The 56508-nt window shown below is 56.9% G+C and carries 40 protein-coding genes, 2 tRNA genes and 1 pseudogene; 22 read left to right on the top strand and 21 right to left on the bottom strand.

The features are described from left to right. Positions 1-153 precede the first annotated feature (153 nt). Both RSSM_RS13430 and RSSM_RS13425 read left to right on the top strand, forming a co-directional pair. Positions 154-1422, top strand: coding sequence for a hypothetical protein (locus RSSM_RS13430; RefSeq protein WP_044302493.1), 1269 nt, complete (start codon positions 154-156; stop codon positions 1420-1422). Positions 1423-1579: 157 nt separating this feature from the next. Next, a complete protein-coding gene (locus RSSM_RS13425; RefSeq protein WP_008679444.1) occupies positions 1580-4177 on the top strand; it encodes an ATP-dependent Clp protease ATP-binding subunit in 2598 nt (865 codons plus the stop codon). A gap of 188 nt (positions 4178-4365) precedes the next feature. Here RSSM_RS13425 and RSSM_RS13420 read toward each other — a convergent pair whose 3' ends face one another. The 5 genes from RSSM_RS13420 to RSSM_RS13395 form a co-directional block, all read right to left on the bottom strand. Next, on the bottom strand, positions 4366-5886 hold the full coding sequence (locus tag RSSM_RS13420; RefSeq protein ID WP_044302483.1) for an alpha-L-fucosidase: 1521 nt from the start codon (positions 5884-5886) through the stop codon (positions 4366-4368). A 444-nt stretch (positions 5887-6330) separates the two neighbouring features. Further along, positions 6331-6639 (bottom strand): hypothetical protein, encoded by a 309-nt coding sequence (locus RSSM_RS13415; protein ID WP_008679441.1) that lies wholly within the window; start codon positions 6637-6639, stop codon positions 6331-6333. Between the two features lie 40 nt (positions 6640-6679). Next, complete coding sequence (locus tag RSSM_RS13410) at positions 6680-7108, bottom strand: HU family DNA-binding protein (protein ID WP_236621129.1); 429 nt, start codon at positions 7106-7108, stop codon at positions 6680-6682. Positions 7109-7438: 330 nt separating this feature from the next. Continuing rightward, complete coding sequence (locus tag RSSM_RS13400; protein ID WP_008679437.1) at positions 7439-7915, bottom strand: YkgJ family cysteine cluster protein; 477 nt, start codon at positions 7913-7915, stop codon at positions 7439-7441. Between the two features lie 270 nt (positions 7916-8185). Continuing rightward, positions 8186-8758, bottom strand: a complete 573-nt coding sequence (locus tag RSSM_RS13395) for a carbon storage regulator (protein WP_008679435.1) — start codon at positions 8756-8758, stop codon at positions 8186-8188. 811 nt (positions 8759-9569) lie between these two features. Here RSSM_RS13395 and RSSM_RS13385 point away from each other — a divergent pair. Both RSSM_RS13385 and RSSM_RS13380 read left to right on the top strand, forming a co-directional pair. Next, positions 9570-11642: an NAD(+) synthase gene (locus RSSM_RS13385; protein WP_008679430.1), complete on the top strand. Its 2073-nt coding sequence runs from the start codon at positions 9570-9572 to the stop codon at positions 11640-11642. 11 nt (positions 11643-11653) lie between these two features. Continuing rightward, positions 11654-12142, top strand: coding sequence for a YaiI/YqxD family protein (locus RSSM_RS13380; RefSeq protein WP_044302492.1), 489 nt, complete (start codon positions 11654-11656; stop codon positions 12140-12142). Positions 12143-12281: 139 nt separating this feature from the next. Here the strand turns inward: RSSM_RS13380 and RSSM_RS13375 are convergent, their stop codons facing one another. The 5 genes from RSSM_RS13375 to RSSM_RS13355 all read right to left on the bottom strand — a co-directional run bounded on the left by RSSM_RS13375 (position 12282) and on the right by RSSM_RS13355 (position 18558). Next, positions 12282-12887, bottom strand: a complete 606-nt coding sequence (locus RSSM_RS13375) for a rhomboid family intramembrane serine protease (RefSeq protein ID WP_008679426.1) — start codon at positions 12885-12887, stop codon at positions 12282-12284. Between the two features lie 44 nt (positions 12888-12931). Continuing rightward, the gene (locus RSSM_RS13370; protein WP_008679425.1) at positions 12932-13978 is read right to left on the bottom strand and encodes a glutathione synthetase; all 1047 of its coding nucleotides are present in this window, start codon (positions 13976-13978) and stop codon (positions 12932-12934) included. Then, positions 13975-15993 carry a flavohemoglobin expression-modulating QEGLA motif protein gene (locus RSSM_RS13365; protein ID WP_008679423.1) on the bottom strand — a complete coding sequence of 673 codons (2019 nt, stop codon included), beginning with the start codon at positions 15991-15993 and terminating at the stop codon, positions 13975-13977. Before RSSM_RS13365 ends, RSSM_RS13370 begins: the two co-directional genes overlap by 4 nt. After that, positions 15990-16775: an N-formylglutamate amidohydrolase gene (locus RSSM_RS13360; protein ID WP_008679421.1), complete on the bottom strand. Its 786-nt coding sequence runs from the start codon at positions 16773-16775 to the stop codon at positions 15990-15992. Before RSSM_RS13360 ends, RSSM_RS13365 begins: the two co-directional genes overlap by 4 nt. A gap of 274 nt (positions 16776-17049) precedes the next feature. Continuing rightward, positions 17050-18558 carry an aldehyde dehydrogenase family protein gene (locus tag RSSM_RS13355; protein ID WP_008679419.1) on the bottom strand — a complete coding sequence of 503 codons (1509 nt, stop codon included), beginning with the start codon at positions 18556-18558 and terminating at the stop codon, positions 17050-17052. Between the two features lie 472 nt (positions 18559-19030). Here RSSM_RS13355 and RSSM_RS13345 point away from each other — a divergent pair, with 472 nt between their 5' ends. Then, complete coding sequence (locus RSSM_RS13345) at positions 19031-19537, top strand: nucleoside deaminase (RefSeq protein WP_236621128.1); 507 nt, start codon at positions 19031-19033, stop codon at positions 19535-19537. Positions 19538-19717: 180 nt separating this feature from the next. Here the strand turns inward: RSSM_RS13345 and RSSM_RS13340 are convergent, their stop codons facing one another. Beyond that, positions 19718-20755 (bottom strand): hypothetical protein, encoded by a 1038-nt coding sequence (locus tag RSSM_RS13340; RefSeq protein WP_008679414.1) that lies wholly within the window; start codon positions 20753-20755, stop codon positions 19718-19720. A gap of 226 nt (positions 20756-20981) precedes the next feature. Between RSSM_RS13340 and RSSM_RS13335 the strand changes: the two genes are divergently transcribed. The 3 genes from RSSM_RS13335 (at position 20982) to RSSM_RS13325 (ending at position 26753) form a co-directional block, all read left to right on the top strand. Next, complete coding sequence (locus RSSM_RS13335) at positions 20982-21809, top strand: RsmE family RNA methyltransferase (RefSeq protein ID WP_008679412.1); 828 nt, start codon at positions 20982-20984, stop codon at positions 21807-21809. A gap of 216 nt (positions 21810-22025) precedes the next feature. Continuing rightward, positions 22026-23351, top strand: a complete 1326-nt coding sequence (locus tag RSSM_RS13330) for an AAA family ATPase (RefSeq protein WP_144059786.1) — start codon at positions 22026-22028, stop codon at positions 23349-23351. A gap of 123 nt (positions 23352-23474) precedes the next feature. Next, on the top strand, positions 23475-26753 hold the full coding sequence (locus tag RSSM_RS13325; RefSeq protein ID WP_008679406.1) for a protein kinase domain-containing protein: 3279 nt from the start codon (positions 23475-23477) through the stop codon (positions 26751-26753). A gap of 335 nt (positions 26754-27088) precedes the next feature. Here the strand turns inward: RSSM_RS13325 and RSSM_RS33730 are convergent, their stop codons facing one another. From RSSM_RS33730 to RSSM_RS13305, 3 genes are all read right to left on the bottom strand, one after another. Further along, positions 27089-27226 carry a hypothetical protein gene (locus RSSM_RS33730; protein ID WP_008679404.1) on the bottom strand — a complete coding sequence of 46 codons (138 nt, stop codon included), beginning with the start codon at positions 27224-27226 and terminating at the stop codon, positions 27089-27091. A gap of 850 nt (positions 27227-28076) precedes the next feature. Beyond that, a complete protein-coding gene (locus tag RSSM_RS13310) occupies positions 28077-29108 on the bottom strand; it encodes a hypothetical protein (RefSeq protein WP_044302478.1) in 1032 nt (343 codons plus the stop codon). 45 nt (positions 29109-29153) lie between these two features. Further along, entirely contained in the window at positions 29154-29756 is a 603-nt protein-coding gene (locus tag RSSM_RS13305) for a hypothetical protein (protein ID WP_008679394.1), read from the bottom strand. 243 nt (positions 29757-29999) lie between these two features. Here RSSM_RS13305 and RSSM_RS13300 point away from each other — a divergent pair, with 243 nt between their 5' ends. From RSSM_RS13300 to RSSM_RS13265, 8 genes are all read left to right on the top strand, one after another. Next, a complete protein-coding gene (locus tag RSSM_RS13300) occupies positions 30000-30935 on the top strand; it encodes a nicotinate-nucleotide diphosphorylase (protein WP_044302489.1) in 936 nt (311 codons plus the stop codon). A gap of 49 nt (positions 30936-30984) precedes the next feature. Beyond that, positions 30985-32472, top strand: a complete 1488-nt coding sequence (locus tag RSSM_RS13295) for an undecaprenyl-phosphate glucose phosphotransferase (protein WP_044302488.1) — start codon at positions 30985-30987, stop codon at positions 32470-32472. A gap of 73 nt (positions 32473-32545) precedes the next feature. Beyond that, entirely contained in the window at positions 32546-32986 is a 441-nt protein-coding gene (gene flgN, locus RSSM_RS13290) for a flagellar export chaperone FlgN (RefSeq protein WP_008679388.1), read from the top strand. A gap of 460 nt (positions 32987-33446) precedes the next feature. Next, on the top strand, positions 33447-34070 hold the full coding sequence (locus RSSM_RS13285; protein ID WP_008679387.1) for an RNA polymerase sigma factor: 624 nt from the start codon (positions 33447-33449) through the stop codon (positions 34068-34070). A gap of 117 nt (positions 34071-34187) precedes the next feature. Continuing rightward, a complete protein-coding gene (locus tag RSSM_RS13280) occupies positions 34188-36314 on the top strand; it encodes a serine/threonine-protein kinase (protein ID WP_008679385.1) in 2127 nt (708 codons plus the stop codon). Between the two features lie 545 nt (positions 36315-36859). Continuing rightward, positions 36860-38167, top strand: coding sequence for a DUF1559 domain-containing protein (locus RSSM_RS13275; protein ID WP_044302477.1), 1308 nt, complete (start codon positions 36860-36862; stop codon positions 38165-38167). 183 nt (positions 38168-38350) lie between these two features. Then, positions 38351-38620: a hypothetical protein gene (locus RSSM_RS13270; RefSeq protein ID WP_144059784.1), complete on the top strand. Its 270-nt coding sequence runs from the start codon at positions 38351-38353 to the stop codon at positions 38618-38620. Continuing rightward, entirely contained in the window at positions 38617-39768 is a 1152-nt protein-coding gene (locus RSSM_RS13265; RefSeq protein WP_144059783.1) for a glycoside hydrolase family protein, read from the top strand. Before RSSM_RS13270 ends, RSSM_RS13265 begins: the two co-directional genes overlap by 4 nt. A gap of 218 nt (positions 39769-39986) precedes the next feature. Here RSSM_RS13265 and RSSM_RS13260 read toward each other — a convergent pair whose 3' ends face one another. Further along, positions 39987-41834: an arylsulfatase gene (locus RSSM_RS13260; RefSeq protein ID WP_008679375.1), complete on the bottom strand. Its 1848-nt coding sequence runs from the start codon at positions 41832-41834 to the stop codon at positions 39987-39989. 587 nt (positions 41835-42421) lie between these two features. Here RSSM_RS13260 and RSSM_RS13255 point away from each other — a divergent pair. Further along, positions 42422-44164 carry a sulfatase gene (locus RSSM_RS13255; protein WP_008679370.1) on the top strand — a complete coding sequence of 581 codons (1743 nt, stop codon included), beginning with the start codon at positions 42422-42424 and terminating at the stop codon, positions 44162-44164. 162 nt (positions 44165-44326) lie between these two features. Here the strand turns inward: RSSM_RS13255 and RSSM_RS13250 are convergent, their stop codons facing one another. The 4 genes from RSSM_RS13250 to RSSM_RS13235 form a co-directional block, all read right to left on the bottom strand. After that, the gene (locus RSSM_RS13250; protein WP_008679369.1) at positions 44327-45103 is read right to left on the bottom strand and encodes a 3-ketoacyl-ACP reductase; all 777 of its coding nucleotides are present in this window, start codon (positions 45101-45103) and stop codon (positions 44327-44329) included. 181 nt (positions 45104-45284) lie between these two features. Continuing rightward, complete coding sequence (locus tag RSSM_RS13245) at positions 45285-46643, bottom strand: glycoside hydrolase family 88 protein (protein WP_044302476.1); 1359 nt, start codon at positions 46641-46643, stop codon at positions 45285-45287. A gap of 496 nt (positions 46644-47139) precedes the next feature. After that, positions 47140-48741, bottom strand: a complete 1602-nt coding sequence (locus RSSM_RS13240; protein WP_008679359.1) for a mechanosensitive ion channel domain-containing protein — start codon at positions 48739-48741, stop codon at positions 47140-47142. Positions 48742-49103: 362 nt separating this feature from the next. After that, a tRNA-Arg gene (locus RSSM_RS13235) sits at positions 49104-49177 on the bottom strand. A gap of 196 nt (positions 49178-49373) precedes the next feature. Here RSSM_RS13235 and RSSM_RS13230 point away from each other — a divergent pair. From RSSM_RS13230 to RSSM_RS13210, 5 genes are all read left to right on the top strand, one after another. Beyond that, positions 49374-49447 (top strand) — tRNA-Thr (locus RSSM_RS13230). Positions 49448-49615: 168 nt separating this feature from the next. Beyond that, positions 49616-50947, top strand: coding sequence for a tetratricopeptide repeat protein (locus tag RSSM_RS13225; protein WP_008679357.1), 1332 nt, complete (start codon positions 49616-49618; stop codon positions 50945-50947). 5 nt (positions 50948-50952) lie between these two features. Then, the gene (tgt, locus tag RSSM_RS13220) at positions 50953-52071 is read left to right on the top strand and encodes a tRNA guanosine(34) transglycosylase Tgt (RefSeq protein WP_008679355.1); all 1119 of its coding nucleotides are present in this window, start codon (positions 50953-50955) and stop codon (positions 52069-52071) included. Between the two features lie 226 nt (positions 52072-52297). After that, a complete protein-coding gene (locus tag RSSM_RS13215) occupies positions 52298-52552 on the top strand; it encodes a DUF1328 domain-containing protein (RefSeq protein ID WP_052336045.1) in 255 nt (84 codons plus the stop codon). 46 nt (positions 52553-52598) lie between these two features. After that, on the top strand, positions 52599-53375 hold the full coding sequence (locus tag RSSM_RS13210) for an SDR family NAD(P)-dependent oxidoreductase (protein WP_144059782.1): 777 nt from the start codon (positions 52599-52601) through the stop codon (positions 53373-53375). 237 nt (positions 53376-53612) lie between these two features. Here the strand turns inward: RSSM_RS13210 and RSSM_RS13205 are convergent, their stop codons facing one another. Both RSSM_RS13205 and RSSM_RS13200 read right to left on the bottom strand, forming a co-directional pair. After that, positions 53613-55607 (bottom strand): serine/threonine-protein kinase, encoded by a 1995-nt coding sequence (locus tag RSSM_RS13205; protein WP_008679347.1) that lies wholly within the window; start codon positions 55605-55607, stop codon positions 53613-53615. 356 nt (positions 55608-55963) lie between these two features. Next, positions 55964-56508: pseudogene (locus RSSM_RS13200) on the bottom strand (glycogen debranching enzyme); the annotation flags it as partial.

Genomic DNA, 56508 nt, shown 5'->3' with positions numbered 1-56508 from the left:
CGACGAGTCCTTGATGCGTTAGTCACGCAAGGGGATTCCTTGCGTCATCCACTACGATTCCACCCGAAAGCCACGTTGCAGTGGAATACTAGTGATTTCGACGAAACCGTCACGCGACGCCATCCCGCCTCCGTTCTCCTTCCGAGCCCCGCCGTGAACGACGCCCCGACTTCCGCACCCGCCCTCGATCCGCAACTGCTGCAAAAACTCAGCAAAGATCCCGCCAAGCGAATCGACGAAGTGATTGCGTTCTATCGTCGAGAACGCCGACCGGTGGAATTGTTCGAAGCGATGAAGATGAAAAGTCGGATGCGGTTCGGGCTGCCGATGATCGCACCGCCCGATGAGAAACTGGGCATGCAAACGCCCCGCGAGGCGGAGATTCAGCGCGGCCTCGAGGAAGGTTTGCTCGATGCGTGTCGACAGGCCGGGGCGATGTTGATCGAAGACGGCAAGATCGGCGAAGGGTGGATGTACCTGCGTCCGATCGGCGACCCGGCGTTAGCCAAACGACTGTTCTCGACCGTCGAGATCACCGAAGACAACTACGACGAAATGATCCACGTGTTGCTTCACGAGGGCGTCGATCTCGAGCGTGGGTTCAACGCCGTGCTGCAGCAGCAAGGCACCTGTAACTCGATCACGCTGTACGATTCAACGATCTCCAGTCGAAGCCGTGAAGACAAAAAAATCGCGGCAAAATGTCTGCTCATTCATCTCTTTGACGAACTCGATGAGCGCGTCCGCGAAGACTTTGCACAGCGTGCGTCCGACAACGGGATCGATCCTGACGCTATTCAGCGCGACCGCGACAACGCCGTGCTCGGCGAACTCGTGACCAAGCACAAGTGGATTCTCGGCGGGGGCGGCTACCACCTCGACACCACGCATTTGGCGTCTGTGGTGCGGTTTGCGCAGGTTTTGGACGATCCCGGTTTGCTCGAGAAGGCTTTGCAATTGTGCCAATATGGCCGACAACTGCCACCCGATTTTCAGTACCCCGGGGAGGAGCCTTTTGTGGATTTCTACCCCGCTCATGCGGCGTTCTTCTCCGCACTTCTGGGGAAAAATGTAGACACTGCGGTACGATTATTTGGGCAGCGAGCCCGTACAGTCGATTCAATCGTTCACGGAAGCGGGGCGATCGAAACCTACATCGAACTGCTCGATCGCCTCGGGCGTCCCGGTGAAGCCTTGCGAGCGGCGATGGAATTGTTTCCGGATGAAGTGCCTTTAGGGCGTGTGATGCCGGAAATGATCGAAATGGCGGGTCGGGCATCGCAAAAAGGCGACGACAAGATTGTCGCACAGCTCGAAAAGTTTTGTTTTGACCGGGGTGACCTCCTCGGGGTGGCCGCCGCCGGTGAACTCCTATCCCCCAAACCGCGTCAAACCACTAGGATGACAGCAGGCCAGTCGTAACGTAAGGTTTTGGTGTACGGTTTGCGTTGATGTTGACAGTGCTGCGAAAGATTCGCCAATTTGACAGCGTTAGAAATGTTGATGCGGGCTGTTATCCGCCAGCAGCGTTGAGGGTTCGGAACCAGATTTGAAGTTTTTGATTTAAGGACGAAAATACATGTACGAACGGTTTACAGACCGAGCCCGGAAAGTCATGCAGTTGGCTAACCAGGAGGCTCAGCGATTCAATCACGAGTACATCGGTACCGAGCATATTTTGCTCGGTCTGGTGAAAGAGGGCAGCGGCGTTGCCGCCAACGTCCTGAAAAACCTCGACGTCGATTTGCGAAAAATTCGTCTCGAAGTCGAGAAACTCGTTCAAAGCGGTCCCGAAATGGTGACCGTTGGCAAGTTGCCACAAACGCCTCGGGCGAAAAAGGTCATCGAGTATTCGATGGAGGAAGCCCGCAACCTGAATCACAGCTATGTGGGTACCGAGCACATCTTGCTCGGCCTTCTGCGTGAACAGGAAGGCGTCGCCGCTCAGGTTCTGATGAACCTCGGGTTGAAACTCGAAGACGTCCGCGAAGAGGTGCTCAACCTCCTCGGACACGGTCTCGAAGGAGCGGAAGTCGGCGAACGCGGTGGTCGTGCGGGTGAAGGCAGCGAAGGCGGCGGCAGCGGAAGCGGCAGCAGTAAGAGCGGCAAGAGCAAGACTCCGGCTCTGGACAGTTTCGGCCGCGACCTCACGGAACTCGCTCGCAAAGGCGAATTGGATCCGGTCATCGGACGGGCTCGCGAAATCGAGCGTGCGATTCAGATTCTCTGCCGACGTACCAAGAACAACCCGGTCCTGCTCGGGGAAGCCGGTGTCGGTAAGACCGCGATAATCGAAGGTTTCGCGCAACGCGTCATCAGTGGCGAGGTGCCTGAAATCCTCAGCGAGAAACGCATCGTCGTTCTCGACCTCGCGATGATGGTCGCCGGTACGAAATACCGTGGACAATTCGAAGAACGAATCAAAGCCGTGATGACGGAAGTGCGTCGCGTCAAGAACACGATTCTGTTCATCGACGAATTGCACACACTGGTGGGAGCCGGTGGGGCGGAAGGCGCGATTGACGCCGCCAACGTTCTCAAGCCTGCTCTCGCCCGTGGTGAAATCCAGTGCATCGGTGCGACGACCCTCGATGAGTACCGCAAGTACATCGAGAAGGACAACGCTCTGGCACGTCGTTTCCAAGAGATCATGGTCGAACCGACCGGGACCGAGGAAACGATCGAGATCCTCAAGGGGCTCCGCGAGCGTTACGAAGAACACCACCGCGTTCAATTCACCGACGACGCTGTCGTCGCTGCGGTCGAGATGAGCGAACGCTACATCACCGCACGTTGCCTGCCCGATAAGGCGATCGACGTGATCGATGAAGCCGGTGCTCGTGTGCGACTCCGCTCGATGACTCGTCCACCAGACCTCAAAGAGATCGACGAGCAAGTCGAAACGCTGAACAAGGACAAAGAAGACGCGGTTGCTAACCAAGACTTCGAGAAAGCCGCAAACCTGCGTGATCAGGCTGAGAAACTTCGTAAGAAGAAAGAGAAGATCACTCAGGAGTGGCGTGAGAAGAGCCAGCAAACCGATGGCGTCGTCGACGAAGAAGTGATTGCCGAAGTGGTCAGCAAGATGACCGGCATTCCACTGACACGTCTGTCGACCGAGGATTCGCTGCGTCTGCTCAAGATGGAAGAGGAACTGCACCAACGTGTGGTCAGCCAAGAGCAAGCCGTTACGGCGATCGCGAAGGCTGTCCGGCGTAGTCGTTCGGGTCTGAAAGATCCGAAACGGCCAACCGGTTCGTTCATCTTTGCCGGTCCAACCGGTGTCGGTAAAACGTTGCTCGCCAAGGCGCTCGCGGAATACATGTTCGGCGACCCTGACGCGCTCGTGCATATCGACATGTCGGAGTACATGGAGAAACACAACGTCAGCCGTCTGATCGGGGCGCCTCCCGGATTTGTCGGTTACGAAGAGGGCGGTCAGCTCACCGAGAAGATTCGCCGTCGTCCGTACGCGGTTGTCCTGTTCGACGAAATCGAAAAGGCACACCCAGACGTTTTCAACATGTTGCTGCAAGTGATGGAAGAAGGCCGTTTGACGGACTCCTTCGGTCGCAACGTCGATTTCCGCAACACGATCTTGATCATGACCACCAACGCGGGTGCTGAAGCGATCAAGAACGAAGCGGCGTTCGGTTTTGCCAAACCAGACGGCGATGCGAGCTACGATTCGATGAAATCACGCGTGATGGATTCGATCGAACGCGTCTTCCGGCCTGAGTTCCTCAACCGACTCGACGACACGATCATCTTCCGTCACCTGACGACGACCGACCTCAAGGGCATCATCGATTTCGAACTGCAAAAGGTTCGCGAGCGATTGCTCGAACGTGGATTGGCTCTCGAATTGACCGACGACGCGAAAGAGTTCTTGGTCAAGAAGGGAAGCAACCTCGACTACGGTGCTCGTCCGTTGCGTCGTGCCCTCGAACAGCGAATCGAAGACCCGCTCGGCGAAGAGTTGCTGCGTGGAACGTTCGTTGGCAAGGACACGATTGTCATCGACGTCCACCGCGACGACTCCGGCAAGATCACCCGTTTGAACTTCGAAGGCGAAGTTCGCGGATTACCTGATCCAAAGGATTCCGAAGAAGCCGTCGGCGCGAGTGCAAGCTCCGAAGGCGAAAAATCGGAAGACTCGTCGGACGACAAGTCCTAAGTCGACGGTAGTCGAGCTGAAAGAACGAAAGAGCGTCTGAGCAATCAGACGCTCTTTTTTTATGCGCCTCGAGCTTAAACGCCCGTAGCTGAACTCGCCAAGAGTTGAGAGTCGTGCAGCAAGTAGGAGCATGCCACCTCGTTGACAGTCAACCGAAGTCTGGCGACTCCGGCTACATTTGGTTGGTCCTATTCGGCGGACTCGAATCGAACGCGGAATGCGTAGGCGGCTTCGCAGGGTTTTTCTTGGTTGGTTTGGATGACGAGGGCTTCGTCGGTTTGTTCCCACGTGATGTTTTTTGGTCCGCTGATGAAGTCGACCGAGGCGATGGGGTGGGTAACGTGAGGGCTGCCGTGTCGGAGGGTTTCGATTCGGAAGGTTCCGTCTTCGGGCCACGCCAGTGAGATCGCGTAGAGCGTTTCGTTCTTGCTCGTGAAGCGGATGTCGGCGGCGACCGATTCGACATCATCGTATTCGGTGTGATGTTGGTGTTTGAATCTGTTTTCGCCGGCGGCAAACTTCGCAGGGCCCTCACCGTAGACTTTCCATGGACGCGTGCCGTAAATCGCTTCGCCGTTGATTTTGAGCCAGGCTCCGAAGTCACGCAGGATCGCTGTCTCGCGTTCGCCGATTGTCCCGTCCGGTTTCGGGCCGATCGAGAGCAACAGGTTTCCGTTCTTGCTGACGATGTCGATAAGCTCATCGATCAAGAAGTCCGACGACTTGTAATTCTCATTGATGATCCAAGTCCATGAGATCTTGCCGACGGCGGTATCGGTTTGCCATGGCAGTTCGCTCGCCTCGCTGCGTCGGCCGCGTTCAATGTCGAGGACCATCAGGTCTTCCGGGAACGACTCGAACCGCATGTTCTTGTCTTGGAAAACGACTCCTTTATTCCACTCGAGACCTTTGTTGTAGTAGTACGCCATGATCTTCTTGTGCACCGGAGCGAACCCGGGTTTGTCGAGCCCGAAATCGAACCACAAAATGTCCGGTTGATACTGATCGACGATGTCGGTCGTGCGATCCCACCACTGGTCGAGGAACTCCTGCGTCGGTGGCGCATCCTTGTCGACCGGTTTTCCGTAAAGGTCTTGGTACTGCGGGTCGTTTGTGTCAAAGGTCGGGTCCCACTTCGGGTAGTACTCACGGTTCCACGCGAAGTGCGACGAGAGTCCGACTTTCAGGTCGCGGTCGCGTGCCGTGTCCACGAGTGATCGCATCACGTCACGTTTCGGGCCAACGTCCACCACATTCCAACGCGTGTGTTTGGACGCGTACATGGCGTACCCGTCATGCATCTCTGCAACGGGGACGATGTACCGTGCACCGGATTCGACGAACAGCGATACCCATTCCTCCGGTTGGTAGTTTTCCATTTTGAAACGTGGAAAGAAGTCCTTGTATCCGAACACCGATTGATGCCCGAAATGAGCTTCGTGATACCGGCGGATATCAATGCCGTTGGGGACGTACTTTTGCACGTACATCCATTTTCCGTACTTGTCGTTGCCGACCTGAGGAACCGAAGCCGGGCCCCAGAAAACAAAAATTCCAAACTTCGCATCGCGGAACCATTCCGGGCATTCATAGTGGCTCCGGATCGAATCCCAATCGGCCTCATAGCGAAAAGTTTCTTGAGCTTGGAGCGGTCCCGCAATCAAAAAAACAAACGCGAGCAGACTGGCCAGGTGCCGTTGATGGTTCATGTTGTGAATCAAAAGCCGGAGGAGATTAAAAGGCGGAGAGAGAAAGGATACTCATTCCGAAGGGACGGTATCTTCTCGATGCGCAATATTTCACCCGGCGCGTAAACAATTTCACCCGGCGCGTAAACACTGTCCGGCGTCTGGACTCTATAGGGGTGTTCCCTTGCTGGGATCGGCTGATGCCTTGGCTCCAGTCGTTGGAGTGAAGGCTCTAGCCGATTGGGGCGCAGTGCGCTAACGAGAACGCTGTAGTCTGGATTTCCGTGCATGCCCGTTGATCAGCGTTGATGATGCACGCCTGCCCAAGCAACGCCTTGGACTCGCAAACGAAAATAGGACCGATTCCCTTCCACCTGTCGTGCAGGCGGAAAGGAACCGGTCCTATCGATATGGACTGTTGCGCCCGGACGTATGCAGGCATCCAGGCGTTTGTCGTTGTTCTGCTTAGAGGACGCCGCCGTGGGTACGGATCGGAGTCAGGTGACTCGGTGCATCGAGCTGCCAGAAGCGTTCCCATTCGTCGACGATGGCACGCAAGTTTTCCGAAGTATAGAGCAACTGTTGCACACGGCGTTCAGGGCGAGCCGAATAGATCGGCACGAAGCATCCGACGCTGGTCGAAACCGCGACCATCAAGGTCAACCCGAGGATCATTCGCATGGCGGCCGATTTCAGCGCGGAACGAGTCCGGGTCGCTGGGCCAGCCGAGGTTTTGGCTTCGGTGGCGTCGATCGCCGCTGTCGAAAGTGTCATCTGGGGTTCCTCCGTGAACAACAAGCGTTCGCGATTCCCACTATCCCCAGTTGCCGCTCGGGCTGATGGGGCCGTCTGAATCGCGAGGTGATTTTGAATTTTGGTTTAAACGGTCGGTGGATTTTGGATCCGAGGTGCCGGGTTTCCCCGAGCGTGCGGTGCTGGATTCATCCGTCATGTCCAGCCAATCCGGTCGGCTGGGTTTTTCGCTCAGCTCCTGAACTCGCTGTTCCATCACCTTTCCAGGTTTGAAACTGACGACGTACTTTTCAGGGACGTGAACTTGTTGGCTCGTTTTGGGGTTCCTCGCGTTGCGAGCGGCTCGAAGTTTGACTTCGAAGACGCCAAAGTTTCGCAACTCGATTCTGCCTTCGCGAACCAAGGTTTCGACGATTGAATCGAACGTCCGTTGCACAACCTCTTTGGTCTGCTGCTGGGTCAATCCGAGTTCTTCGGAAATGACTCGCACGATCTCTTTTTTCGTCACTCCGTCAGCACTCCCAACCCAGTGGACTCACGATGCCGAACAGGCGTGGATCGCGTCGGAAGGACGCAAATCGTTGACTCTGCACGACTTAGGAGCCGTCACTGTATGGACGTTGACGGGCGAGTGTCAAGCCGACGTAGCCTTGGAAAACAGGATGGAATTGGAATCCATCTGGTTGCCCGGTACGTCGCCGATTAACCCGCACAATGGGTATCGACTGGCGCAACCGTTAAAGTCCAATCAATCTGAAGAAATTCTGGGATCCCCACCAAATCTCGAATTTTTGTCGAGATCCGAATGGCGGGTGGGCTTTTAGACGGATTTCTCGGTTCGCCGGACCTCGATTTCCTCGAGGGAATACAGCGGTCCGGTTCCGGCACCGGGGCAGACCTCGCAGGTTTCTTTCCAGTCGGCGGGAGACGCCAAAGTGCTGTCCCAGAACGGCCAAGTTCGGCACTGGATCGGCCGAGATCGATACACCATGCAGTGCCGCGATTTCGGATCGAGGAAAATGCAGTCGCCGTCGGGATATTCGATGAGGCTGATCTGCCGCCCGACTTTTCGGGTGAATTTTTCCTCAAATTGCTCGACCGTCATCTGCATCTCAGCGGCCATCGCGTCGATTTCGGCCGGATCGACAAAAACGTATCCCGGCTCGCCGCTGCAGCATTGACCGCACTGGGTGCATTCGAATCGAAGCCCCTCGGCGTACCACGGATTCTGACCTGGCGATTGGGAGTCCGGCGGTGAATGCGGCGTTTTTGGGTGAGGGTCGTTCGGTCGGGGCACGGGACGAGACAGGCACGGTGGAGCGGACGGGTGATTGTGAGGGCCACCCAGGCTATCAAACCCAAGTAACCGATCAACCAGTGGTCACCGGTGTCCGCCAATTGCCATCGCCCAGAGCATTAGGAAATTCGACGTGTCGGATTCCCGTAGCTGGATCCACTCCTCGTAGCTGGATACGCGAGATTTCAGGCCCCGACGTTTGGCGACATCGGCCGCATCGTTCCCAAATTCGCTCCAGCCTTCGCCTCTCGCGCGGGGCGGTGAAGCGACTTACGGGGCGGTGAAGAACGATGCCAGGGGAGCACGATCGCGGCTCGAACGAATTTCGCTCGGAGCGTTCTCGCGGAGCGTGCCGTCGCGGTCGATGGTTCCCGAGAACAACTGGATCGAGCTGCGTGGCGAGTCGTCTCCTCCGAGGCAAGGTTGGTTGCCACCGTCGGACGTTTCGTCATCGATTTCTTTGCCCGCGGCGATCATTTCGTCGGCTGACATCAGTCCGTCGACGACCTCGTTGCGAATGCCACGGCTCGAGGAATTGGGTTGTTCTGTGTTCGGTTCAGTTGGTTGCGGGGCGGCGGATGATGTGGGGGCAGAGTCTAGGAAGTTGCGAACGCGGTTGGTCGGTGCTGCCTCGGGCTTTGCGACGGTTTCGGCGTCGGCAGAGGCCTCGTTCTTGGTAGTGGTTTCAGGCGTCTCTTTGTCCAACTCGGCACGCATGACTCGGACATCGCGGGGGGCTTCGATGCCGAGACGGATTTGATTGTTGCGAAGCTTGACGACGGTGATCGTGATGTCGTCGCCGATTTTGATTTGTTCTTTAAGTTTTCGTGACAGAACCAACATGGCATTCTCCTTATTGCCTAGGCTTCGTTGCTTGCCAAAGGAAGCGAACGAAAGTACCAGGACTGTAACTCGAAAAGATGTGAAAGGCGGGGCTACCGTTCGAAGTCCTTCCTTCTCGCGGCAACGAAAGAGCGTTAATGCAGAGGGTGTGCCAAACCGGTTTGGAAAACATTCGTTTTATTCGCAAGTGCTTTGTTATTAGCGGTTTGCGATGATTTGGTGTTTTTCCGGTTTCCGTTTTTACAATCGGCCATTGGAAGGAATTACAAGGTCTTCACCCTGGATTACAAAATGGAGGGCAGTGTTTCGCGGCAACTGCAACAAAAATCACACAGCCGTTATACTTTGCCATCCCGTCTCGCCTGAGGAGCAGGTGGGCCCGGGGAAGGTTCGCATCGTGCGAGATGATTTGCTCGAGATGATTTGTTCCGGGGGATCTCAACGCGAGTCAGACCGCAGGGCGTCGGCAACGTTTCGAGCCTGCCTGAAAACTCATCCGCCCAACGGCGGTAGCCGCGGTTCAAAAGAGAAAACAGGAGTTCGGCGAAACGTGGACTCGAAAAGAACGAAGCTCGAAAGAAACGAAGCTCGACATAACCGGAGCGAACGCCCGCCGGCGAATCGACTCACTTAGGTTGTTCGGAGAGGCGCGTGCCGTCTGCAGCATCTCAAGTTTGCAGCGTTCGGCGCGAAATCGTCGGGCGTTCTGTTTCTCGGTAAGTTCCCTTCGCGGTGCGTTGCGTCTCGACGCCCACGCACACCTACTCTGTCCTAAGTCACGCACTCCCGCGCACTCGAAAGCCCATTGAAGATGGCCAACGAAGTTATTCCTGATCCCTTACGACAGCACGGCTACTATCGGACCACAGCGGCGTCACCGGAATTGCGTGTGGCCGATCCTGCGTTCAATGTGGCGGCATCGATTGAAACGATTCGTCAATTCGAGGATTCTGATCTGGTTGTGTTGCCGGAGTTGGGGATCACGGGGTACACGTGCGGCGACCTGTTTGCGACGAAGCAACTGTTGCGGGCGGCTTTGGACGGATTGATGCGGTTGGCTGAGTCGACTGTCGGTCGGTCGGGGTTGGTCGTCGCGGGGTTGCCGATGGAGGTCGGGACGAGCCTGATGAACGTGGCCGCCGTGATCGGCAATGGCCGCGTTCATGGCGTGGTCCCAAAAACATTCCTGCCCACTTATCGCGAGTTCTACGAGGGGCGGCATTTTCGTGCGGCGAGCCAGTCGGATCCGGCGACGATTTCACTCGGACGTCAGGCCGTCCCGTTCGGAACGGATTTGCTGTTTCGTGACGGTGACGCGTTGGTGGCGGTCGAAATTTGCGAAGACCTGTGGGTGCCGGTGCCTCCGAGCAGCCATGCGGTGATCGCGGGGGCAAACGTGGTCGTGAATTTGTCGGCCAGCAACGAGACGGTCGGCAAAGCACAGTGGCGACGCGACCTCGTTGTCAGCCAATCCGGACGGCTGATTTGCGGGTATGTGTATGCGTCCGCCGGCGGAGACGAATCGACGAGCGATCTAGTCTTTGGTGGGCATTGTTTGATTGCGGAGAACGGCAGTCTGTTGGGCACGTCGCGTCGCATTGGCGACGGCGAGCAACCCGTCTTACCCGGGGCGACCGCGCTGACGCGTGATCTCGATCTGCAAAAGCTCGCTCACGATCGACGCGTGATCGGATCGTTCGATGACTTCCGTGATTCGTTGCCGCGGCCCTACCGCACCATTGATGTTGGACGAGACGATTCGGCGAGTTCAGCCGACGAGAACGCGGCGGTGAAGAGCCGAACCCGTGTGATTCGACGAATCGATCCACATCCGTTTGTTCCGGATAACTTTGCCGAGCGGGAGGAACGTTGCGCGGAGATCTTGGCGATTCAAACGGGCGGGTTGGTCAAACGGCTTAGCGGCTTGCCGGACGATTTGCCGTTGGCGATCGGAGTATCCGGTGGGCTCGACAGTACGCTCGCGTTGCTGGTGGCGGTCGGTGCGGTCGATCACCTCCAACGGGATCGCGGCGTGATCAAAGCGCTCGTGATGCCCGGTTTCGGAACGACCGACCACACTCGCGACAACGCGCTGGAGTTGGTGCAACGCCTCGGCGTGACGTGTCAGAACGTCGACATCCGGCAACTGTCGCTCGATACTTTCGTCGGGCTGGAGCATTCGCCGATGGGGATCGAGGTGGATGCAAAAACCGAAATCGCTGCCTTGCAAGCACGACTGCAAGCGACGCCGGATGACGCGTATGATTTGGTATTCGAAAACGTGCAGGCCCGAATGCGGACGTTGTTGTTGATGAGCCGTGGGTTTGTTCTCGGTACCGGCGATTTGAGCGAGCAAGCTCTCGGGTGGAGCACCTACAACGGCGATCACATGTCGATGTACAACGTGAACTGTTCGATTCCCAAGACGTTGGTGCGATACCTCGTGCGTTACATCGCTGACCACCGCTACGACGAACAAATGCGAACGTTGCTGCACGAGATCGCCGACACACCGATTTCGCCGGAGCTGCTGCCGCCGACGACGGATGGAAAAATCCGTCAGAGCACCGAGGCGTCGCTCGGGCCTTATGAGTTGCACGACTTCTTTCTGTACCATTTCATCCGCAGCGGTTGCGACGCGGCGAAACTGCACTTCCTCGCCTCTCAAGCCGAGTTCAGTGAACCGCACAGCGAGGAGACGATCACCCGGACACTGCAAACCTTCATTCGACGGTTTTTCAACAGTCAGTACAAACGCAACTGTGTTCCTGACGGTCCGAAGGTCGGTTCGGTTTCCTTGTCACCACGAGGTGATTGGCGGATGCCGGCGGATGCGTCTTCCAATGCATTTGATTTCCATCCAAAAAATGAGGATCGCAAATAGCCGTGTCTTCGATGAAAATTTGGATCGACGCGGACGCGGCGCCTACGGATGTGAAGACAATCATCTTCCGAGCGGCTCATCGTTTGAACGTCGAGACGATCTTGGTCGCCAATCAGAAAATCTCCACGCCGGCCAATGCGCCCACCATTCGATCGGTGGTGGTTCGCGAAGGTGCCGATCAGGCAGACCGATACATCGTCAAGCACGGCGAGAAGATGCAGCTCGCGATTACCGCTGATCTTCCGTTGGCGAACCATTTGGTCGAGAAGGGTCTGCTCGTCATCGATCCGCGTGGCGAAGAATACTCAGCCGCAAACATTGCCAGCCGTTTGTCAATGCGGAACTTTATGGATTCACTCCGTGGCAGCGGAATGGTTACCGGCGGGAGTGCCCCCTACGGGGACAAAGACAAGAAAGCGTTCGCGGCAACGTTTGACCGGCTGCTCCACAAGGCGATTCGTCACTTCGCGAAATTGAACGCGAACGACGAGAACGTTTAGTACCTATCGGAACCTCGACAGCCCAATCAGCCGCCGGGCGTTGGCCCCAGTTTTCCGATGTTATCCGCGGCTAACGCCATTCGGCTGAAGGGTTCTGGGGGTGATTCTCAAGACTCCCGATGTCTTCTTTGACAACGCTTCAAAAGAAGTGTGTCACCTTTTCGGATGTGGCGACGCCGACCAGGACGCCGGCGATGGCGCCGAAGAGGTGGCCGTCCCATGAGACGGATGATCCGAACGAGGGGATGATGCCGCCGAGCAGGCTGCCGCCGAAGAACAGTCCCACCGCGATCGCGACGGCAATGGAGACGAATTGTTTCTCGCGTATCCCGACGATCATCAGGAACGTGATCAGCCCAAACACCAAACCGCTCGCGCCGACATGGTTGGCGGGGCGGCCGAACAGCCACAGCAACACGCCTCCGCCGACGATGATTGCGGTGACCGATTCCCAGGGGCGTTCGCGCGTCAAAACGGTGAGCGACAACAAAATGGCGACCGGAATGGTGTTGCCGATCAAGTGGGCGAGGTTGGCGTGAAGGAACGGCATCAGGGCGATGCCGGGAAGACGGCGGAACGTTCGCGGCACCAGCCCGAATTCGATGAACGATCCGGGCACGATGAAGTCGGCGAGGTAGACTGCCCACATCACGCCGAGAAACCCGGCAACGGGATAAAGAATGGGTGGCATGACGTGTTGCTGTGCTGCAGTGCGGATGAGTGTTCGGTTGGGAATACGAATCACTTTATCATCGTCGTGCGGTCGGCGAAAACCCGTCGCGATTGCCGTTACAGGGTGGCGATATCGCGGTTCTGCATGTGAGACCCGTAGTAGGAACGATACTTCGACTTTCGCTCGAGATCGCGGATGACTTCCGCGGCGAAGTCGACACCGGTCAGCTCGAGTGCGCTGCCGAGCCCGCCGGGACTGAACACGTTAATCTCCATCAGTTTGTCTTCGACGATGTCGAGTCCGACCAAGAACATGCCGTCTTGGACGAGTTTCGGCCGCACCATTTCGACGAGCTGCAGCATTTTGTCAGTCACTTCGGCTTCGACGCACTTGCCGCCGGTGTGCATGTTGCTGCGAGCGTCGCCGGTATCGTTGCGTCTTCGAAACGCAGCGTACTGGCCGTCTTTCATCAGGGGGCGACCGTTCATGACAAACATCCGCACGTCACCGTCGATGGCCGCGGGGAGGTATTCTTGAGCGATGCAGTATCCGTCTCGAATGACGGCTTCGATCATTTGATTGAGGTTGGCTCGTTCGTCTTCGCCGATCAGAAACACGCTTTGTCCACCGGAGCCCTGCAGGGGTTTGATCACGACCTTGTCATCCTGATCCCCTATGAACGCTTTGATGTCGTTGACGTCGCGGCTGATGCAGGTCTTGGGACGTACCTGTTCGGGAAATTGTTGGAAATAGGTTTTGTTGAGTGCATTGGCGAGGCTGAAGGGATCGTTCAGTACGATCACGCCACGCGTGGCGGCGAGCTGTCCGAAAAGAATACCGCTCGTCTGCGCCCACGGGCGTTCGGTGGCGTCGTCGGAAGGATCGTTTCGAAGCATCAACACATCGAGTTCGTCGAGGTTGATGCGGTGGTCGGCGTTTTTCTCGCTTTGGATTTCCGAAAGGTAGTCTTCGAGCGAGTCGTAGGTTCCCCCGTTAGCACTCTTGGCATGTGCTTGGATCGAACCGTCGGTCGCGTAGATGAAATCACCGACTCCGAGAAGATAGGCTTCGTGTCCCATATTGACCGCAGTCATCGCGAGACGTGTGGTCGTGTAAACCGATTGTTCGGTCATGACGTCGTTAACGACAAATGCGATCTTCATTCGGTGTTCTCCAGGAGGTCGATAACTGATTTGCCCCGACACGCATCGAGACGTTGGCGGGCGGCGTCGTCTTCAAGAAAACGCGGCAAGATTCGTGGCGGTAGGATGACGCCACGACGCCGGAGTTCTTGAATGTAGGGCACGTGATGAAGTCCGATTTTGCCAACGTACAACGGTTCGAGGTCATGGCCGTTGGATAGGTAGTCGAGTAAGTCGCGAAGACCTCGCAGGTAGATCATGTCTTTGGTTAATCCGCCGCCGCGAAAAACACGTACCGTGATCGTGGTGGCTTGGCGAAGCGAAAAGTCGTGGTTTGTTTGAAGTTTCCCAAGCACGTCGCGGAACGATCGCCCTTCGACCATCCAGTCAACGGCCAACACACGAGCGGCCAACGTTCGCAACCGGGATTGGGTGAGTCCGCCGACGAGGTATTCGGCGAGCACAGCGAGCCCTTCCTGTAACTCTTCGTATCTCGCCAGTCCGCCATGCAATTGACGAAACGGCTGGCACCGGCCGTTGAAATAAGTCAGCAAGTGCGTGCCGATTTCGTGATGCAACAACGGTGCCAATCGTTCGCGTGAAATGGAAACATCGGGCGAGACCAACAGTTTGTCTTTGGAGACCATGATGCCCGACGCGATCGAATCGTCGCGTTCCACGGTCGCGTTGAACTCCGTCATCCGCGCGTGGTAGTAATCGATTTCTTCGCGAGCAGCCTGCATTAACGTATCGGCGTCAACGCCGTGCTGCGACGTTTCGGTTTTCTTCGGTGGACTGACTCGTTTGGGAATTCGTTCGAGGATTTCGGCCGCGAGTTTGACCAGCGACGGTTCCGGGCTGCCGTAGAGTTGCAGACTGCTCGTTAGGAAATTAGACGGTTGCGGATCGTCGTGAAGGGCTAGCTCCGGCGAGTGGAGATCGCGGAGAGAAGTAAGTTGGCGGTCGATCTCATCCTGCTTCTCCCAGAACAGATGCGCGAGCGTCGGGTCTTCGACTCGTTCGATTTCGATATCAAACAGACGTCGTTTCAGTATGTTCGGGTGATGAGGCAGGTGCCGATACTGCATCGGCGGTTCTTCATGTTGACCGGTTTTGTCAATTTGGCTCGTGATCGCGTCCGCGTTAACGGGTGTTACTTGCAAGAGGTAATCGAACGAATCGGCAACTTCGCATAGCTGTTGGTCGACCAACCGAGCAGCTTTCACCATCGAAGACGGGCCATAGTGGTCGTAGTGTGGTTGTGCTTTGCCGGATGGACTGCCTGTGAATTCGGCGACTGTTTTGCGAATCACACGCGCGAGTTTTCCGCGTAGGCCTTGGAAGGCCAATGGGTAGATTTTTCGGTGAATGTGGTCGCGATAAAAGGGCCGGACAACAATTCCGACGTAGCAGCACGCACCGCGTGTGTCCTCGCAAAGCGCCGCGAGTTCGGGGAGTCCTCGTGCCTCCGCGGGTTCTGCTTCGGTTTTCACCACGACAGGTGTCCGTCCACTGATTCGAATCGTACGAAGTGCATCGCAGAGAGTATCCGTTGTGGATGCGATGCTGTTGATCGATGGGACGATGACTTCGAAGTCAGGTGTATCTGTGTCTTGATCTCCCGTGTCGCGCTCCCAAACCTCGATCAGCAAGAACGTCCCGAAATGCTCCTGCATGGATGAGCTGATCATCCCACAGAGGTTCGACAAACCTCGATGATGTGAGTCTCGATCCGAGGCAAACACGTACGCGGCTTCCGACGTGATCAGTTCTCGGGCTGATGCGTCGTTCTGGTGCGACGCTAGATTGTGCGATGCATTGGGGGCGTGATTGGCCGGATTGGATAGGCCGGTAAGGTCGCCGCGGAACAAGCACAGAAACGGCAATTGACGGTCGAAGCGTAGGCGACCGCCTTCGGGGAGATTTCGGCGAACGCGTTGGTTCCTGGCGAGTCGCTCACATGTGATCGACGCGGTGGTTTCGTATCGGTTTGTGATATCGATCGACGAAGCGAGTCGATCCGAGCCAATGTTCACATCTGCTCCAACGCTTTGCGGACACCCGGGACGGTCGTTTCCAACGCCTGGTAGATACACTCGACTTGGGCTGGATTCGCTTCGCCTTCCCATTCATCCATGAAGAACTTTTTGAACTCGATCGCGATCGAGCAAACTTGTTTGGGAAACGTTTGATGGATCCATTCGCAGAAGTGTCCGCCTTGGAATTTGACGTTTTCTCGCACGTCGAGTTTTCGGCCGTGGAAGTCGTACTCGCGGAGTTCGTGGATCATCCGCTCCACAACCGGTGCCCAGTAATCTCGGTCCATCGTCCCCGTGCCGATGTTGACTTCGGGATTGGTTGTGGGATCGGCTTTGGGGCCTTCGGGACCGTCACGACGTTGGTTGTAGGTGTGAAGGTCGTAGACGACGACACGGGGATACTCGTCGAGCATCTCGGTGAGCAGTTCTTTGACTTCGGCGTAGAACGCGTCGTACTCGCGAAGAGAGGCGTCGATCATCGACTGGTCCGGCGGCGTATCCCACACCTCGAGCCCCCAGGCGTCGGCTGGGGTTTCGTAGACCGCTTTATCACGTGGACGATTGAGGTCGACTTCAAAGCGTGAACGCAAGCCAACGATTTGAGTCTTGGCGATTTGGGTCCATTCGCCGGTCAGTGGATCCTCCTCGCGGAGTTGCTGCTTGTCGTCGATCGCTAAACGCTGTTCGACGCTCTTGCGAGTTTGGTGACCGTTGTGTATCGCCGCTGCGATGATCGGTCCGGTACCACGTTGAAAGATACAGTGGGGTTTAAGTGCCATGAAACGAGACTCCAAACAGAACACGCAAAGAACGTGTTTCGTCGACGCGTGAAATAGCAACGGCGATTAACGTTTCGCCGTTGAACGCGTGAGAGAGTCGCAAGTGGCATGCCAAGCGAACGGGACGTAGGTGAACGGGACGCGGATAAGCGGGACGTAGGTGAGCAGGACGCGGATGATTCCTCCGCGAGTGTGCTGCGTGCCTGGTTGCACCGAATCGGTTAGGCGTGGGGCGACGCAGCATCACTCTCGTCCAGGGCTATCAGCCCGGTGTCTACAAGTTCACGCAAACCGATTTGGTTTGCAGGTAGTTTTCCAAGGCGGCGTGTCCCATTTCGCGTCCCCATCCGGATTGTTTGTATCCGCCAAACGGCAGTGCCGCGTCGAAGATGCTGTAGCAGTTGATCCACACCGTTCCGGCTTTGACCGCCTTGGCCAATCGGTGTGCTTTCGAGATGTCTCGCGTCCAAATTCCGGCCGCCAGACCATAGGAGGAATCGTTCGCGTGAGCCTTGAGTTCGTTGTCGTTTTCAAACGGCATGGCGGCGACGACGGGGCCAAAGATTTCCTCGCGAACGACCGACATCTCCGGTGTTGCGTTCTTGAGAACGGTGGGTTGGACGAAGTAGCCGTTGCGGTCGAGGGCCGCGCCGCCGGCGGCCGCTTCCGCGCCCGCATCGAGACCGGCTTGCAGGTATCCGCTGACTCGTTCGAATTGTTCGCGAGAAACCAGTGGCCCCATTTGAGTTGACGGATCAAACCCGCTGCCGACTTTCATGTTCGATGCGATCTCGCTGACACCAGCAACAACTTCGTCGTAGATGCCGCTTTGGATGTAGAGCCTCGATCCGGCGCTGCAGACCTGGCCTTGGTTGAAGAATATCGCGTCGGCCGCACCTGCGACGGCGGTATCAATGTCGGCATCATCGTAGATCACATTGGGGCTCTTCCCACCGAGTTCGAGTGTCACCTTTTTCAGGTTGCCGGTCGCCGCACCGATGATCAGTTTGCCGACTTCCGTGGATCCGGTGAAAGCAATTTTGTCGACGTCGTCGTGCGAAGCGAGTGCGGCACCTGCGGTTTCGCCAAAACCGGTCACGATGTTGACAACGCCGTCGGGGATGCCTGCTTCGGTAACAAGCTCACCGAGACGAATCGCCGACAAAGGTGTCTGTTCGGCGGGCTTGAGGACGATCGTGCAACCCGTCGCCAACGCCGGACCGAGCTTCCAGGCGGCCATCAACAGTGGAAAGTTCCATGGAATGATTTGCCCCACAACGCCGATTGGTTCTTTCAGTGTGTACGCGTGAAATTCACTGCCGGGGGCGTACGGCACGTTGAGCGGAATCGTGTTGCCTTCGATCTTGGTCGCCCAGCCCGCCATGTATCGGAACATATCGGCAGCGAGTGCCACGTCGGCTGCTTTGGCGACCGCAAACGGTTTGCCGTTGTCGAGCGTTTCTAGCTGCGCGAGTTGGTCGGCGTTCTCTTCGATCAGGTCGCCGATCTTCCAAATCAGCCGGCTGCGTTCGGACGCAGTCATCTTCGACCACGGCCCTTCGTCGAAGGCCGCGCGAGCGGCGACAACGGCGGCGTCGATATCGGCACTGTTGCCCTCGGCTGCCTGTGCAATGACATCGTCGGTTGCCGGGTCAAAGACATCAAACGTCTTTCCGCTTTGGGCGTTCACCCATCGGCCGTTGATCAACAACTGTTTGGGCGATGATAGAAACGATCTCAACTCGGAGGGAACGGCATGTTCGGATGCGATCGACGTCGACATATAGCTAACTTTCTGCAGTGGGGATGAGGGTGGGGACCGACGTTTCATCGTAGCAGAATGGATACCGCCGGTTGGTGACCCCGCGCTCGAGATGGATGAAGAAAAATGTGAGTGTTCATCACTCGAACATCGACCAACCCGGCGTGAATTCGTTCAATAAGAATCAACTCATCGGATCACGTTTGGATGCGCAAAATTAGCGTTCGTTTCTCTGTGACGCGTGCAGTCCGCGTAAGAGATCGATTTTGTACGTACAGTGTTCTCGTGAGCGTGATCGCCGGGACTGTCCGGCCCGATATGTGCTGCGTCGCGAGTCAATGAGTCGCGGCGATGCGAGGCGATGGAAGTTGATGTGGGTGGGGCGGTTGGAACGTGGGACGTTCACCGCCTGAACAACAAGCTTTGATTCACAATCATCCGCGTCGCCGATGATACGATGTTCCCGAAGATGCAATACAGAGAGCTACCATTGATGATCAGAAAGGCTGCAGGGATGCCGCAGACATTGAGTGATTGGAATTTGAAACAGTCGATGAAGTCGGCGTTGGCGGTCGCAGAGGAGGGGGTGCAGAAGGGCGAGAACCCGTTCGGAGCAGCGATCGTTTCGCCTTCCGGTGAGCCAATCGCGGTCGCCCATAACACGGCGCGATCGACCAACAACCCGTCGGCGCACGCGGAGGTCAACGCGATTGCGAACGCATGTGAAAAGTTGCAACAACGTGACCTGAGCGGGCATTGGTTGGCCGCGACCGCCGAGCCGTGTCCGATGTGCCTGTCGGCCGCGGCACTCGCGGGGATTCGGCACATCGCCTTCGGTGCGAACCAGGTCGTTGTCAAAGAAGCCGGCTACGGGGGATTGGGGATCACCGGTCGCGAATTGGCGAAGTTGTTTGCCTGCGAGATCGACCTTCGAGGCTCGGTGCTCGGCAACGAATGCATCGCGTTGCTGTTGCGAAATCGCAAGCGAGGACGCGCGTAGGATAACGCGCCGAAGCTGCTTTGTTTGTACTTCGCCGCATCCGAGTGGTGCGTGGCGAGCATGATTTCGGGTGAAATGCCGTAGCGAACGTCGCCAAGACTTTCGGCGATTGACGAAGCCTGCCGAAACTCTTGGCGAGTTTCGCTACCCTGAAGTTCAGCAATGTTTTGGTCGAAAGTTTTAGGCGGCCTTGGATGTGGTGTTCGGCATTTCGGCGTGATTTTTCAGCGGAGTGGACAGGTCGGCGGCGGTGATCTGCCGGATGCCGGCGACTTGTCCGTGGACGAGCGCGGCGTGGACAAGCGATGCGAGTCGCGAGATGGAACCTTCGCTCGAATCGGCCAGTTGCGTAGCGGCGGAGACTGTGAACGCGGGCCGAGTGGCTCCGGCGTGCTGCATGGCTGCATTGACGCACCGGCGAAGTTCGCTCGCGTGGGGACGTGAGAGATGAAACGTTGCCAATCGATCCGCCGCCGCGATGCTGAATCGTTTCGAACCTGCCGAACGGCGTTGATGCTTACGAACGACGAGAACTTGCAGGTTACGAAGCCGGTTCGCTCGAGCCGAATACCATCCGGCCAGCAACGCGGCGCGATTGATGTCGGCGTACTTCAATTTCGTGGATGTTGTTTGCGACTGGTGCGTTTGAATCAGCCATAGCGTGCGGACTTGGCTGAGCGTTTCGACGTTGCCGCCGGTTCGCATCAGGCAACCGGTCAGCTCGTCGATCGATTGGTTTCGCCAGTTCGCGACGGCCGTTTCGAAAGCGGTCGAACCGAGTCCGGAGCTCGCCGCGAGTTGACGCAACCAAGTCGTCGATCCTGCTCCGGTCGACGCGGACACGACGCCGAGAGATCCCGGTCGACTGAGGAGACGTTGCAGCCAGGAGAACGCGGACGTGTGCGAGGCGATACGGAAATAGAAGTTGGCCGCGTCCCAGGGAACATCGACCATCGCGTGCGGTGAAAACGGGCTGGCGAGCAGCCCCCAATGACGCAGCACTTCCGGTGGTAATTCATGAATCGAGGCGGAGGGCGTCGGGTGAAAACGATCGTCGATTAACTCGCCACGGGTTGGTTCATTGTCCGTTCGGTTTGAGGATGTGTTCGCATTGGGGGCAAAGCCTTCGTGGGACGCGACGCGGTTTCGCGGGTACGTGTCACCGGCGTTGGCGGCGACCGTGTGGGGCTGCGTAACGAAACGTGGGGCGCTGTTCACCGAAGTAGGCCTCGTTGATTGAAGTGGTTGAATGGTTTGCGCGTTCAACGGACGATCGATTGACTATTTCATCGGCTAACGTGACGGGGCCACTGCGAGTCGTGCGACCGAGTCGTTAAACTCTGCCCGATGCAACGCCTCTGCGGGTTTGCGCTCGATTAACGGTTGCGACGGTCAACGTGAACCTCGCCGCCTTGAAACTTGAATCTTTCTGAGCCTTTTTGAAATGACGCGACGCTACTACGCCCCCGATTTAATGACCCAGCAACCGCTCGTCGAGTTGCCTTCGGAGGAGGCGATGCATGCCACCCGGGTGATGCGGGTGCAAGCGGATGATGAGGTTGAGTTGTTCGATGGAAAGGGCAACCAAGCCGCCGCCACAGTGAACTTTGTCGACCGGCGTCAATGTGTTTGCCGATCGGAGAAGCCCGAAAACATCGACCGCGAACCGAGCGTCTACCTGGAGTTGGCAATCGCGTTGCCCAAACCGGACCGGGCGAAGGAAATGATCGAGCGACTGACCGAACTCGGCGTCGCGCGGGTACTGCCGCTCGTGTGTGAGCGGACGCAGCGTCCGCCGGCGGATTCTTTGCTCGGAAAGTTGGAACGCATCGTCATCGAGTCGTGCAAACAATCCGGTCGAAATCAATTGATGTCGATCGCCCCGGTGATGAAGTTTCGCAAGTGGATGGAATCCGGATCATCGTTGCAGTCGGAAGGTTTTGCGCAGACGGCAAAGTCGATCGGGGAAGAAGATTCGCGTGAGGAAGATGCGCCGATTGAATCAGGCCAGCCGCAGTGGGACGCTCGATTGATCGCGATGCCGGGTGGCGAGTCGCTCGGGGATCTGATTGCGGGGTTGAAAGAGTCATCGAGGCAAAACTCATGGGGGCGTGTCAAAGTGCAGTGCGCGATCGGACCGGAGGGCGGCTTCAGTGATGAGGAGCTTTCCGCGTGCGTGGACGCCGGCATGAGTCCGATTGATCTGGGCAAACGGATCTTGCGGGTTGAAACGGCTGCGTGCGTGATCGCCTCGCGTTTGCTAGAGGATTGAGGGGGCGTTCACGCGGATCAGAGGGCGGTGACACCGCGTGATCGGCGGTCTTCAGGTGGGAATTAGGCCACCCGCAAAGGTTCAGGCTTCAAATGTCCAGGTGCGCCAAAATCGTGAGCTACGTTTGCGTGGAAGGATTTCTGTCCCCGCTGCGTTGGCGGGGCGATATCCGCATCACACCATTTTCGCTAGCCAATTTGGACGAGACGAAGACCGATGACCGCATTGATGACCGATACCCATAGCTTCGAATCATCGGCGCTTGGCGGGCTGCTGACGGACGATACGTTCTGGCCAGCCGAACCGCGGAGCCTGAATGAACTCGGCCTCTCGATCACTTTCGTCGAGTCGTTGCTGGTCAAAACCGTTCACCAAACGGGAACGATCAGCGGTCGCAACGTGGCCGCGCGATTGGGCCTGCCGTTTCGAATCGTCGAGCCGATCGTGGACGCGCTTCGGGTTCGCAAATACGTCGCTCACGTGCGTCCGGCGGCGTTCAACGATTACTACTACTCGTTGACCGAACTCGGGCAAAAAAGGGCTCAGGCACATTTTGCACAGTGCAGCTACGTCGGACCCGCTCCCGTTCCGCTAAACGATTACACGTTGAGCGTGGAAGCCCAGGCGGCGGGCGTTGACCCGATCGATCGCGATCAATTGCGAGAATCACTGTCGCGGATCTCGTACCAAGACGAGTTGCTCGACCAACTCGGCCCGGCGATCAACAGCAATACCGGGTTGTTCCTTTTCGGACCTCCCGGAAATGGAAAGACCACGATCGCTCGCAGTTTGACACGTTGTCTCGGTCAAGAGATTTGGATCCCGCATGCGATCCTCGATGACGGCAACCTGATCAAACTCAAGGACGACGCGTTTCACCAAGAGGCACCGATCCCGGAAGGGGACGGCAGCATGTTGAACTCTCAGGAATGGGACAAGCGTTGGGTCCGCATTCAACGGCCAAGCGTAGTCGTCGGTGGCGAATTGGTGATGGATAACCTGGAGGTACGCCATGATTCGCGATCGAACATGTGCGAAGCTCCGCTGCAGATGAAGAGCAACTGCGGTTGTTTGTTGATCGATGACTTTGGCCGTCAACGGATCGCCCCGGAAGAGTTGCTCAATCGATGGATCGTGCCGCTGGAAAACCGTTGCGACTACCTGACGCTGCCGACCGGAAAGAAGATTCAAATCCCGTTCGAACAGTTGATCATCTTCTCAACCAACCTGAATCCGGATGACCTCGTGGACGAGGCGTTCCTGCGTCGGGTGCCCTACAAGATCTTTGTGGATGATCCGTCGGAAAACGAATTTCGCATTTTGATGAAAACCGTGGGGGCTCAAATGGGTTTCCCCGAGACGCCGGAAGCCGCCGAGCATTTGCTCGCGTTCTACAAGTCAAGCAAGCGTGCGCCACGTCGTTGTCATCCTCGCGATTTGTTGACGCAGGTTGCGAACTTTTGCCGGTACCGAAAGATCCCGTTGACGCTGCGTCCTGAGTACCTCGATCAAGCCTGCAAGAATTACTTCAGCGCGTTGTAAGGATCGTTGCTTTCGCGGTTGATTTTGATTCGCCGCGTTTGCTGTCATCGTGTTCGTGTCATCGTTTTGCCCCGACACTGTTTGCTGTCCCCTTCGATTTATTCCCTTTTCTGATTCGTTTCAATGGCTGTCCAAAGCGTTCGCAAAATCGGGCCGGGTTATGAGCCGATCGCCGGCTATACCCTCGAGCAGAAGATCGGCGAAGGCGGTTTCGGCGAAGTTTGGCGTGCGAACGCGCCCGGTGGTTTGAAGAAGGCGGTGAAGATCGTCTTTGGGGCCACCCATGCGAATCGTGGTTCTCGCGAGCTGAAATCGCTCGAACGGATCAAAGGGGTGCACCACCCGTTCCTGTTGACGCTCGAACGATTCGGCGTGGTCGATGATCAATTGGTAATCGTCACGGAACTGGCCGACGGATCGCTCGAGGACGTGTTGAAGCGGCACAAGGACCGCGGTTCGTGCGGGATTCCCCGCGCGGCGTTGTTGTCGTATCTGCATGACGCCGCCGATGCACTCGATTATCTGCACAAGAGTTATCAGTTACAGCACCTCGACGTGAAGCCGGGCAACCTGTTGATGGTCGGCGGGCACGTCAAAGTCGGTGACTTTGGTTTGCTGAAAGATCTCCGCGAGACGGACAACTCCATCGTCGGCGGACTGACGCCAATCTACGCTCCGCCGGAAGTGTTCGATGGCCGGCCGAGCATGAACAGCGATCAGTATTCGCTCGCGGTCATGTACCAGGAATTGCTGACGGGAACGCGTCCATTCGCCGGGCGAACGATCGCTCAGTTGGCGACGCAGCACGTGCACGCGGCGCCGAACTTGGAGCCACTTCCGCCGGCCGATCGTGTGGCCGTCGCTCGTGCTTTGGAGAAAGACCCTGATCGGCGTTTTGAAAGCTGTCAGGAATTTGTCGATGCGTTGAAAACCCCGCGGCAGCGTCAAGACACAACAGTACAGCGAACCACAACGACGGCTTCGGTGCCAGAAGACGCGTCGGTCGAGGACCTGCCGAGTCTGACCGCCGACAGTAAACTGCTCCGCAGTCGCGTGACCGGACACGCGTTGATCGTGGCGATCGGTGGAGTCGGTGCAGAATGTCTGCACGAACTCCGCGGCCGGGTGGCGACTTTGCATTCGGCATGCCCTTTGGACCTTCACTCGGTGTTGATTGACACCGACATGCATACCATTCACGCCGCACGTCTGACCGAAGCGTCCGACCGGATTCCACCGGCCGCGATCATTCACACGCCGTTGCGATCGGCGTCGGATTATCGTGCCCGACCAACCGAGCATCTGCGGAACGTTTCGCGTCGATGGATCTACAACGTTCCTCGCAGCGGTGCGACCGAGGGCATGCGTCCGCTCGGTCGGCTCGCGATGGTCGATCATGCGGAGAGAATCGATAGCGAACTGCGCGACTCGATCGACCACCTCGCTGCGGTTTGCGGCGAACGGGTGCCGTCGATCTATTTGGTCGGATCGGTTTCGGGAGGAACGGCGAGCGGCATGCTGCTCGACATCGCGCCGCGTCTACGCACTTTGCTCGACGAAGCCGGGTTGGAGCACGCTCCTGTGTTGCCGTTGCTGTCATCGGTAGCGATGCAGGGCAACCCGCACCAAAGCGTCTCGTTGCACGATACTCATGCGGCTGTTTCGGAAATTCGGCACTATGTCACGCCGGGAAACAGCTATCCGGGAGACAACGGTGTAGATTGGCCGGGCGTTCCCGCCGTCCGCAATCCGTTGCGCGACGCCTATCTGATTCTCGACGGCGATCAGTCGTCGCCGGAATCCGCGTCGGCCTCGGCGACCATTGTGGATTACATTTGGGCGGACGCGACCGGTGCGGGCGAAATTTTGGCGTCCGCCCGTCGCTGTGACACGTCCGAAGGCGACGCGATGGCGAAGCCGATGATCCGCAGCGTTGGCGTGACGAGATTGAAGTGTGTCCGCGCGTTGGAGGAAAACCTTCTCGCCCCCGCAGCGGCCCGGCATCTGTTGCTGCGTTGGCTCGGCCGGCCGGCTGAGTCGCGAGAGATTGCTGGCCCGTTGGCCGAACGTCTCCGCAAACGATGCGACATGGATCCGGACGCGATGGTCGCAAAGATCCGAGCCCTCTTTGGAGCGAACGAAGCCGCGATCGTCGATCGGTTATCCTCTTTGCTGTCGCCGTTGAGTGATGAATCGATCACGCAATGTGAAACCATCGAGATGGTCATCCTCGGCAGTCTCGACGATGCAGACGTCGGATCCCAATTGCAGCGCATGGTTGCGGCTCAGATTGTTTCGCTGCGACGTGAACTCGTCGTGCGTCTGCAGGACGGACGCATCGACGTGACCTCCGCCGCACAAGCGATCGAAAAACTCATCGGGGAAACCCGCGAAATTTCCCGATTGCTTTCGGATCAGTCTGGAAAACACCCGAGCAAGATCACTGACGGTGGGCACACGAGCGACGATGAACTGGTCAATCGGCTCGAAGCCTCGGAGGCACTCGCGCTGCAACGTTTGATGGCGATCGCGCAGCAGTTGACCAGCCAATCGTATATGCGGTTGAGTAGGCAACTCGAGGGATTGCACACGCATTTGTCCGAGGCTGCGATCGGAATCGCTCGTGCGGTGCGAACGGTTCCTGGTGACAACCGTGACACCGAAAATCCGTGGACCGAAATGCCGCAGGAGATTCAGCTGCGATTGCCTCAAATCCTCGACCACCTGCACGGTGAAACCGCACAGCGTTGGTTGATCGCCCCGGTTCGTAGTCCAGAGTCGAAGTGGGACGTCGAGGCAATGGCGACGGACTTGGTCGCGAAATGTCTTCCGATGGTGGAGGACGTGATCGACCAACACCGCCGCGCGACGGAATCGTCGTCTACGACCACTTGCAGCGACGGAGTGTCGAGCACCGCAGGGGGGAAGACCGCGAACACCGCATCGCTCGGAGTGAGGGTCGAAGAAACAGCACAAAAGACAGCCACGGTGACGGCGTTCTACATGAACTCGGAAGATCGCGAGCCGGCATCCGCACCGATGAAGACGCAAGAGTTCAGCCCCACCGGCGGACAACGAAACCGTTGGAATGAGCAAACGACGATTGAATCGGCGTTGAAGGTTGCTGTTCCGGGCTTGCTGCAATGCGGCGGTCGTCAACGTCTCTTGCTGTTCGTTTCCAGTGAAGGTGAACGCGAGCGGTTGGAGCCGAAGGTATCCGCGGCTCACCAAGGATCGTTGACGACGGTGGTGATCCCAGGAATCACACCCGTGCTCGTTCACGAAGCCCAACAGATTCCAGTCGACAGCGTAATCAAACGCTTCGAAGCACTCACCGGCGGCAACACCCAAGTCAGCAAACGATTGCACGCCCGCACCGACGTGCAGTGGAATCAGGTTTAGTCAAAACCCCCGAGCAAACCGTAGCGAAAGTCGCCAAGACTTTCGGAGGGCAGCGCTGTTGCGTCTCGACCGGCCATTTTCGCTGCTAGTGGTGCGACACGATCAAGAATGAGGGGTTCACGGGCGTAGCGAAAGTCGCCGAGACTTTCGGCGATTCCCGAAGCCTGCCGAAACTCTGGCGAGTTTCGCTACCATGAAATTAGGTTTTGACGCGCCCCCGACCGGATCCGGCGCACCGTGTGGTTATCCGCCGAACCGGATCAAGTGCAGGCCGCGATACCGGCAACTTGTTGGGAAATGCCGATTGGATTCATCGCGGCTTGGGCGAAATCGCCCTACTCATCCGAAGGTGCGTTTTCGGCGAGCTTGGATAAGTGCTGTTCGATCTTGGAAAGCGACATCGCGATACCAAACAAGGCACCAGTGCCTCCACAGAAGAAAATGGAGGCGGTAATGTAGAAAAAGTTGTTCATCTGACCGATGCCAGCAATCGCTGCGCGCTCCGTAGCTTGGGAATTGGGCTGAGGGTAACTACCAGGGATTGAGCATTGGTTCCTGTCGGATAACGGTTGGGCAGACCGGACGGGTAGAGTCCATGTGGCTGTCTGAAAGTGGACGCAATTGCGATTCGGCGCAGTCCGTGGTTATCCAGCGTTTTCCTTGCGGAATGCTTGACGTTCGCGTTCCAGCGTAGCATGTGACGCGTGTCCAAACCACCAACCGGCGAGTGATGGGCGGCCGAACATGGGCAGCCAGAGACAGCCGAAGGCCACAAACACCAAAAGATGACCGCCGAATAGCCATTCATTTTGGCTTGGGGTGGCTTCGAAGTACATCAGGGATAGGAAGCAGGCGACTGCGGTCAAAGTCGAAAATGTGCTCGCGGTCGCCGAATTGCGGAGACGGATCCGTCGGCTGCATGTTGGACAGCGTGCAGCAGGAAAAGCCAAACGAAGTCGGCTTAGCGAACCGTCGCAAACCGGGCATTGTGTGGTCGCCCGGTTCTTTCTCGGTTCAGGTTGAATGTGAGTTGGCTGGTAAGGGTTGAGTCTCGGTCTCACGCATTCAACTTTAGTCGGGTAATGTACGTACTCCCGGGCGGCGAACAACGGGCGCGTGTGGGCAATGCAAATTCGTCACATACGTTCCGCGGTATTGGGTATCCCGAAAGGTGATACGCACGACGTACGTAGCCGGAGTCGCCAAGACTTCGAAGGCAGGCCTAGTTGGCGTTGGCTGGTTGGCGTTGGCCGGGTGTGTGGCCTGAACTCTTGGCGAGTTGAGCTACGTGTTCTACCCACGCGATTTTTTCGCCCAAGCATTCTATTCGTAACGGATACCACGCAGCGGCGGTCCGGTGGGGGCCGAGGCGCTGTAGGCGCTCGGCGTGCCTGCGGCGGTAGTTGTCGGAGCCGACCATGCAGACGTTCCCGCGACTGGATAATTCGGCGAGGTCGTACCAACCGTTGCACCGAAAACGGTGTTGCCGGGGTTAGAAGGGCCGCTGGCGAGTTGCATCAGGTCGACGCGGTTGGCGGTCGCGGGCATGGCGAATAATTGGGGATCGCCGGAGAGCAATTGGTTGATGCTGTACGTGGCGACGCTGAGCTGCAACGCCAACGGGGGGCCGGTGGCCGGGAACAGTTCGATTTTGACTTGATGCGGCAGCACCGTGTCCACTTCGGCGAAGTATTCGTGTTCGCTCGCGAAGCTCTTGGCGACAAGGCGTTGGTTTGGCGAATAAAGGAACAGGTGTGTGATGTAGCCGGCGGCGGGTTCGATGAAGCAAACCCGTTGATAGGTTCCAACTGCACTCGGGACGGCCGTGCGGACTTCGATCAAACCGTCGGTGCGGGTGACCGGTCCGGAAATCACCGTGTTCGGGTCCAGGCGTGCCAGTCCGATCGCTTCCATCATCCAGCTCGGGTCGACCGGCAAGATCGCTCGGTCCAGATTGCGTGAATACTGTTCGTGGGTGGCATGGTAGAGCGTTTGCGTCATGCCCTCAGGAACCTCGAACCAGAACTCCTGCGAGTTGCTGCCCAGATCGATGCCGCTGCCCATGATGATCGGGACGCTCGCCTTGAGCCGGAAATTGCGTTCGCGTTGCAGGTGCATGTTCGCGGACAATTTCGGCACCGCGGACATGCTCAGCACGTCCACCGTGGCAGAGTTGGTCGACAGTTCGCGGATCGCGTCGGACCGGTTGATCGCGGTGGCGAGGGCCTGAATGTCAGGCGTTTCTTGGAAAACGACCGGGGGCGGTGGAGTGTTGGAGACGGTCACGGTTCGAGCGCAACCGGCGCACAGGAGCATCCCGAACGCGATGATCATGGCGGTGCGTACGTCATGCATTACGAATTTGGGCTCCCTGCCACAGCGCGTTCGGACGGCGTCGTCTTATTCCACTTCGCGATACAATAGATCGACGAGTTGCTCTTGTAGGCTTTCTGCTTCCCCCGCGGCAATGGCACAAATTTCGATCGCCATCACCGATCCGTCCGCGGTCGATTCGAGTTGCAACATTTCGGCAGGCGGCCGGGGCGGAGCGGTTTTGGCGGCCTCGTTTTGTTCGTTTTCGGCATCCGGATCGTCACTGTCAGTGACGCTTTCGTCGGTCAACTCGCGGCTCGCCTGAGCATCCGGATTCGTGAACGACGCTGACTCGTGCGGTTTCAGGGCCCGTTTCCGCAGCAGCATCAACGCCAACAGGTATCGCATTTTCGTTTTCCCAGGATGCCCCTCCATCGACCGCAAAATGTCGATCAAGACCTCCGGTGGTGCGAGTTCTCGTTTTTTCTCTTCAGGCAGCGGGACCCGGTTTTTCCAGTGCCCGACGCAGCCATCAGGCGGCCCGTTCCAGGCGCTGGCGGAAATGTCTGCTCGGTGAAATTCCTCGTCGCCCTCGGTGACCACGGAGTAGTAGTACTCGCCGGGTTCGAGCGGGCGGTTCTCCACGCTGCAGCGACGCGTGGTTCGCCCGATTTTGTATTCGCCAATCATTCTCGTTCACGCATGGAGTTAACTGTCTTCGGATGTGGCAACAGGGGTAGCAGGGGTACCGCACCGGCCTGTTACATTATTAGCAAATCCAGATCTCCCAATGAAAGGTAGACGTTGAATACCGAAAATGCATCCAATCCGCCCGGCTCACCGAGTGTACCATCCGCGGGCCAAGCGTCTGCAGATCAGGCGTCCGCAAATCAGGCATCGGGCGAGTCCTCGGGGGATTACGCACCCGTGGTCATGAACGATCAACTCGAGAACGACCTCCGGCAGCTCATCCGTTTGGCGATCGCCGAAGACCTCGATGTTGCCGTCGATTGGACGACCGTGGCGATGATCGATGCCGACCGACGTGGAGCCTGCGAGATTGTTTCGAGGGCTGATGGTGTCGCCGCGGGCGTGGCTTTGGTGCCGTGGGTTATTGACGAATTCGATGCGGATTTGGACGTGGAGGTTCTCGTCGGCGAGAGCGAAACGTTCACGCCCGGTACGGCCTTGGTCCGGCTGTCGGGATCGGCGCGAGACCTGTTAACGTCCGAACGAGTCACATTGAACTTGCTCTCGCGGATGTGCGGGATCGCGACGATGACGCGGCGGTATGTCGAACTGCTCCAAGGCACCTCGGCCCGGTTGTACGACACCCGTAAAACCACCCCCGGCATGCGACGTCTGGAGAAGTACGCGGTTCGCTGCGGCGGTGGACACAATCACCGCACCGGGTTGTTTGACGGGTTCCTCATCAAAGACAATCACCTCGCGCTCGGGCGATCGAAACTCAGCACCGATTCCGACGACGCTTCCAAACCCACTCGCCTATCGGCCGGCGAGGCGGCTCGACGGGCGGTTGAAATGCGGGGCGGTTTGATGAACCATTTGGTTGCGCCGAAGATTGTCGAAATCGAAGTCGACGGGCTCGATCAGTTCGATGAGGTGCTGCGGACCGGCGTCGATATCATCCTGCTGGACAACTTTTCGATCGACGATTTACGCACCGCGGTGAAGGCACGTGACGAAGCCGGCGTCGGTGTTGAGTTGGAAGCGTCGGGCAACATCAATATCGACACGATCGCTACGGTCGCTAGCACCGGTGTGGACCGAATCAGCAGCGGAGCATTGACTCACCAAGCGACCTCGTTGGACTTGGGAATGGATTGGACCGAGGGTTTTGCGACCTAGGGTAGTGCAGTTTGACACTCCTTCGCATACGCATCGCTTTTTGTTCACCATGTCATCGACACCTACGGGTTCCCCCGCGCTCACCCCATCGGTGGGCTCACGTTCAGCAACCTCGATTCTCGGCGGGCGTCACTGGTTCGAATTTTTGCAACCATTGTTAGACGCCGCCTCGATCATGGCATCCCTGATCGCGGTCAAAATGTTCGCACGCGGCTACGTCGATGAAGCCGCTTGGGCGATGGGTTTGCTCGCGATCATTGTCTTCTTCCTCAGCAGTAAACTGACCGGTCTGCAGCGTCCGGATCGCCAAATTACCGTTGACGGAGAGATCATCAGCATCATGACGACGTGGGTCCTGACGGTCTGCGTCCTGGCGGTGACTGCGTTCGCAACCCGTTACGGTTCGCAGTTCGCTCGCAGCGTGATGTTCGCGTGGATTCTGACGAGCCCCGCGTTGATCGGTTTGACGCGGATGTGTTTGCGGATCGTCCAGGTCGGATTGCTGCGACGGGGCATCGGATCACGCCGCGTCGCCATCGCCGGTTGGAACCAACTCGGCCAGCAAACTCGATTGAACGTCGAAGGTGAACCCGCGCTCGGGCTGCAGTTTGCCGGGTTTTACGATGACCGAAACTCCGACCGATTGATCGCGGATCTCGAGGGCGGGAAAGGTGCCGAAGACCTTGGCGATTCTTCCGCGGGGTTGCTCAAAGGCAATCTCGACGAACTCGTCACGGCCGCGCGTTCGGGCGAAGTCGAAACGGTTTTGATTACGTTGCCGATGCGAGCCGAAAAGCGGATTCGTTATCTGCTCGACGAACTCAGCGACTCGACCGCATCGGTTTATATCGTGCCTGACTTCTTTGTTTTCGAATTGTTGCACTCGCGATGGACGCAGGTCGGTGGCTTGCCGGCGGTAAGCGTTTTCGAGAATCCATTATTCGGTATCGATGGAGCAGCCAAGCGTGTTGCGGACTTGGTCCTGGCGACATCGGGGCTGATTATGATCTCGATTCCGATGTGTTTGATCGCGATCGCGGTCAAACTAAGTTCGCCGGGGCCCGTGTTCTTTCGTCAACGACGGTATGGGCTCGACGGCCAAGAAATCCGCGTCTGGAAGTTTCGTTCGATGCGGGCTTGTGACGACGGTCCGGTCGTCAAACAAGCGACCGCGAACGATCCTCGGATCACCCGGGTCGGCGGAATCCTCCGTCGAACGAGTCTCGATGAGCTGCCACAATTGTTCAACGTGATCGAAGGGACGATGAGTCTCGTCGGGCCGCGACCGCACGCGAGTGCCCACAACGAACAGTATCGCGGTTTAATTCGTGGCTACATGCTGCGGCACAAGGTCAAACCGGGAATCACCGGGTTGGCGCAGGTCAGCGGTTGCCGTGGGGAAACGGAAACGCTCGACAAGATGCAAAAACGCGTCGAGTACGATCACCAATACATCCGCACTTGGTCGTTGTTGCTCGATCTGAGAATTCTCGCTCGAACGATGCTCATTTTCTGGAAACAGCCCGAAGCGTATTGAGGCAAAGCGTTCGATGCCGTTATCCTGCCTGGCAACTAGATGCCTGGAATGCGCGCACCTCGGAGGCTAATCGATGCCGACCATCGCAGAGTTTGAGCAAACGATCGACACCCGATACGAGCAGTTGAGCCAATTGCTCGACCTGACGACCCAGCAGGAGTCGGCGATCGAGCAAGGGCATATGAACGAGTTGATGCGATTGCTCGGGGTGAAGCAGCGATTGATCGAACTGTTCGTCGCGACGTCGGATCAGTTCAAACGAGAGTTCGACTCGTTCGAGACGCAGCCGACTGTTTCGCAGGCACACCGCGAACGCAACCAAGCGTGCAACACGATGCACCAAGAGTTGCTCGCCCGAGAAGCCAAATGTCAAGAAACGCTGACGACCAGCCGCGACGAGATCGGCGAGCAATTGATGCGTGGCGAAGGAGCACGTCGCGCCGTCGCTGGCTATCAACAAACCTCTACCCCCCGCCCACAAGGCGGCGGTTTGGACCTATCGAGCGACGGTTGAAACGGAACCGAGTACGAGCCCCGTCTGAGGACTCACCACCCGTCCGGTGTTGGAATCGATCGAGTCGAATCAATCCGCGAGATCCAGGCATCGGTTTTTCATCAGGATCGCAAAGACGCCGAGGAAGTGCCCGTCGCGGACTTCGCATAGCTTTGGTTCAAATTGCGGAATCTCGCTCACATTGCGGAGTCTCGCCCGCAGGGTGGATTGACGACATGGTGCCCAATGTCTCACCATCCTGGGTTGGGAACCGATTCGAAAACCTCGATAAGCTAATTTGCTGTCGTCTTGGTTGCCCTGGCGTGTGACATGGCTGACGCCGAGCGGCTGGTGATTTTTCGGATGGGTTCATCGTTGCAGTTATACTGGCTCGTTTGCGTAGCGATGCATTTGCCGTGGCGATGACGGTTGTATCTGCCGATCCCTGCGAGCGTTTCATTTACAGAGCGAGAATAGGCGGATGAGTACGCTGGATTCAAAAGAGACCGGCGAATCAGCGACCCGCGAATCCCTTTTGCGACGGGCTCAGGCGGACGCACACGGATCGGCGTGGGAGGAATTGCTTCAGTATTACGAGCCGTTCGTGCGGCGAACCCTTCGCGCGATGGGAGTGGAGGAAGGCGAGGCAGACGATGTTTGCCAGCAAGTCTTGGCTCACCTTTGGGGGCGTCTCGTCGACTTTCAACCCGATCACGAACGCGCACGATTCCGTACTTGGTTGACGCGTATCATTCGCAATACGGCCGTGAGTGAGTACCGCAAACGGATGCGGAGACAACGTGTTTCGTTTGCGGAGAGCAGTATCTTAGAGAGCCTCGCCGGGGACTCGTCGGACATCGAACAACGGATCGAAGACGAATGGCAACGCTACCTGGTGGATCTCGCGATGGAGCGGATTGACGAGATCTTTTCCGGGAACGCCGTCGAGGTGTTCTTGCGCAGTGTCGAGGGCGAATCGGCTGCCGATATCGGCCAGAGTCTTGGGATTCACGTCGATAGCGTCTATGTTTTGAAAAATCGAGTCAGGCGGCGCTTGGTACACGAAATCAAGGTCATCCGCGAAATGCTGGAGTTTCCAAGCTAGTGGTGCGTCACGATCAAGAATCAGGGTTCAAGGCCGTGGCGAATGTTGCCAAGACTTTGGGTGATTCACGAGCCCTCCCGAAATTCATGGCGAGTTTGGCTACCCTGAAAATAGGCTTTGACTCACCACAAAGTTCGATGGCAGGAAACGAAAGTGGTGAGTGGTTTGGATAGCCGAAAATCCCGGCGAAGCGACCGGCTCGGGTCCGTCGCACATGAGTTGTACCGCGCGTCTTTTGACGCCCAGCAGGACGAGCGGCAAGGCGAGAATCCATCCGGTGATTTGAATCCGCTCTACAACACGATACGCAAGATTCGGTCCCGATACAGCGATCCTGAATTTGCCGGCCGCGGAGGGATGAAGGAGGTTTATCGTGTCTACGATGCCAAGACCGCTCGCCACGTCGCGTTGGCGAGACCTCTGGCCAAACACGGTGACGAACACTTTGATGCGTTCTTGCGCGAGGCCCACCTGACCGCCCGGCTGCAGCACCCGAGTGTGATTGATGTCTTCGACATCGGCGTCGATGAAGAGGGCAAGCCGTTCTTCACGATGGAGTTCAAGCGAGGCCAATCGCTCAAGGGGATCATTCAGGATTTGTCAGAAGGAAAGCGGACGGAAGAGTTCCCGCTGCGAACCCGGTTGGGGTGGTTCCTGCGAATTTGCGAAGCGGTCGCGTATGCGCATTCACGCCGCGTTCTGCACCTGGACATTAAGCCGGGAAATATTCAAATCGGAGAGTTTGGGGACGCGAAACTGTGCGACTGGGGACTCGGCGTCGTTGTGCCCGACAAAAACAGGCTCCGCGATTCGGAGGTGCTCTTGGACCCCGATCTGTATGGACCGCTCTTCGTGGACGTTCGAGGCACGCCTGCCTACATGGCGCCTGAACAAAAGCGACGCCAGACGAAGAAGACCGTGTTCATGGACATCTATGCTCTCGGCTGCGTTTTGCATGAACTCGTTTTTCTCAAGCCATGCGTTGATGACGTCAAAGATGTCAGGACGGTGGATCCTGGATTGATCGCGATTATCAAGAAAGCGACTGCGGACGATCCGACGTCGAGGTACGACGACGCGCAGGCGTTGCACGATGATATATCTCGATGTTTGAACGGGTTCAGTCCTGCGGTCGAAAGTGCCAATCTGTTTCGCGAGATGGGATTGTTCTGGCGGCGTCACCGCGAGGCGTGCATGACCGTTCTCTGCGCGTCCCTGGCGTTGGCGATCTTCATCGCATACTTCGTTTGGCAACTCAACACGAGACACCAGATGGCAGAAGCCGCTCGGGTCAAGGCGGTGGAATCAGGCCTCGCCGCGCTCGCTGCGAAGGCGGAAGCGGACGAAGCAAGACTGTTTGCGGAAGACTCTTTGGCAAAGTATTTGGAGAAGAAGAACGAAGCCGAGGTGCTCGATAAGAAAAGGGAACAGTCCATCATTACTATGATGACGGGACGGGTTTGTGATATCGCTCTCGTTTCGGGATCGGGTTACTCGGAAGCCATCGAGATGGCGATCAAACATTACGATGACCTCGTCGCGGACGCGCCCGAACACAATCCGCAGCTCTGGCGGGACAAGTTTTGGTTGCACTTCCTATCGCAAGACTTCGCCGCCGCGGTAGGGTTGCTCGATGACGGCAGAAAGGTGGACGGCGATCTCGCTGTCTTGGCCCGTAAATACGCATCGCAGTGCAACGAAGAAGGTTACCTACCGGCGGAGCAGTTTTGCGACCTTTTGGTGGACCTCGTGAAGCGGAGGAGGCGGATCGCGATGGTGCATCGCATGATCGAGCTCGATCAACGTTTCCCACGGAGCATGGAGGAGCGAACGCAAATTGTTTCGCAATGGGTGCGAATCAACAACGATAGCTTGCCGGGGATTGAAGTTACCTATTTGCCATCCTCGCAATCGATCCGGTTGCACGGTCCGATCGAACGTTTAACGGTCCAGTTCGGTCTCGACCGGTTGTCGGCTGTTGTGAAGGTGAATCTGTTGCAGTCGCTGCGTCCGATCCGGTTGGATCTTCGCGAGACGGCAATCCACGACCTATCCGAGTTGGCGGAGTTGGACCTGATGCAGGTCGATATTCGACAAACTCCGGTGACCGATCTCGGTCCCCTTCGTGCGATCCGCAGCTTGAGGACGGTCATCGTTGGCAAGGACCAATTGCCAGCGAAGGTTCTGCGGAGTCTTCCGCCATGGATTGAGGTGATCGAAGAACCGAACGGTAGCTCTTTGTAGCCCGCTCGCAGTGTTCGTGCCCGCTGATCATCTTCTCTGGATTAGCGCACCGGCGTACATCCGGTGGTGAAGTGCAACTGCGAGCTGACCATTGGTCTTCGAGAGAACGCAGTTGAAAAAGGACGTCGCCAGACTTCGGAGGGGCGCCGGCCTTCGGTGCCCTGAATTCTGGCGAGTCCAGCTAAACGGATCAAACACGCCCTATCCCTCCCGGTAGCGAAACTCGCCAAGAGTTTTGGCGGTCCCCCACGACTCACCGAAAGACTTGGCGTCTTTCGCTACGGCTGCAGTGCGATCTCGCCGCTCAATTGGGGGCTCGAAGGGAATCGCTGGCTGCTTTAGGAACTAATTCGGAAAAAATTTCTTCCTGCTGTTAAGAACCGCCAAGCTCGCGCGAGTAGTTGATTGTCTGCCCTTCTCGGCGATCTGCCGGACGTGTCATTGGTGCCGCGTTTTGGCCCAGTTTCCGCAGTTGCGCGAGCTGGCTGCGTTCGTTGAGAGGGCGACGATCCATATCCCTCAAAATTATTAGTAGAGAGAAGAGCATGTGTAATCGTTCAAAGATCGCTCGGCCGGCCAGCCGGCGAGTTGCCTTCACGCTAGTGGAACTGCTGGTGGTGATTGCAATCATCGGTGTTCTCGTTGGCTTGTTGCTGCCCGCCGTTCAGGCTGCCCGCGAGGCGGCTCGACGAATGAGCTGCAGCAACAATTTCAAACAGATCGGCTTGGCTGTTCACAACTACCACTCCGCCTACAACCAGCTTCCGACTCACATGTCGGGGACCGATCGGCCCGGAGTGAACGGGGACGGTGTTAACTCGCAAACGCTGTGCAACGGAATGCGGCACAGTATTTTCGTTGGATTGCTGCCGTTCTTCGAAGCCCAAGCCTTGTGGGAGCAGGTTTCCAATCCGCTGGCGATGCGTGTCGACGGCAATGCATCCGCGACTCCCGGAAACGCCACGCTGCCTTGGATCGCGTTTGGGCCGACTCCCCAAAACGCACAGTATCCGCCGTATCTCACCGAAATCCCAACGTTGCGTTGCCCGAGTGATCCCGGGTTTGGGCTTCCCTCATTCGGAAGAACGAACTACGCCGCCTGCCTCGGAGACAGTCCATTCATGGGCGCCGCCGGAGCGTATAACAACCACTTGAACACCGCATCGCAGCTGGTGACGCAAACCCGCGCGGCGCAGCGGGGGATGTTCGTTCCACGACAAACGATGAAGTTCCGCGATGTTCTCGACGGGTTGGCGAACACGATCATGGCGGGAGAAATCGCCACCGACTTGGGCGATCGCGACGTAAGAACGACTCCTTTGGGGAACAATCCTGACGTCACGCTACGTGCGATCAACAATGTCAACGGACAGGCTGAGACTCCGGTAGGGTTTCCGAATCAATGTAACCTGAACGACGATATCGATCCGACTCGCCCGAGTTTCTGGAGAGGGCAAGGCGTCGCCGTCCAAGCATTGTCCGAACACAACATCACCGCGATGCGTGGGTTCCGGTGGGCAAGCGGCGTTCCGTTGTGCAGCGGTATGAACACCCTGTCGCCACCGAACAGCCCACTCTGTACGACGCGAAGCAATCCAGTCGGCGTGAATACCGCGGTCCGTCGTAACGGTTTTATGTCGCCTAGCAGTAGGCACGCGGGTGGTTGTCACGTTTTGTTGGGAGACGGTGCGGTGAAGTTCGTGACCGATTCCATCGACTCCGGCAATCAGAATGCCGTCCCTGTCGCTGAATTGGGAACAGGAACCAGTGCTCCTGGGTCGCAGAGTCCGTACGGTCTTTGGGGAGCTCTCGGCACCCGAGCGTCCAAAGAAGTCATCCAAGAAGAACTGTAAACTTCTCGCTGTTGATGTGGCATGAGGATCGTTCTTGGTTCTCATGCCATGCAAGAACACGCGACCGATCATTCGGCACCGCAAAGCCAGTACTGACGGTTGCTGTCTGGAAACTCGGTCGCGTGCATTTCATGGTTCGTTCGACAAACGAACGAGCCGTCCTTTCGTCCCTACGTGTTTCTGATGTCTCAAATAAATATGCGTACCGCTCTTAGTATCGTCCTTCTTCTTATGCTTCAGTTTTCCATCGGCTGTGGCGGCGACAACAAGCCAAGTCTGATTACCGAGGGTGGTGGTATGACGATCGAGGAGTTTGAAAAGATGCAGGCCGACATCCAGAAGAAAGATATTGAGCGTCGAATCGAGGAAGGTCAGCAAGGTGCGGAAGAAGAATTGGAAGAATGGGAAAAGCAACAGGAAGAGAAAGCAGCCGGAACAGGATCGGAGCAATGAAAACTGACGATACGAGCCAGCCGAAGTCTGGCATCGATGCTATCTCAACGCGGCAGCTAACTTCCCGATTGCGCGGACGTGGGAACGCGACGCTGCGTCGAGTGGCAATGGTTGTGTTCGCTCTGTGTCATTTCGTGTGGTTACCCAACGCGCATTCGGATTATCGGTTCGAATATCTTGGCAAGGCTTTGGAAGTGGAGGGAATGCATATTTGGGGAGCATCACCTGTGATCGGGCCAGATGGGCGAGTCCATCTCTTCGTCGCGCAGTGGCCCATCAACACCCAAAACAACTTCAGTGGCTGGTACAAAGATTGCGAAATCGCACACTACGTGGGTGACGATCCCGCAGGGCCGTTTGAGTTCGTTCGCGTTGCGGTATCCGATCGCGATGGCCGCTTCAACTCGCCGCACAATCCCACGGTCAAACATATCGATGGCAAGTACGTTCTGTGCTTTATTGTGAACGAAGACAATAAGCTCAAGACGCAGCGCATTGTGATGTTGATCGCGGATAGCTTGGATGATGACTGGCGGCCCGCTGCAGGTGCAGAGTCTGATGGTACGATGCTGCGGAAATCAGACGTGCCGAGCGACTGGAACTACACGGCGCGACTCGGTGTTTCCAACCCAACGCTTTTGAAGTTTCAGGGAAAGTACCTTCTCTACAACAAATCTGTTGTCAATAAGAACGTGTCCGCGCGCGGTGGTTCCTACACGTACGGGGTTGCGGTGTCGGATACGCTTGAGGGGCCATACATCCACCATCCCGAATCGGTTACCCCACTGTGGTTTGGGATCGAAGATGCGTACGCAGTTGAATTCGATAATGCGGTGCATCTCTTGACTCGAGACTTCGGCGGAAAGAAAGGATCGCACGGCGGAGGCCTTTGGTGGTCATCGAAGGATGGATTTCGGTTCGAAAAGAACAAGGTCAGGCGATCCTTTGAGCATCTGACTCACTACATCGGCAAAGAAAAACTCCAGAACGCGGCAGTGCACCGAGGAGACCTTTCCGGCCGTCTCGAACGCCCGCAATTGCTTAGCATCGACAACCAACCAGCGTATCTATATGTGGCGACAGGCACGAACGAGAACCGACGTTGCGGAAGCTGTTCGCATGTATTTCGCGTGATAGATGAAGAGTAGAGTCTTCACGTAGGTCCGTCTTTCCAAGACGGACATCCCTTGAGGTCGAGGGAGTTGATTCGGCGGAACCGCTTTAATGACCCCAGCAATCGCGTGTCGAAATCATCTCGACACCGCCGTTGCTTGGATTCCTCGCAGGAGCTTCTTTTGTGGAAACAAATGCGGCAGGACGTGTGGCGGTTCTCGGTCTTGGAAAGACCGAGCTACGTGGGGGAACACTACTTTTTTCGTCGTAGCGTTAGCAAACGAATCTCGATGCCTTGGTCGCCTTGAATTTTGCTGGCACTTAGTTGGAGTGTCCCGTGACCGGATGGCAATGTCAGGTGGCCGATGGGGAGTTGCTGCCAAGCTTTCTCGTAGCCTTCGGTTCGTGCCACGCGGTCGAAGTCGGTGGCGACGTGCCCCGGTGGAGTCGATTGGTTGACAACGGTTGATGTCGACGGGGAGGCGGCTTCGTCGGAATCGCTGGGTGTGAACGAGAGCGTCAGTTCGGTTCCGAGGGCCTGTTCGTCGCTGGCGTACCAAAGTTCCGCGTCGAAGCTGCCTTCGGCAATCACGTCAACGTCCCAGCGGATCGTATCGTCCGCGTTTGTCCAATTGGAAAAGTAGGTGCTGTTGGGGTGTCGGCTGCTGCGTCGGATTGCGCCCGTTGCGGTGGCGTCGCGCACCGGCAATTGGGTCCACTCGCTGTCGGGATGACCGACCGGGAAGGTAGGCTCTTGGTGATCACGCCGATCGTTCGACGCGGTTTCTTCTCTCCACCGGTGAAGCTTCTTTTTCAACCGCGCAACGACGACAGGGTGCTCTTTGGCGACGTCGTTCTGTTCGCCGCGGTCGCTCGAGATCTCGTACAGCGTTCCGTCCAGGTGGTATCGGTAGTGCTGCGTGCGGACGGACGCGCGTCCCTTCCAAGTCGAGAACAATGCACGATGTGGTGAATCGTGCGGTTCGGATCGGCCGGTCAGTTGATCGGCAAATGAAACGCCATCGAGTGGCCCACGCGTCTCGCCAATTTCGGCTCGGCAGAACGCGGCCAACGTCGGAAGCAGATCGATCGCACCGGCGACGGATTCAATCTCGGTCCCCGGTTGGATTTGCTTTGGCCATCGAATCAAACAGGGCGAACGCAAGCCTCCTTCGTATACTGATCCCTTCTGGCCCCGCAGCCCACCATTGAAACGGCGACCGTTCGGCCCGTTGTCGCTGAAGTACACTACCACGGTATTGTCCGCGATCTCAAGAGACTCGAGTGACTTCAGCAAACGGCCAACGTTCCGATCGATGTTCTCACACAACGCCAGGGCGGCGCGGGTATGTTGTTGGTTTTCTCGCCGGGCGTTTTCTTTCCGCGGGTCGGGAACGATGTCTTTATCAGCGAACGGAGCCCAATCGGAATCGGGAACCTGCATAGGCGAATGAGGCGTGTTTAGCGGCAGGTAAACGAAGAAAGGGGACTGACGATGTTTCTTGATAAATTCGATCGCATGGTTGGTCAGGTCGTCCGTCAGGAATCCATCGCCACGAACAATCTCGCCGTTGTGTTCGAGGATCGGAGAAAAATAGTTGCCCCAATGACCGCTGCAGAAACCGTAGAAGTCGGCAAAACCACGCGAGTTCGGATGATAGGGAGCCTGCATTCCCGAATGCCATTTTCCGTAGGCAGCAGTTTGATATCCGGCGTCGGAAAACACTTCGCCGATGGTGCGTTCGCCGAGATGGAAGCGTTCGCCACCTTGCGACGTGCTGTAGACGCCCATCCGGCTGTGGTAGCGTCCGGTCAAGAATTCCGCACGTGTTGGTGAGCAAACCGCACAGACGTAAAAGTTCTTCAGGTTCGCACCGTCGCGGGCGAGCGAGTCGATGTGTGGCGTCTTTAAGTTTGGATTCCCGTGAAGACTCAGATCGCCCCATCCTTGGTCGTCCGCCAGGATGACAACAACGTTTGGACGTTCAGTGCGAACATTCTGAGTCGAGTCGGCCGACTCGGTCGCTGCCGAACTGGGGATACCTACGGTCAACCAAAGTGACAAGGCGGCGAACGTGATGACGTTGATGGCTCGCTTCATAATTGGCCTCAATGGTGGGACTACGATGACGTGGAGGGGAGGACGGCAGGGTGTGTCGGGCTTCAACTGAGTTTCAGTTGACGTTCAGATAGGCTTCACGCGAACAATTTTCCGTGCGCCGGGGCATCGCGGTCGGATCTCTTTTGCCGCGTCACGCTCGGCACTCTATCCTAGTAGATTTTGTTTAGCGGTGGGCGAGTTGCCGCTGTTTGCCTGCAAGGGAGAGTTCTCTGTGCTGGCGTTTGAACGATCAAACGCGAGCTGTCGAGATTGCATCGACGGTTGCTCCCCATGAACGATGCGAATCCATCCGCAGGCGGAATGGTGTCGCAGAGTCGATCGAGCATTCCACAGTCTGATCCGCGTAGGTGGATTCGCCGGAATCCGGGCTTGTGCGCGGCTTCACTTGCATCACGCACAGATCGACAATCATCGGGGTGTCGATACGTCTAACCTGTTGGCCGCGTCGTTGGTGAATTGGTCTTCGTTGTCGATTCTCAACGACGCCCGGTTCGGTGCTCCGGCGCGTTGTGTTCAACGAATTGGAACGCCACCGTTTCCACCACGACTGAATTGAGGCACCTCGGATGAGATTGAGATTCGCGATTTGTTGGGCCGTGCTGCTGTTCGGCGTTTTGGATTCGCGACATTCGCTCGCGGACGCTCCGCCGAACGTTCTCTTTATCGCGATGGACGATCTCAACGATTGGATCGAGTGCCTCGGTGGGCACCCTCAATCGATCACGCCGAACCTGAATAGGCTCGCGGAGAGTGGTGTGTTGTTCAACAACGCGCACTGTCCCGCACCCGCGTGCAACCCATGTCGGTCGGCGATCTTTACCGGTCGAGCACCTAACCGCAGCGGAATGTATGACAACCGGCAGCAGATGCGAGAGATCATGCCGGAGGAGGTGTTGATCCCTCAGTACTTCCGCGAGAACGGTTATTTCGCAACCGGTTCAGGCAAGATGTTGCACTATTTCATCGACGCACAATCGTGGGATGAGTACTACCCGGCGAAGTCGACCGAAAATCCGTTGCCGCGATCGGCTGAACCAACTCAACGTCCCGCGAGTCTGCCACGCGGCGGCCCATGGCAATACGTCGATACCGACTGGGCAGCATTGGACGTGACCGACGAAGAGTTCGGTGGCGATTACGCGACCGCCGACTATGTGTCGCAGCAGTTGGCGAAGGATCATAAGAAACCGTTCTTCCTCGCGTGTGGGCTCTACCGACCACATGAACCATGGTTTGTGCCGAAGAAGTATTTCGAACCGTTCCCGTTGGATCGCATTGAACTGCCTCCCGGATACAAGGCAGACGATCTGGATGACGTTCCGGCCGTTGGTGCGTCTGCGGCCCGAAACCGATACTTCGCACACATCGTCGAGCAAGGTCAGTGGAAGCAAGGTATCCAGGGCTATCTCGCGTCCATTCATTTCGCCGACGCGATGTTGGGGCGTGTGTTGGACGCGCTCGAGGCGAGTCCCCATGCCGACAACACGATCGTCGTGTTGTGGTCCGATCACGGTTGGCAACTCGGCGAGAAAGAACACTGGCAAAAATACACGCCATGGCGCGCGGTCACCCGAGTTCCGCTGATGATCCGAGTGCCCAAAGGAGTCTCCAACACCTTGCCGAAGGGGACGCCAACCGGAGCTGTTTGCGACGCACCGGTCAACCTTCTCAGCCTCTATCCTACTTTGGTTGACTTGTGTGGTTTGCCTGATAAGTCCGAGATAGATGGGCCGAGTTTGCTGCCGCTGCTCGACGACCCAAGTGGCCCCGAATGGCCCCATCAAAGTATCACGTATTTGTCGAAACCGGGCAGTTACAGCGTCAACGGAAGAACGCATCAGTACATCCACTACCACGACGGCAGCGAAGAGCTCTACGACTTCGTAAACGACCGCTACGAGTGGACAAACCTCGCGACCGATCCGGAGTCGAGCGAGTTGCTCGCCAAGTTCCGGGCTTTGTCTCCGACCGAGTTCCATGAACGCGTCGAGCCATCAGTCGACTCACTCGCGAAGTTGAAATGGAAACCGAGTGACGGTTCTGACCTTCCGGTGTCCAAGCCAGACGGGAATGCGTTCTCGATCTACTTCACGAATCGACGAGATGTTGCCGTCGAGGTTTGCTTGGTCGATTCGACCGGCACGGTGATCCCAAAGATTTCCGTGGACGCGGGAACACGCGGCAAACAGAAGTCGCGTCCCGGTGAGGTGTGGCTCATTCGTGCGAAGGCGACCGGCGATGATCTGGGGTACTTCGTCGTCGATGACCGCACCGCCGAAGCGATCATTCCGGTCGCCAACGGGACATAAAGCTGCCACCCGTCGATTTTAAAAGCGTTCCGGTAATCTCGATCAACTAATATGCCGGCGGGGTTTGCCCGGATCGTCGGATGCGAACCATGGCTAACAACGATCGGCTGAGTTCGAAATCCCGAAGTCGAGCGGCAACGGTGACCTGAATCTTCAAGCGATCTAAAGTCGATTCAGTGTGAGGCCGCCGTCGACGTAAACGACTTGACCGGTCGCATACGGCATGTCGCCACGAGCCATCGCGGCGGCGAGTTTGCCGATGTCTTCGGGGAGGCCCCAACGCTTTTCGACCAACAGTTCCGTGTTATTGATCAGGTTGTCGTACTTCTCAGTCACGCCCGATGTCATGTCGGTTTTGATGATTCCTGGACGAATTTCGTAGACCGGAATCGCGAATTCGCCGAGGCGTGCAGCGAACAGAGAGCTCATCATCCCGAGCCCGGCTTTCGAGACGCAGTAGTCGCCGCGGTTGGGGGAGACGACGGTCGCGGAGATCGAACCGACGTTAATGATGCAGCCTGCAAACGATTCGTCAGATGACTTCTGTTCGATCATCCAGTTCGCACACGCTTGGGTGAGAAAGTACGGGCCTTGCAGGTTGATCTTCATCACCCATTCAAAACTCTCTTCTGACGCGTCAAGGATGTCGGCGCGTACTTTGGGGGCGACCCCAGCGTTGTTAACCAACACATCGAGCCGGCCGAAACGATCTCTAATCTGAGCCAACATTGTGGCGCGGTCATCGGCGGACGAAACGTCTCCGGCGCAGTACAAAACCTGCGCCCCGTGCGCTTCGAGGGCCGTGATCGCGTCGCTGACTTTGGACGCATCCGATCGACCGCTGAGGACGAGATCGAAACCATCGGCTGCGAGTTTTTCGCAGATTCCCAACCCGATACCACGGCCACCACCGGTGACGAGTGCGACTTTCTTTTTCATGTTGTTGCTTTCGGGGAGTTGATGTCTTTAAAATCGCCCACGCGGATGAGAACGTACCCGCGAACTCATCTGCCCGGCTACGCTCGTCAGGTGCGGTGAGTGTAAAACGGTCCGATGCCTGATGGCTCATCGAACCTTGGTTGTTCGGCGATCGCCCGCAGGACCACGTGAACGCGAGTCGTTACTTCTGCAGATAGAACGTGTAGTAAGGATCGTCGTTGATCAATCGCTGCAGGTACAACGCTGCTTCGCGAGCGTGGTAATCGCCCCACATGCATGACTCGCCGCATGGAACCGATTGGCCTGCGGGAATGTGATCCCAACCGTTCGGGCGGTGATAAACTGAATGGAGAATCAAACCTTGGTGGGCCGCATCGAGACTGAGGTATTTGTCGCTCAGCAACGTCTGCATCACCGTCAAACCTGCCGCCGTGTATTTCTCGTCCCCTAAATATCGGCCGAGTCGCATCAGCCCCTGGGCACCGATGGCGGCTGCGGAAGAGTCGACCGGTTCGGCTGTGTTGAACGGTTCCGACTCTCGGTCGTAAACATCGCTGCCGAGTTGATATAGGTTCGGGGCACCGGTGTCCCAGTACGGGATACCGTCGGTTGGCGTGTTGGCGATGAAGAAGTCGCAAGTCGCTTTGGCCATCTTCACGAAGAACGCTTCGACCGATTCGCGGCCGCCGAGCGGTTCGAGTTCGGAGTCGTCGATTGTCTTTAAGAACTCGAGTTGTTCGGCGGCGCCGGTCATGATCCAGGCCAACCCGCGAGTCCACGTGGTGAACGGGGAGAAGCCTTGTTGCGAGTTCGGGCAACGGTAGTTGCCGTCGTTCAGGTTGAAGACGCTCTCGTGCGCGGTGCGGCCCCATTCGTCGTAGTAGTCGCGTCCTTCGCCGTAATAGACGGCATAGTCAGCGGTCGTTTTTGCGTGTTGAACGAGGCGTTCGAGGAGACTGGTCTTTTTATCGTTCTCGCCCATCACGGCGTGGCCGAGTTGGTGTCCGACCGCTAGCGAACGCAGCGAGCGGATTGTGTCGGCGAACAGCGAGTGAGGGCCGTTGAACGAATAGATGTAGCCGCCGTTGGGAAGTTGCGTCCATCGCTTGGCCTGGACGGCGCTGGATGCCTGGAGCGTGATGACGTAGAAGTTGCGTTCCCACTCGTTCTCGGGAATGCGGCCTTCGTTCATCAAACGCAACAGATTGCCGTACGTGCTGACGTTGTTGAAGCCATGATCGTGAACGCCAAAGTGCGTCACGTGCGGTGCCATCTTGGAAACGGTGGCTTGCCTTCCCATGTTCAGGAATGATTCGTCACCGGTTGCATCAAACTGAAGGATCGCCGAGCCGTATTGAAAACCCTGGGTCCATTCCGTCCATCCGCGAGTCGTGTATTTCCCTTCGACGGTGAAGACCGGCGAACCTTGCGACGCGTCGTACTCACGATCGATCAACTCGATCTTCTGGCCCGAGACTTCCCAAAACCGGTCCAAACTCTTTTTTAAATCAGATGGCTGGATTGACGTGTTCGGTTTCATTCAGGTGGCCTTCAAGTAGTGGGGAAACGATTGGGATCGCGGGCTGTTTTTTATCTCGCATCACTTCATCGCGTATCGCGGTCACGAAATTCCTTTTGCGACGGTTCGGCGATCGGCTATGCACAAAAGGCAAACGCCGTGCACAAAAGGCAAACCGGGCCGCCACCAACGAACCGTTGACGCGAGGGAAGCCGTCGATCCGAGAGAAGCCATCGATGCGAGGGGAGGAAATGATGCCGCGAAACGGTTGCCCTTGATGAACGAATGCCCGCGATATTTGCGAGGTCGCTGGTCTATACACGGCATTTTTTACTAACTGTCGCCGGCGCTGCCTACTGCGCTAACACCGCGATTTCGGAATTGACGGCGCATATCGGCCCCGTTGGTTAGAAGGGCACCACTCAGAAGGCCGCCGAGCAGTACGTGAGTCGCGGTAAGCCGCGTTTCGCTGTCGCCGCACGATTCGTCGCCCGGGCACACTCGTTTCACACGTAGGCTACTTGTCGCCTTCGGAGGTTGCGGTTTGATAGACGTGGACATCTTGCTGAGGGAACGGGATCGAGATGCCTGCTGCGTCAAATCGTCGCTTTACCTCCCGAGTGACATCGGTTTTGACCTTCCACCAATCCGAGGTCGCTGCCCACGGACGGCAAACGATATTGACAGACGAATCCGCCAAGGCATGTGTCACGACAACCGGTTCAGGTTCGTCGAGTACGGAGTCGTGAGCTTTGACCACCTCGGTGATGATCTGTTCGGCTTGCTCGAAATCGTCGCTGTAACCGATGCCGAATTCCATGTCGACGCGCCGTTTGTCGTTCGCCGTGATGTTGGTGATCACGTTGTTCCAAATTTCATTGTTGGGAACGTAGATCGTTTGGTTGTCGAAGGTGTGAAACGTCGTCGAGACCAGGTTCATCTGGTGCACAGTGCCGGTAACACCACCCGCGTTCACTACATCGCCGACGTCGAACGGACGGTTCACCAAAATCATCAAACCGCTGGCAAAGTTGCTGAGCGTGTCTTGCAATGCCAAACCGACGACCAAACCGGTCGCACCAATCGCCGCGATGATCGGCGCGATATCGACTTCCAGCGCGGTGAGTGCGACTGCGAAGCCGACTGCCAACAGAACGTTGCGGATCGTGTTGGCGATCAAGCGTTCGGCGAGTTGCGAAAGATGGATCTTGCGATCGAGCAACCAGTTCACACCGCCCGACAAAATCTTCGAGAGCAGATAGGCAATGACCAGGATCAGTACGAACTTAATGATGTTCCACGCCCATCGCTGCCCGCCTTCCTTGGACCCAAACCAACCAACGACCGTTGACCACACCGCTTCCGCATCGGTTGTATCGAGTTCGACTCCGGATACTGCGGTGATGTACTGCCGGTACGATTCGGTGTCGCCTCCTTTTTCTTCCCATGAATTGAGCACGATGGTGAGTCGGTCGCTGAGCGAGGTGCGTTGATCTTGCAGTTCTGCGATGTCTTCGAGCAGTTGCGTCTTCATCTCCGCGGCATCTTCGGCAGGTGTGTGTGCGGATGCATCGGTAGTTTGCTCAGCAGGCGTTTCTGCCGGACTCTCGGTGGTGGCTTCATCTGCGTCCGCCGTCGTTTCGGAATCGCTTTGCGCTTCCGAGGCGGGATCGGGGGAAGCTTCGTTCGGTTCACTGTCGATTGTGTTCCGTGCGGCTTGGACGATTTTGTCTTCGGTGTTCTTGGCGACCCGGTCGGCCAATGCCCGAACTTTCTTTGCCTCTTCAAGCGACTCGGTCGCGACCTCGTTGTCCTCAGCGACGATCGCTTTGCTGGTCTTGCGGACCCCGAGTTTGACCGCTGCGATTTGCCGAGCTTTGGATTTCAGCAGGTTAAACCAAGCGTCCGCTTCGACCGCAAGCTCTTCTTGAGTCAGCGGTTTGACCATCACCTGCAAATCCTCCAACGGCACGTTCGGATCCGAAGTCGTCAGTGGTGCCGGTTTCGCAGGTTGGCTATCCTCAGCCATGCAAGGCAGGGCGAATGCAGTCGAAAAGCAAACGAGGAGCATGGCAACCGCATGAACGCGGGTGTGGAAAGCAAAGTGGTTCCAAGTCATCGGTTGGCGTTTCCTTTTAACAAACAAAGCGTGGGTGGCACGAGAGGGGGGCGGCAGGATTGGAAGGTCCATTCGATTATCAACTTTTCCGGCGATCGCAACACCAGCGACTTCACCCTCCATCCGGGAGGGTCGGCCCGCTTCGGGCCGGGGAGGGTTTTGCGCTGGATTGCATGCTCCGGCCTCCCCTCGCTCGAACCTCCCAGAGGGAGGGTGAAGGTTGTAGGTTTTGGTGGGCAGGCAAATCTGCTCCGCCCCCGAAACGCTCCTGAATTAGTCCGCACGAAATGACGAGCGAGACCCTTTCGGCTATCTGTCGGCGCACAAAAAAAGCCGGCTGCGGGTTGCAGTCGGCTTGGGAGTACACCCCACTGGATTCGAACCAGTAACCTTCGGTTTCGTAGACCGATGCTCTATCCAGTTGAGCTAGGGGTGCCGTTGAGGCGTGGAAGAGTAAAGATTCCACTTTGGCTTGGCAAGGGGGATGTGGCCGTTTGTGTGAAATTTTTAATAAGCTCCATAGCGGTCCGGCGGCGTGGGGGGCGAGGGGTGCGATGCGAGGGGTGATCGTAGGGGTTTTAGGGACCGCTTGACGTGTTCGCCGGGATGTCGATAATCTGTCCGAAACAGTCGCCAGCGTAGCTTCAATTGGCAGAGCATCGCATTCGTAATGCGAGGGTTGCCGGTTCAAATCCGGCCGCTGGCTTAAACCTGTCGATTCACTGTTCCCCGCATTGTGTCGGGGCGTGATCTTCTCGGCAGTGTCTTTCTCGGGGCGTTCCTGCTCTCTGGATCCGTAAAATCTGTTCGTCGATTGATTGGCTGACTTGTCGCCGTTTTCTCGCGAAGTCTCCTCCGTATAGGAATCTCACTTATGAGCGAAGTCGATCTCGAAGTGCTCGACTTGAAACAAATGGTCTTGGCTAGCAACGCGTTCGGCCCGAACGACGTCGCTGAGATCCGCAAGGCCGTGACTGAAAACTACGGCCATTTCAGTGAACTGAGAGATGCGACTCAGGAGATGGAGCAGGACACCGCTCTGACTCCCGCCAACCGCACGAAGATGGGCGTCTGCCAGTTCTTGCTGGGCCGGTTCAGCGACGCTCTGGAAACATTGTCGTCGGCCGACGGCAGCGCGATGGCGTTGTTCTACGGTGCTCGATGCCGTTTCGAACTCGGTCAATATCAAGAGTCGATCGAAGCCTACGAGAAAGCCAAGGTTTCCGGCTACAACGAAGACCAGTGCAAAATCGGAATCGCCGAAGCGAAACGCTACGCAGGCGAAATCGAGGAAGCAATGGCGATTCTCGACGACATCTTCGGACCAGCCGAACAAACCGCCGACTACATGTACCAACGTGCCGCCACTGCGGCGTTAATCGGTGGCCGCATGGAAGAAGCCATCAACCTTTACCAGCGTGCGGTCGCAACCGACGAGAATCACGCCGGTGCCCTGTTCGGTTTGGCTCTTGAAAACGACCGGTTGGGCAACGATGACGAAGCGTTGCAGTTGTACGAGCGAGCCGCGAAAGCATTCCCGACCGGACTCGGTGCGTTGACAAACCTCGGCGTGATGTACGAGGATCGCAACGAGTACGATAAGGCACAGATGTGCTACAAGCGAATCCTGGATTGCTTCCCCGGCCATCCGCGGACCGCGTTGTACATGAAGGACGCGTCGGCAACGGGCAACATGCTCTACGACGAAGAAGCCCAACGCCGCAACGACCGTTTGGCTCAAATCCTCAACATGCCGGTCTCGAACTTCGAACTCAGCGTTCGCAGCCGTAACTGTCTGCAAAAGATGGGCATCGAAACCATCGGCGAACTGACTCGGCACACCGAACAGGAATTGCTCGGAAGTAAAAACTTCGGCGAGACCAGCTTGGTCGAGATCCGCGAAATGCTGTCTCAGAAAGGGTTGTCGCTCGGCCAGTTCGCTGGCGAGAAGAAGAGCAACGATCCGCCAATCGATACTTCGCACATGTCCGCGGACGAGCAAGCGTTGCTCGAACGGCCGATCGCGGACCTGAACCTGTCGGTGCGTGCCCGTAAGTGCATGACTCGATTGCAAATCAACACCATCGGCGAACTGATTCGCAAGACCGGTGACGACATGCTCGAGTGCAAGAACTTCGGCGTGACCAGTCTGAATGAGGTTCGCGAGAAGCTCGGCGATCTCGGATTGAAAATGCGTGGCGATTGATCGGAGTGTTTCGCTTCGATCTGCAACACGAAAGCAACGGTGCCCGTCGAGGTGTGTTCCGCACGCCTCGCGGCGACGTTCAGACCCCAGGTTTCATGCCCGTTGGCACCGTCGGCACGGTGAAGGGGCTGACGATCGATCAAGTCGCCGCGACCGGCGCCGACATGATCCTTGGAAACACCTACCACCTGCGTTTGCGGCCCGGTCATGAGACCGTCGCTCGGCTCGGCGGGCTGCATAAAATGTGCGGTTGGGATGGACCAATCCTTACGGATTCAGGTGGCTTCCAAGTCTTCTCGCTCGGGGCCCTGAACAAGGTCACCGAACAGGCGGCGACATTTCGGTCGCATCTCGATGGCTCGAAGATTGAGTTGACGCCCGAGCACTCGATCGAAATTCAACAGGCACTCGGCAGCGACGTCGCCATGGTGCTTGATCACGTGATCGCGTTGCCGGCAGAGCAGGCTGTTGTCGAAGATGCGTTGGCGCGATCAATCCGCTGGGCGAAGCGGTGTCGCGATGCGGCAGACCGTCCCGAGCAGGCTTTGTTTGCGATCGTCCAAGGCGGTTTGGATCCAGAGCTTCGTCGTCAGTGTGCCACCGAACTCGCGACGATGCCGTTCGAAGGATTCGCAGTTGGTGGGCTCAGCGTCGGAGAAGCACCGGAGGAAATGTACGCGACCACTGCGGTCACCACGGTGCATCTGCCCGTGGACAAGCCCCGGTATCTCATGGGCGTCGGAACCCCTCGTGACTTACTCGAGAACATTGCCCGCGGGATCGATTTGTTCGATTGCGTTATGCCGACCCGCAATGGCCGCAACGCGTTAGCCTTCACTGACGATGGGCCGATCAAGCTTCGCAACGCAGTCCATCGCGAAGACACCCGTCCGATAATGGAAGATTGTCCGTGCCTCGCATGTCGACATAGCCGCGGTTATCTGCGGCATCTCTTTAACGCCAATGAAATGTTAGGCCCCATTTTGTTGTCGCATCATAATCTCACGTACTACGGAAACTTGATGCGTCAAACGCGTCAAGCGATCGAGGAAGATCGGTTCCATGCCTTTGCCGCCGGCAAACTCCGGGGTTGGGGATATGAACCGATGGATGCGGTTGCGTAAAAGCGTTTCCGAAGCCCCGTCTTCTCAATTAAAAGCGGTCTGATAATTCACGTGTCTGGTCGCGGCAGGTGAATTTGACAGATTTCAGGCCACCGATGTTTGGCGACATCTCTTTTTAGGCCACTCGATCCCAGCAATCTGCCCGCATTCGGTCTGCCGTTAAGCGGGAATCGGTGTTCTCGGGACCTGTGTTTCGCCGAATTTGCGACGGGCATCGTTTTTTGGCATGGCAATCGCGTCAGCACGAAACCATCTTCGCGGGATCGTGATGGTCACGAGAACGCGGTATTACCTTTCAATTTTGGAGATTGCCATGTTGGGCTGGGCTTTGACTTTTCTGATTGTTGCTTTGATCGCCGGTGTGCTCGGATTCGGTGTTGTTGCCGGGACCGCGGCCACGATTGCGAAGGTTCTCTTCGTGGTGTTCTTGGTGCTGTTCGTGGTAGGACTGTTGATGGGGCGTCGCGGACCAGTTGCCTGATTCGCGGAAGACCAAACACAGTTTTACTTAACTTTGGAGAAACATGATGCCAACGACACTCATTACCGGTGCATCGTCCGGGATCGGGCGAGACCTCGCACAACTCTTTGCGAAGGGAGGCGATGATGTCGTCTTGGTTGCTCGTAGCGAAGACAAACTCGTCGAGCTAGCTCGTTCGATTGAAGACGAATGTCACGTCAGCGCCACGGTCCTCGTGGCTGATTTGTCGGATCCCAACGCGATCGATCAACTGTGCAATCAACTCAATGAACGGAATATCCATGTTGACAATCTCGTCAACAACGCTGGGTTTGGTGCGTTGGGGAAATTCTCCGAGTTGTCGGTTGACCGGCAAACCGACATGTTGATGGTAAACGTTGTCGCGCTGACACGGTTAACGCGTCGGTTGCTACCGTCGATGTTGGAACGAGGTCGAGGCGGTGTGTTGAACATCGGTTCGATCGCGGCGCACCAAGCGGGACCCAACATGTCGGTCTACTACGCGAGCAAAGCCTACGTGTTGTCGTTCACTGAAGGGCTTCGCGAGGAGCTGCACGGCACGGGATTGCACGTGACCTGTTTGGAACCCGGACCGACTGAAACTGGGTTTGGCGAAGATTCCGGAATGGGACGTTTGAAGTCGTTCTCCACGCAAGCCATGTCTGCCGCCCAAGTCGCGCAGTCGGGGTACGATGGCTACCAAGCGAACGAAGACGTTGTGATCCCAGGATGGAAGAACCGGTTGTTGGTCACCTCAACGGGGTTCATTCCACGCGGTATTACGCGCAAGGTCGTCGCGAAAATGCAGGGTGCCTACGAGTAGGATGGGGCGTTTATCGGCGGCATTCAACGTGATGTGACGAGGGTGTCTGGTTTCGGTGGGCTGAATTTTGTCGAATCCAGGGTCGCAGGTTCGGCACGTCAAATTTTCGAATTTAGCGGGGTAGCGAAACTCGCCAAGAGTTTCGGCAAGCGGTCGAAGACGCCGAAAGTCTTGGCGACTTTCGCTACGGGTTGTGGCAGATTTGTCGTGCTAAATGGATACGGATTGCGGGCTTGGTTAGTCGAGGACGAGTTCGTCGGTTGACATGTCTCGTTTGATACGGATTAACCGATCGATATCCGCGCTCAGTTCATTCGGATCGTCGATGTATCTGCGTCCACGGCATCGGTGCAAAAGATCGACTTCGAAATCAACGAACTCTTGATGAGCGAGTCTCCCAAATTGCGGCGTGCCGGATTCGTCATGAATTTGTTCGCTGGAGAGGACCTCCCGCAGTGCGTCAGGGGAACGCAACAGCTTTTCCACCTCCAAGGCTGACATGGTTCGGTTTCGATGTCGCATACTGCCGAGCAGCAAGCTCGAGGACAAAAAGAGAAAGTCCGAAATCTTGTCCAGCGGTTCGTGAATCGTTCCGTAGGAGTCAAGGTCGATTGCTTTGAGTTGACCGCGACGGCTCACCATGATGTTGCCGTTCTTCAGGTCGTTGACCGCGTAGCCGAGTTCGTGAACCTTTTCGACCCATAGCAGGATGCTGGTCAGCAGTTCTGCGTATTGCAGCAGGTTGGGCTGTGCGATGAACGGCAGCGTGATGCGTTCCCGTCGCCAACCTTCGCCGTGCGATTCCTTAATGCGTTGTTCATAGTCCTCGCGTCGTGATTTTTCGTCTCGACCGGGACGCGGTTTGTTCATGAAGCTCGAGTGTTCTCGTCCGGTAACACCGATGAGGTTGTCCAGCGTGTCTCCATCGACTCGCTGTAGAATGTGGTAGTTGTTCCCCATTCCCGGAATTTGTCCGGCATCGAACAGTCGGATGATGTGCGGCGACCTGGCGAGGTCTCTGCCGATACGAATCATCGACGCTGAGTCACGGATCGACTTCGCTTCGTCTTCCTTAACAGACCGGTCGACTTTGATCGCGACACGCAGCGGCAGTGATGGATTGGCTTGGTTCAGCGCGTCGTAAACGCGGCCAAATTCTCCTGAACCGAGTTGCGACAACAGGGTGTAGCCCATCGATTTCATCGGCTTGGCTATTCGATTCCACGCCTTCTTGTCGCTCTTGTTAAGGATGCCATATCTGCCGATTTCCGGGGCGTCGGTCAGGATACGGTCCTTCTTTCGTTTGTATTTCATTGCCCGCATTGTGTCAGTGACGTCAGGCATGATGCCGCTGATCCCGAGCCGCAGGTATTTCTCGTCAACATATTCGCGAGCAACGAGTTCGACGATGTCCTCGTGTTCTTTGAATAGTTTGTAGTCGAAGAGCATCGAACCGAGTCGGTTGAGCATCCGGAAGTACGGGTGGTCGTCGATCAGGTGATTTTGCGGGATGCCGGTCTGTTTGCTGATCAGTTTTTCGTTGACTTTGCCGGCTTTGGTCGGAACGAGCCTTCCATACGACATCCCTTCATAGAGCAGCGGTGTCAGCAGTGGCAGTGACTGTGCGACAACACGTATCTTTTCGAAAAAACGATCTCGCGGGTGATTGTTGTACGCCAGCCGAGAGAGGATCCGTCCATGCAATGCCAATGTGTAACCGAGACGTTCGTCGTTGGATTCGCAATCTGCAACACGTGATTGAATCTTGGCGACTTCGTTCGCGTTGCAAACGATGGAGGTCGTCGAGCGACCCATCTCACGCGTCACGTGCGAGGGAATTTTCGAACTTAGTCGCAGTTCGAGCGGCTTCTCTCGGTTCGACTCGTTCTCAAAGATGGCTTCGTGAAGACTCTCCAATAGCATCGGCCGTTTCGCGAGTCGTTTGCAAACATCGCGATGTGTTTTGTTCAGAAGGTCGGTTAGCGGCTCCGCGTTTTCATCAAGAGGTTCGAATCGAAGCGTTTCGCTCTCAGGTTCCCATCGAATCAGAGCGCGTGTCTTGTTTTTGTAGCGTTCTTCGGGAGTTTGGCTGAGGTAGTCAATCCAATTTCGTGCGTCTCCCGTGAAAACCGTGGCAGACAACTGGGTGCGAACTCGGCGTTCTTCGAGTCCCTGATGAGCGTCAAATTCACCGGGGGAGAACCAATCGATGACGTCTGAGACCAACCCCATGGTTCACCTATGCACTGCTGCGAAAGAATCGTGGCTGCCCGCCTAGAAGTGGACAGAAATCGAGCCTACCCGAAAACCTCGATAGACCCAATAGCTAGCGGGCGTTGGCCTCGGTTGTCCCAAACGAACCGCGGCTAGCGCGTTTTTGATAATCACGTAGCCGATATCGCCCGATTTCGGTGGTATGAACTCGGGTGAGTTCATCCTCTGGAATCGGACCCATCAAACTTCAAAATGCGCTCATGCCGATCGGCTGCGAAGTGTTCGGATAGATTCTTAGGATAAACGCAAACGATTCGTTAATGCAGGGGGCACCAATGCTGCAGTTCCGGCAGTCTGATTGGGGGTGTGAACGTTTAGGATCCCTCGCAGTGCTTATACAGCATGACGACCGAGCGATCCGCGACCCGGTAAGATTGCTGGTTCCATTCGGGAGCCTCGTTCCAAGGAGAGATGTCTTCGGGGGAATCCAATGATGTGTCGATCCATCGGCGCCAGGGATTATTGTTGGAATTGGGAAGTTCAAACTGCAGCGGTTCCCAGTAGGCGTTAAGAATCAGATGAAAAATGAGCCCCTGTCGTTTAAGCATTCCGCCAAACGCGACCGCGTGCGAGTCTTCTCCCCAGTCGGGTTCGTTGAGCTTCACACCATGCCAGGCTTTTTGTGCCTCGCGTAGCATGTCGACAAGGCTGACGCGTTGATTCTCGACGTACATGCTGCGTTGACTGCGTTGTTTGCATAAGAGTGCGAAGAAACGTCGTACGTCGGCATGTCGTTCGAGGTCGTCCCAGTCGAACCAACTCAGTTCGTTGTCTTGGCAATAGGCATTGTTGTTGCCATGCTGCGTCCGGCGAACTTCGTCGCCCATCAGGAACATCGGCACTCCGAGGGAAAACATCG

The sequence above is a fragment of the Aporhodopirellula sallentina SM41 genome, from assembly GCF_000346505.1.
Classification (GTDB): domain Bacteria; phylum Planctomycetota; class Planctomycetia; order Pirellulales; family Pirellulaceae; genus Rhodopirellula; species Rhodopirellula sallentina.
Note: the sequence above shows the minus strand (reverse complement) of the source record. Positions and strands in the feature narration are given on the sequence as shown.

Coding starts and splice junctions, on each gene's coding strand:
- RSSM_RS13210 (WP_144059782.1), top strand. CDS start 52,599: ATGCCAACGACACTCATTACCGGTGCATCGTCCGGGATCGGGCGAGAC.
- RSSM_RS13270 (WP_144059784.1), top strand. CDS start 38,351: ATGTCTCAAATAAATATGCGTACCGCTCTTAGTATCGTCCTTCTTCTT.
- RSSM_RS13330 (WP_144059786.1), top strand. CDS start 22,026: ATGACCGCATTGATGACCGATACCCATAGCTTCGAATCATCGGCGCTT.
- flgN (WP_008679388.1), top strand. CDS start 32,546: ATGCCGACCATCGCAGAGTTTGAGCAAACGATCGACACCCGATACGAG.
- RSSM_RS13345 (WP_236621128.1), top strand. CDS start 19,031: ATGATCAGAAAGGCTGCAGGGATGCCGCAGACATTGAGTGATTGGAAT.
- RSSM_RS13305 (WP_008679394.1), bottom strand. CDS start 29,756: ATGATTGGCGAATACAAAATCGGGCGAACCACGCGTCGCTGCAGCGTG.
- RSSM_RS13275 (WP_044302477.1), top strand. CDS start 36,860: ATGTGTAATCGTTCAAAGATCGCTCGGCCGGCCAGCCGGCGAGTTGCC.
- RSSM_RS13335 (WP_008679412.1), top strand. CDS start 20,982: ATGACGCGACGCTACTACGCCCCCGATTTAATGACCCAGCAACCGCTC.
- RSSM_RS13285 (WP_008679387.1), top strand. CDS start 33,447: ATGAGTACGCTGGATTCAAAAGAGACCGGCGAATCAGCGACCCGCGAA.
- RSSM_RS13225 (WP_008679357.1), top strand. CDS start 49,616: ATGAGCGAAGTCGATCTCGAAGTGCTCGACTTGAAACAAATGGTCTTG.
- RSSM_RS33730 (WP_008679404.1), bottom strand. CDS start 27,226: ATGAACAACTTTTTCTACATTACCGCCTCCATTTTCTTCTGTGGAGGC.
- RSSM_RS13245 (WP_044302476.1), bottom strand. CDS start 46,643: ATGAAACCGAACACGTCAATCCAGCCATCTGATTTAAAAAAGAGTTTG.
- RSSM_RS13310 (WP_044302478.1), bottom strand. CDS start 29,108: ATGCATGACGTACGCACCGCCATGATCATCGCGTTCGGGATGCTCCTG.
- RSSM_RS13425 (WP_008679444.1), top strand. CDS start 1,580: ATGTACGAACGGTTTACAGACCGAGCCCGGAAAGTCATGCAGTTGGCT.
- RSSM_RS13420 (WP_044302483.1), bottom strand. CDS start 5,886: ATGAACCATCAACGGCACCTGGCCAGTCTGCTCGCGTTTGTTTTTTTG.
- RSSM_RS13300 (WP_044302489.1), top strand. CDS start 30,000: ATGAACGATCAACTCGAGAACGACCTCCGGCAGCTCATCCGTTTGGCG.
- RSSM_RS13260 (WP_008679375.1), bottom strand. CDS start 41,834: ATGAAGCGAGCCATCAACGTCATCACGTTCGCCGCCTTGTCACTTTGG.
- RSSM_RS13295 (WP_044302488.1), top strand. CDS start 30,985: ATGTCATCGACACCTACGGGTTCCCCCGCGCTCACCCCATCGGTGGGC.
- RSSM_RS13395 (WP_008679435.1), bottom strand. CDS start 8,758: ATGTTGGTTCTGTCACGAAAACTTAAAGAACAAATCAAAATCGGCGAC.
- RSSM_RS13240 (WP_008679359.1), bottom strand. CDS start 48,741: ATGACTTGGAACCACTTTGCTTTCCACACCCGCGTTCATGCGGTTGCC.
- RSSM_RS13205 (WP_008679347.1), bottom strand. CDS start 55,607: ATGGGGTTGGTCTCAGACGTCATCGATTGGTTCTCCCCCGGTGAATTT.
- RSSM_RS13325 (WP_008679406.1), top strand. CDS start 23,475: ATGGCTGTCCAAAGCGTTCGCAAAATCGGGCCGGGTTATGAGCCGATC.
- RSSM_RS13360 (WP_008679421.1), bottom strand. CDS start 16,775: ATGGCACTTAAACCCCACTGTATCTTTCAACGTGGTACCGGACCGATC.
- RSSM_RS13355 (WP_008679419.1), bottom strand. CDS start 18,558: ATGTCGACGTCGATCGCATCCGAACATGCCGTTCCCTCCGAGTTGAGA.
- RSSM_RS13250 (WP_008679369.1), bottom strand. CDS start 45,103: ATGAAAAAGAAAGTCGCACTCGTCACCGGTGGTGGCCGTGGTATCGGG.
- RSSM_RS13255 (WP_008679370.1), top strand. CDS start 42,422: ATGAGATTGAGATTCGCGATTTGTTGGGCCGTGCTGCTGTTCGGCGTT.
- RSSM_RS13385 (WP_008679430.1), top strand. CDS start 9,570: ATGGCCAACGAAGTTATTCCTGATCCCTTACGACAGCACGGCTACTAT.
- RSSM_RS13215 (WP_052336045.1), top strand. CDS start 52,298: ATGGCAATCGCGTCAGCACGAAACCATCTTCGCGGGATCGTGATGGTC.
- RSSM_RS13415 (WP_008679441.1), bottom strand. CDS start 6,639: ATGACACTTTCGACAGCGGCGATCGACGCCACCGAAGCCAAAACCTCG.
- RSSM_RS13370 (WP_008679425.1), bottom strand. CDS start 13,978: ATGAAGATCGCATTTGTCGTTAACGACGTCATGACCGAACAATCGGTT.
- RSSM_RS13380 (WP_044302492.1), top strand. CDS start 11,654: ATGAAAATTTGGATCGACGCGGACGCGGCGCCTACGGATGTGAAGACA.
- RSSM_RS13265 (WP_144059783.1), top strand. CDS start 38,617: ATGAAAACTGACGATACGAGCCAGCCGAAGTCTGGCATCGATGCTATC.